Origin of the sequence: Acidovorax sp. FHTAMBA, from assembly GCF_038958875.1 — a bacterium.
GTDB lineage: Bacteria > Pseudomonadota > Gammaproteobacteria > Burkholderiales > Burkholderiaceae_C > Acidovorax.
In genome coordinates, this window is record NZ_CP152407.1 from 4,398,714 (window position 1) to 4,455,877 (window position 57,164).

50 protein-coding genes (2 of these 50 cut by a window edge) are annotated in these 57,164 nt (G+C 67.7%); 31 read left to right on the plus strand and 19 right to left on the minus strand.

The window, feature by feature from the left end:
- The 7 genes from AAFF19_RS20520 to AAFF19_RS20550 all read left to right on the plus strand — a co-directional run.
- A protein-coding gene (locus AAFF19_RS20520) for a flagellar basal body L-ring protein FlgH (protein WP_342720903.1) crosses the window boundary here: on the plus strand, window positions 1-117 show its end. Its footprint begins 597 nt before the window's first position; only the last 117 of its 714 coding nucleotides appear in the window; its start codon lies off the left edge, out of view; it ends in the stop codon at window positions 115-117.
- On the plus strand, window positions 118-1,107 hold the full coding sequence (locus AAFF19_RS20525; RefSeq protein WP_342720904.1) for a hypothetical protein: 990 nt from the start codon (window positions 118-120) through the stop codon (window positions 1,105-1,107).
- 133 nt (window positions 1,108-1,240) lie between these two features.
- Entirely contained in the window at window positions 1,241-2,380 is a 1,140-nt protein-coding gene (locus AAFF19_RS20530) for a flagellar basal body P-ring protein FlgI (protein ID WP_342720905.1), read from the plus strand.
- A gap of 16 nt (window positions 2,381-2,396) precedes the next feature.
- Window positions 2,397-3,317 (plus strand): flagellar assembly peptidoglycan hydrolase FlgJ, encoded by a 921-nt coding sequence (flgJ, locus tag AAFF19_RS20535; RefSeq protein WP_342720906.1) that lies wholly within the window; start codon window positions 2,397-2,399, stop codon window positions 3,315-3,317.
- A 175-nt stretch (window positions 3,318-3,492) separates the two neighbouring features.
- Window positions 3,493-5,463, plus strand: coding sequence for a flagellar hook-associated protein FlgK (flgK, locus tag AAFF19_RS20540; protein ID WP_342720907.1), 1,971 nt, complete (start codon window positions 3,493-3,495; stop codon window positions 5,461-5,463).
- A 20-nt stretch (window positions 5,464-5,483) separates the two neighbouring features.
- Window positions 5,484-6,737 carry a flagellar hook-associated protein FlgL gene (gene flgL / locus AAFF19_RS20545; RefSeq protein ID WP_182120182.1) on the plus strand — a complete coding sequence of 418 codons (1,254 nt, stop codon included), beginning with the start codon at window positions 5,484-5,486 and terminating at the stop codon, window positions 6,735-6,737.
- A 64-nt stretch (window positions 6,738-6,801) separates the two neighbouring features.
- A complete protein-coding gene (locus AAFF19_RS20550; protein WP_182120181.1) occupies window positions 6,802-8,034 on the plus strand; it encodes an HDOD domain-containing protein in 1,233 nt (410 codons plus the stop codon).
- A 76-nt stretch (window positions 8,035-8,110) separates the two neighbouring features.
- Here AAFF19_RS20550 and AAFF19_RS20555 read toward each other — a convergent pair whose 3' ends face one another.
- Window positions 8,111-9,610 (minus strand): PLP-dependent aminotransferase family protein, encoded by a 1,500-nt coding sequence (locus AAFF19_RS20555; RefSeq protein ID WP_182120180.1) that lies wholly within the window; start codon window positions 9,608-9,610, stop codon window positions 8,111-8,113.
- 167 nt (window positions 9,611-9,777) lie between these two features.
- On the opposite strand from AAFF19_RS20555, the gene AAFF19_RS20560 reads away from it, so the two are divergent.
- From AAFF19_RS20560 to AAFF19_RS20620, 13 genes are all read left to right on the plus strand, one after another.
- Window positions 9,778-10,392, plus strand: coding sequence for a LysE family translocator (locus tag AAFF19_RS20560; protein ID WP_008904430.1), 615 nt, complete (start codon window positions 9,778-9,780; stop codon window positions 10,390-10,392).
- Window positions 10,389-11,294: a DMT family transporter gene (locus AAFF19_RS20565; protein ID WP_182120179.1), complete on the plus strand. Its 906-nt coding sequence runs from the start codon at window positions 10,389-10,391 to the stop codon at window positions 11,292-11,294. Before AAFF19_RS20560 ends, AAFF19_RS20565 begins: the two co-directional genes overlap by 4 nt.
- 121 nt (window positions 11,295-11,415) lie before the next feature.
- A complete protein-coding gene (locus tag AAFF19_RS20570) occupies window positions 11,416-12,621 on the plus strand; it encodes a PLP-dependent aminotransferase family protein (protein WP_182120178.1) in 1,206 nt (401 codons plus the stop codon).
- A gap of 146 nt (window positions 12,622-12,767) precedes the next feature.
- Window positions 12,768-13,397 carry a glutathione S-transferase gene (locus AAFF19_RS20575; protein ID WP_182120177.1) on the plus strand — a complete coding sequence of 210 codons (630 nt, stop codon included), beginning with the start codon at window positions 12,768-12,770 and terminating at the stop codon, window positions 13,395-13,397.
- A 12-nt stretch (window positions 13,398-13,409) separates the two neighbouring features.
- Window positions 13,410-14,273 (plus strand): PhzF family phenazine biosynthesis protein, encoded by an 864-nt coding sequence (locus tag AAFF19_RS20580; protein WP_182120176.1) that lies wholly within the window; start codon window positions 13,410-13,412, stop codon window positions 14,271-14,273.
- Between the two features lie 171 nt (window positions 14,274-14,444).
- Window positions 14,445-15,320: a PhzF family phenazine biosynthesis protein gene (locus tag AAFF19_RS20585; protein WP_182120175.1), complete on the plus strand. Its 876-nt coding sequence runs from the start codon at window positions 14,445-14,447 to the stop codon at window positions 15,318-15,320.
- The gene (locus tag AAFF19_RS20590) at window positions 15,317-16,039 is read left to right on the plus strand and encodes a VOC family protein (RefSeq protein WP_182120174.1); all 723 of its coding nucleotides are present in this window, start codon (window positions 15,317-15,319) and stop codon (window positions 16,037-16,039) included. The genes AAFF19_RS20585 and AAFF19_RS20590 overlap by 4 nt, the downstream gene beginning before the upstream one ends.
- Window positions 16,036-17,022, plus strand: a complete 987-nt coding sequence (locus AAFF19_RS20595) for a threonine dehydratase (protein ID WP_182120173.1) — start codon at window positions 16,036-16,038, stop codon at window positions 17,020-17,022. Before AAFF19_RS20590 ends, AAFF19_RS20595 begins: the two co-directional genes overlap by 4 nt.
- 212 nt (window positions 17,023-17,234) lie before the next feature.
- Window positions 17,235-18,323, plus strand: a complete 1,089-nt coding sequence (locus AAFF19_RS20600) for a cyclase family protein (RefSeq protein ID WP_182120172.1) — start codon at window positions 17,235-17,237, stop codon at window positions 18,321-18,323.
- A gap of 35 nt (window positions 18,324-18,358) precedes the next feature.
- Entirely contained in the window at window positions 18,359-19,627 is a 1,269-nt protein-coding gene (locus tag AAFF19_RS20605) for an ABC transporter substrate-binding protein (RefSeq protein WP_182120171.1), read from the plus strand.
- A gap of 13 nt (window positions 19,628-19,640) precedes the next feature.
- Window positions 19,641-20,765, plus strand: a complete 1,125-nt coding sequence (locus AAFF19_RS20610; protein ID WP_182120170.1) for an SDR family oxidoreductase — start codon at window positions 19,641-19,643, stop codon at window positions 20,763-20,765.
- Window positions 20,762-21,877: a muconate/chloromuconate family cycloisomerase gene (locus AAFF19_RS20615; RefSeq protein ID WP_182120169.1), complete on the plus strand. Its 1,116-nt coding sequence runs from the start codon at window positions 20,762-20,764 to the stop codon at window positions 21,875-21,877. The genes AAFF19_RS20610 and AAFF19_RS20615 overlap by 4 nt, the downstream gene beginning before the upstream one ends.
- Window positions 21,878-21,968: 91 nt before the next feature.
- Window positions 21,969-22,958, plus strand: a complete 990-nt coding sequence (locus AAFF19_RS20620) for a tripartite tricarboxylate transporter substrate binding protein (protein WP_246330994.1) — start codon at window positions 21,969-21,971, stop codon at window positions 22,956-22,958.
- 49 nt (window positions 22,959-23,007) lie between these two features.
- Here the strand turns inward: AAFF19_RS20620 and AAFF19_RS20625 are convergent, their stop codons facing one another.
- The 8 genes from AAFF19_RS20625 to AAFF19_RS20660 form a co-directional block, all read right to left on the minus strand.
- A complete protein-coding gene (locus AAFF19_RS20625; RefSeq protein WP_182120213.1) occupies window positions 23,008-24,018 on the minus strand; it encodes a phosphotransferase family protein in 1,011 nt (336 codons plus the stop codon).
- A 32-nt stretch (window positions 24,019-24,050) separates the two neighbouring features.
- Window positions 24,051-24,827 carry an SDR family oxidoreductase gene (locus tag AAFF19_RS20630; protein WP_182120168.1) on the minus strand — a complete coding sequence of 259 codons (777 nt, stop codon included), beginning with the start codon at window positions 24,825-24,827 and terminating at the stop codon, window positions 24,051-24,053.
- On the minus strand, window positions 24,824-26,020 hold the full coding sequence (locus AAFF19_RS20635) for an acyl-CoA dehydrogenase family protein (protein WP_182120167.1): 1,197 nt from the start codon (window positions 26,018-26,020) through the stop codon (window positions 24,824-24,826). Before AAFF19_RS20635 ends, AAFF19_RS20630 begins: the two co-directional genes overlap by 4 nt.
- Before the next feature lie 151 nt (window positions 26,021-26,171).
- Entirely contained in the window at window positions 26,172-28,307 is a 2,136-nt protein-coding gene (locus tag AAFF19_RS20640) for an acetate--CoA ligase family protein (protein ID WP_182120166.1), read from the minus strand.
- A 163-nt stretch (window positions 28,308-28,470) separates the two neighbouring features.
- Window positions 28,471-29,469: a tripartite tricarboxylate transporter substrate binding protein gene (locus AAFF19_RS20645; RefSeq protein ID WP_182120165.1), complete on the minus strand. Its 999-nt coding sequence runs from the start codon at window positions 29,467-29,469 to the stop codon at window positions 28,471-28,473.
- Between the two features lie 71 nt (window positions 29,470-29,540).
- The gene (locus tag AAFF19_RS20650) at window positions 29,541-29,933 is read right to left on the minus strand and encodes an OB-fold domain-containing protein (protein WP_182120164.1); all 393 of its coding nucleotides are present in this window, start codon (window positions 29,931-29,933) and stop codon (window positions 29,541-29,543) included.
- Between the two features lie 171 nt (window positions 29,934-30,104).
- Window positions 30,105-31,259 carry a thiolase family protein gene (locus AAFF19_RS20655; protein ID WP_182120163.1) on the minus strand — a complete coding sequence of 385 codons (1,155 nt, stop codon included), beginning with the start codon at window positions 31,257-31,259 and terminating at the stop codon, window positions 30,105-30,107.
- On the minus strand, window positions 31,256-32,095 hold the full coding sequence (locus tag AAFF19_RS20660; protein ID WP_182120162.1) for an IclR family transcriptional regulator: 840 nt from the start codon (window positions 32,093-32,095) through the stop codon (window positions 31,256-31,258). The genes AAFF19_RS20655 and AAFF19_RS20660 overlap by 4 nt, the downstream gene beginning before the upstream one ends.
- A gap of 222 nt (window positions 32,096-32,317) precedes the next feature.
- On the opposite strand from AAFF19_RS20660, the gene AAFF19_RS20665 reads away from it, so the two are divergent.
- Window positions 32,318-32,989: a histidine phosphatase family protein gene (locus tag AAFF19_RS20665; RefSeq protein ID WP_182120161.1), complete on the plus strand. Its 672-nt coding sequence runs from the start codon at window positions 32,318-32,320 to the stop codon at window positions 32,987-32,989.
- Between the two features lie 79 nt (window positions 32,990-33,068).
- On the opposite strand, the gene AAFF19_RS20670 is transcribed toward AAFF19_RS20665, so the two are convergent.
- Together AAFF19_RS20670 and AAFF19_RS20675 are read right to left on the minus strand one after the other, a co-directional pair.
- Window positions 33,069-33,938: a creatininase family protein gene (locus tag AAFF19_RS20670; protein WP_182120160.1), complete on the minus strand. Its 870-nt coding sequence runs from the start codon at window positions 33,936-33,938 to the stop codon at window positions 33,069-33,071.
- Window positions 33,939-33,978: 40 nt separating this feature from the next.
- A complete protein-coding gene (locus AAFF19_RS20675; protein ID WP_246330992.1) occupies window positions 33,979-34,326 on the minus strand; it encodes a hypothetical protein in 348 nt (115 codons plus the stop codon).
- An 82-nt stretch (window positions 34,327-34,408) separates the two neighbouring features.
- Between AAFF19_RS20675 and AAFF19_RS20680 the strand changes: the two genes are divergently transcribed.
- The 7 genes from AAFF19_RS20680 to AAFF19_RS20710 all read left to right on the plus strand — a co-directional run bounded on the left by AAFF19_RS20680 (window position 34,409) and on the right by AAFF19_RS20710 (window position 45,573).
- The gene (locus tag AAFF19_RS20680) at window positions 34,409-35,161 is read left to right on the plus strand and encodes an alanyl-tRNA editing protein (protein ID WP_182120159.1); all 753 of its coding nucleotides are present in this window, start codon (window positions 34,409-34,411) and stop codon (window positions 35,159-35,161) included.
- A gap of 178 nt (window positions 35,162-35,339) precedes the next feature.
- Window positions 35,340-39,161, plus strand: coding sequence for a DUF748 domain-containing protein (locus tag AAFF19_RS20685; protein WP_342720908.1), 3,822 nt, complete (start codon window positions 35,340-35,342; stop codon window positions 39,159-39,161).
- Between the two features lie 111 nt (window positions 39,162-39,272).
- The gene (locus AAFF19_RS20690; RefSeq protein ID WP_182120157.1) at window positions 39,273-41,516 is read left to right on the plus strand and encodes a thioredoxin family protein; all 2,244 of its coding nucleotides are present in this window, start codon (window positions 39,273-39,275) and stop codon (window positions 41,514-41,516) included.
- 60 nt (window positions 41,517-41,576) lie between these two features.
- On the plus strand, window positions 41,577-42,191 hold the full coding sequence (locus AAFF19_RS20695) for a thioredoxin family protein (RefSeq protein ID WP_182120156.1): 615 nt from the start codon (window positions 41,577-41,579) through the stop codon (window positions 42,189-42,191).
- Between the two features lie 342 nt (window positions 42,192-42,533).
- Complete coding sequence (locus AAFF19_RS20700; RefSeq protein ID WP_342720909.1) at window positions 42,534-43,520, plus strand: porin; 987 nt, start codon at window positions 42,534-42,536, stop codon at window positions 43,518-43,520.
- A gap of 138 nt (window positions 43,521-43,658) precedes the next feature.
- Window positions 43,659-44,174, plus strand: a complete 516-nt coding sequence (locus AAFF19_RS20705; RefSeq protein WP_342720910.1) for a CoA-binding protein — start codon at window positions 43,659-43,661, stop codon at window positions 44,172-44,174.
- 76 nt (window positions 44,175-44,250) lie between these two features.
- Entirely contained in the window at window positions 44,251-45,573 is a 1,323-nt protein-coding gene (locus AAFF19_RS20710; RefSeq protein ID WP_342720911.1) for an O-acetylhomoserine aminocarboxypropyltransferase/cysteine synthase family protein, read from the plus strand.
- A 19-nt stretch (window positions 45,574-45,592) separates the two neighbouring features.
- Here the strand turns inward: AAFF19_RS20710 and AAFF19_RS20715 are convergent, their stop codons facing one another.
- Window positions 45,593-46,402 (minus strand): IclR family transcriptional regulator, encoded by an 810-nt coding sequence (locus tag AAFF19_RS20715; protein ID WP_342720912.1) that lies wholly within the window; start codon window positions 46,400-46,402, stop codon window positions 45,593-45,595.
- A gap of 143 nt (window positions 46,403-46,545) precedes the next feature.
- Here AAFF19_RS20715 and AAFF19_RS20720 point away from each other — a divergent pair, with 143 nt between their 5' ends.
- The 3 genes from AAFF19_RS20720 (at window position 46,546) to AAFF19_RS20730 (ending at window position 49,649) form a co-directional block, all read left to right on the plus strand.
- Window positions 46,546-47,499, plus strand: coding sequence for an MBL fold metallo-hydrolase (locus AAFF19_RS20720; RefSeq protein WP_342720913.1), 954 nt, complete (start codon window positions 46,546-46,548; stop codon window positions 47,497-47,499).
- Between the two features lie 199 nt (window positions 47,500-47,698).
- Window positions 47,699-49,363 (plus strand): FAD-dependent oxidoreductase, encoded by a 1,665-nt coding sequence (locus AAFF19_RS20725; RefSeq protein ID WP_342720914.1) that lies wholly within the window; start codon window positions 47,699-47,701, stop codon window positions 49,361-49,363.
- 25 nt (window positions 49,364-49,388) lie between these two features.
- The gene (locus tag AAFF19_RS20730) at window positions 49,389-49,649 is read left to right on the plus strand and encodes a DUF2783 domain-containing protein (RefSeq protein WP_342720915.1); all 261 of its coding nucleotides are present in this window, start codon (window positions 49,389-49,391) and stop codon (window positions 49,647-49,649) included.
- A gap of 137 nt (window positions 49,650-49,786) precedes the next feature.
- Here AAFF19_RS20730 and AAFF19_RS20735 read toward each other — a convergent pair whose 3' ends face one another.
- From AAFF19_RS20735 to paaD, 7 genes are all read right to left on the minus strand, one after another.
- Window positions 49,787-50,554 carry an ABC transporter ATP-binding protein gene (locus AAFF19_RS20735; protein ID WP_342720916.1) on the minus strand — a complete coding sequence of 256 codons (768 nt, stop codon included), beginning with the start codon at window positions 50,552-50,554 and terminating at the stop codon, window positions 49,787-49,789.
- The gene (locus AAFF19_RS20740) at window positions 50,551-52,491 is read right to left on the minus strand and encodes a branched-chain amino acid ABC transporter ATP-binding protein/permease (protein WP_342720917.1); all 1,941 of its coding nucleotides are present in this window, start codon (window positions 52,489-52,491) and stop codon (window positions 50,551-50,553) included. The genes AAFF19_RS20735 and AAFF19_RS20740 overlap by 4 nt, the downstream gene beginning before the upstream one ends.
- Window positions 52,488-53,516, minus strand: coding sequence for a branched-chain amino acid ABC transporter permease (locus AAFF19_RS20745; protein ID WP_008903968.1), 1,029 nt, complete (start codon window positions 53,514-53,516; stop codon window positions 52,488-52,490). Before AAFF19_RS20745 ends, AAFF19_RS20740 begins: the two co-directional genes overlap by 4 nt.
- 403 nt (window positions 53,517-53,919) lie before the next feature.
- On the minus strand, window positions 53,920-55,074 hold the full coding sequence (locus AAFF19_RS20750; protein ID WP_342720918.1) for an ABC transporter substrate-binding protein: 1,155 nt from the start codon (window positions 55,072-55,074) through the stop codon (window positions 53,920-53,922).
- 186 nt (window positions 55,075-55,260) lie between these two features.
- Window positions 55,261-55,884 (minus strand): TetR/AcrR family transcriptional regulator, encoded by a 624-nt coding sequence (locus tag AAFF19_RS20755; protein ID WP_342720919.1) that lies wholly within the window; start codon window positions 55,882-55,884, stop codon window positions 55,261-55,263.
- A 53-nt stretch (window positions 55,885-55,937) separates the two neighbouring features.
- Window positions 55,938-57,023, minus strand: a complete 1,086-nt coding sequence (paaE, locus tag AAFF19_RS20760; RefSeq protein ID WP_342720920.1) for a 1,2-phenylacetyl-CoA epoxidase subunit PaaE — start codon at window positions 57,021-57,023, stop codon at window positions 55,938-55,940.
- 54 nt (window positions 57,024-57,077) lie between these two features.
- Window positions 57,078-57,164, minus strand: the end of a protein-coding gene (paaD, locus tag AAFF19_RS20765; RefSeq protein ID WP_008903972.1) for a 1,2-phenylacetyl-CoA epoxidase subunit PaaD. It continues 489 nt past the right edge of the window; only the last 87 of its 576 coding nucleotides appear in the window; its start codon lies beyond the right edge, outside the window; the stop codon is at window positions 57,078-57,080.

A 57,164-nucleotide genomic window follows, 5' to 3' on the forward strand; every position in this document is an offset into this window, starting at 1 on the left:
ATCGACTCGATATACGTTGCCAACGTGCGCGTAGTCTCCCGCGGCCAGGGCGAGCAGGCGGAGGCCCAGGCCATCGGCTGGCTGACACGCGCCTTCAACTCCATCACGCCTTTCTAAATGAACCCCCTGGTCGCTCGGTTTCTCCGCCTCTCCGCCTCGGCGCTGGTGCTGTGCGGCGGCCTGGCCACCGCGCAGGATCTGCGCGACCCGCCCGACCAGACCTTTACCGTCTGGCCCAACATCCCGGTGGTGCGCGCGTCGGACCTGGGCGACTATGGCCAGGACCGCAAAATCTTTGCCGACCTGCACACTGCCAAGGCCGACCCGGCCAAGACACTGGAAGCACTGCAGGCGGTGGACCAGCTGCAGGCACACCACGAGCGCATGGCGCTGGCCCAGCTGGGCCGCACGGTCAATACGCAGTTCATTGGCGAGGTGGACAAGCAAAGCCGCCGCATCAATGGCGCGCGGCCCCGGTTGCGCTTCGAGTTCTCGGGCATCTCGCCCGATGAGCTGCAGCGTGCCGCCGCGCTGGATGCTGCGGCCCGGCAGGCGCTGCAGGACAAGGCGCGCAACGTGGCACTGGCCGCCTACATCAGCTACACGCGCCTGCAGGAGACGCTGGTGCAGGCCACCGTCACGCTGGTGCGGCTGGGCACCGGCGCATCGCAGAGCTTCACCGTCACCGCCCCGGTGCAGGAGCTGGGCGAAGCGCTGGCGCGCGCCGTGGTGGACTACTTCAGCGGCACGCGCTTTTCCGCCCACCAGAACCCTTTGGGCGCTGCACAGTGGCTGCTGTCTGCGCCGGGGCATGCAGACCAGCTGGTATCGCGCGACATGGCGCAGCGCTATTGCCAGTCGCAGCAGGCGGCACTGCCCACCGTCGAAGAAATGGAAGCCGCCGAGGCCGCGGGCTTCTACGGCGGCGGCGTGACCCTGCGGCCCCACACCCCCTACCACGTGCAGACCGGCCTGTACGACCCCGCCGACGATGCCGGCAAAGTGCACCCCAACTACATCGCCAGCGTGCGCAACGGGTACTACTACTGCATCCGCAACCCGCTTCCAGCTGCCCAGGCGCAACGCCCGAAAAATCAAAAAAGATAGCTACCCGCGCTTGATGGATAAGCGCCAGAGGCCAATTTGGCTTGAAATCAAGCCCACTTTGTGACCCCAACAAGCGCCGGAAGCCGCCTCTTTTCACGCTTTAGCTGGCGGCACAGCTCTCCACAATGGAGGCATGAACCTCCTGCCTTTGTCCCGCCGCATTGCCTACCTGGCCGCACTCGCAATGCTGACCCTGGCCCTGCCCGCGCAGGCGCTGCGCATCAAGGAAGTCGCCGCCGTGCAGGGGGTGCGCAACAACCAGTTGTCGGGCTACGGACTGGTGGTCGGCCTGGACGGCACGGGCGACAAATCGGGCATGCCCATCACCGGGCAGGCCATGCAGAACTACCTGCAGCAGATGGGCATCAGCCTGCCGCCGGGCTCGGCGGCCCTCAAGCTCGACAACGTGGCCACCGTGGTGGTCACGGCCCAGCTGCCGCCGTTTGCGCAGCCCGGCCAGATGATCGACGTGACCGTGTCCTCCATCGGTTCGGCCAAGTCCATCAAGGGCGGCACCCTGATTGCCACGCCCCTGCGGGGCGCCGACGGCGAGATCTATGCCATTGCCCAGGGCAACCTGGTGGTGGCGGGCGCCGGTGCCACGGGTGGCCGCGCCAACACGGCGGGCGACCGCAGCAGCGTGCAGGTCAACCACCTGAGCGCCGGCCGCATCCCTGACGGGGCGCTGGTGGAGCGCTCGGTGCCCACCCCGCTGCACGAAGGCGACACCATCACACTGGGGCTCAATGCCTCGGACTTCCAGACCGCGCGCACCGTGGCGCAGGCCATCAACGCACGGCGGGGCCCGGGTACGGCCGAAGCGCTGGACGCACGCACCGTGCGCGTGCAGGCGCCGCCCGATGCGCATGCCCGCGTGAACTTCATTGCCGAGCTGGAAGAGTTGCCGCTGCCCGAAACGCCCCGCGCGGCCAAGGTGGTCATCAACGCGCGCACGGGCTCCATCGTTCTGAACCAGGCCGTGACGCTGGGCCCGTGTGCCATTGCGCACGGCAACCTGTCGGTGATCATCGACGAGACCCCGGTCATCAGCCAGCCCAACCCGCTGTCGCGCGGCCAGACGGTGTCGGCCGTCAAGAGCGACATTGCCATCCAGTACGACGGCGGCAAGGTGGTCAACATGCCGGCTGCACCGCTGCTGAGCGATGTGGTGCGCGCGCTCAACAGCCTGGGCGTAACGCCCCAGGATCTGCTGGCCATCCTGCAGGCCATCAAGGCCGCCGGCGCCCTGAACGCCGAGCTGGAAGTGATCTGACCCCGGAGGAGCAGCCATGGCCCTCACCTTGCCTTCCTCCACCACGACCAGCAGCACCACGAATGCGCTGGCGGTGGACATCCGCTCGCTCAACGCGCTCAAGGTCGATGCGGGTGCGGCCAACAGCGCCCAGGCCACGCGTGAGGTGGCCAAGCAGTTCGAATCGCTGTTCATGCGCGAGCTGATCAAGAGCATGCGCGACGCCACGATGAAATCGGGCCTCATGGAGGGCGAACAGGCCAACCTCGGCCAGGACATGCTCGACCAGCAGCTGTCGATCAGCATGTCGGGCATGCAGGGCGGGCTGTCGGAGGCGATTGCACGCCAGCTCTCGCGCCAGATGGGCGGTGCCGACACCAGTTTCTCCGTGCCTTCCACGCTCAGCCTGCCGCAGGCACAGTCCCGCGCAACATTGCCCTCCACATCGATGCCTGCCGAAGCCACGACCCAGGTTCCCAGGGGCCGCGATGGCTTTGTGCAGCACCTGAGCGGCACGGCCGAACGCGTGGCGCAGGAAAGCGGCATTCCCGCAAGCTTCATGCTGGGCCAGGCCGGGCACGAAACCGGCTGGGGCAAGAGCGAGATCCGCCACAAGGACGGCTCCAATTCGTTCAACCTGTTCGGCATCAAGGCCACCAAGGCCTGGACGGGCAAGGTGGCCGAGATCACCACCACCGAATACATCAACGGCAAGGCCCAGAAGGTGACGGCCAAGTTCCGCGCCTACGACTCGTACGAGGATTCGTTCCGCGACTACGCCCGCCTGATCAAGGAAAGCCCGCGCTACGAGAAGGCCGAGTCTGTGGCCCAGTCCGGCTCGGCCATGGCCTATGCCTCGGCGCTGCAAAAGGCGGGGTACGCCACCGACCCCGAATACGCCAGAAAGCTCAGTGGCGCCATCAACAGCGTGCTGCGCGCACAGCGGGCGCAGGCTTGACCATGCAAACACCCCCTGAGTCGCTTCGCGCCTTCCCCCTCTCTCGCTTCGCGGGAGGGGGACGCCCCCAGCGCGGCGGGGCGGCCCTTGCGCGGGGGCACTGGCTAGGGCCGCGCCAGTCTCACGCGCTGGGGGTGCAGGCAGCGCTGGGGATCGCTGAAATGCGAGGTGAGTCATGAGCTTGCTTAACGTGGGCGCCCGCGCCCTGCTGGCCAACCAGGTGGCCCTGCAAACCGCAGGCCACAACATCGCCAATGTGAGCACCGCAGGCTACTCGCGCCAGACCGTGGTGCTGCAGACTGTGCAAGGCCAGTTCACCGGCGGTGGCTACATCGGCAAGGGCGTGGACGTGCAGACCATCTTGCGCAACCACAGCGAGCTGCTCACGCGGCAGGCGACGGCGGCGTCCTCGGTGGACGCGGGCGACACCGTGCGCATGGCCCGCTTGCGCCAGCTGCAGGAAGTCTTTAGCGGTGGCCCGAGCGGCATCGGCGCGTCCATCAACGACATGATGAATGCCCTGTCGGATGTGGTGAGCTCGCCCACGGACCTCACCGCCCGCAGCGTGGCCCTGACGCGCATGGACGAAACCGCCGCGCGCATGCGCGATGCCTCGCAACGGCTCGACGAGATCGGCTACACCGTGGCCGAGCAGCTCAAGGGCAGCATGATCGCGGTCAACAGCCTGGCCAGGAACATTGCCGCCGTGAACGAGCAGATTGCCCGGGCCAAAGGCAACGGCCAGCCCGCCAATGACCTGCTGGACCAGCGCGACCAGCTGATCCGCGACCTGAACCAGCACATCCAGACATCACAGGTGGCTGCCGATGACGGCTCGGTCAGCGTTTTTGTGGCTGGCAGCCAGCCCCTGGTGCTGGGCAACAAGGCTGCCCTGCTGTCGATCGAGGACCCCGCGGATTTTGGCGCGGGCAGCGGCAAGAAGGTGCTCACCTTCCAGCAACCCGGCTCGGCCACCAAGGTGGAGCTGAACGAAAGCATGCTGGGCGGCGGCCAGGTGGCAGGCCTGCTGCGCTTTCAGAACAACGATCTGGCCGAAGGGCGCAACCTGCTCGGGCGCATGGCCATCGCCATCAGCGAGTCGATGAACACGCAGAACCGGCTGGGGCTGACGCTGGACGGCACCCCCGGTGAAAACCTGTTTGCCCCGATCAGCCTGGGCAATGCCGTCACCGGCAGCGCCAACACATCGGGTGCCACGATGGGGCTGCAGGTGGCCGACCCCACCAGGCTGCAGGCGTCCAGCTTCGAGATCGCCTTCACAGGCGCGGCCGCCGGGTCGGTGACACGCCAATCGGACAACAAGGTGTTCGTTTTCGCAACCCTGGGCGAGCTGTCGACCATCATGGGCAACAACGGCCTGGCCATCAATGACGGCGGTGCGCCGCCTGGCGCGTTTGCAGGCGCGGCGGCTGGCGACCGGTTTCTGGCAAACCCGATGGTTGGCGCGGCGGCGGAATTCAAGGCACTGCAGTACTCGCCGGTGGACCTGGCGGCTGCCAACCCGGTCAACGCAGCTATGGGGGCAGCGAATGGGGGTACGCTCCAGCTGGCATCCCTGAAGGCGACTGGCCCGATCACGCAACCGGCCACGGGCAGTCCTGTCACGATTGCCTTCACGGCGGGATCGCCTGCAACCTATTCGGCTACGGTTCCCGGCCCACCCATAGCAACCATCGCTACCGGCAACTACGTTTCCGGCGAGACCATCGCCATCAATGGCTGGGAAATCACGCTGCAGGGCGCACCCAAAAGCGGCGACACCGTCACGGTGGGCGCCGCCACTGACGCGCAGTTTGGTGACTGGTACAAGCGCGACGCGGGCAACGCGCGCGCCCTGATGGACCTGCGCGATGTGCAGATGTTCGACGGCGCGACCCTGTCCGACGGGTTTGCCAGCGCCATGGCGCAGGTGGGCACGCGCACGCAGAGCGCGCAGTACGCGGCCGAGCTGTCGTCCGCCATTGCCGCCAACCTGGAGCGCGACCGCACGGCCGTCTCGGGCGTCAACCTCGATGAGGAAGCTGCCCGCCTGATCCAGTTCCAGCAGGCCTACCAGGCATCTGCCAAGATGCTGCAGATTGCGCAGAACATTTTCGACACCCTGATCCAGGGGCTGGGCCGCTGACGGCCTGAACGGAGTCCTCCATGAGCAACTCTCTCTACCGGGTGAGCACCGCCAACCAGTACGACACGGCACTGCGCAACATCGGCCAGCGGCACACCTCCCTGTCCAACCTGCAGGAAAACCTGACCTCCGGAAAACGGGTCGTGCGGCCCAGCGACGACCCGGTGTCGGCTGCGCAGGCGGAGCGGGCCATCAACCGTCTGGCGCGCATCCAGACCGAGCAGCGCGCACTGGAAACCCAGCGCAATGCCATCGCCCAGGCCGAGTCTGCGCTGGGTGATGCCATCGGGCTCATGCAGAACTTCCGCGAGCTGACAGTGAGCGCCGGCGGCGGCACCTTGACGCCCAATGACCGGGCCACCATCGCCAACCAGCTGCAGGGGCTGCGCGAGCAGATGGTTGAAGTGGCCAACCGCAAGGACACCAACGGCGTGCCGCTGCTGGGCGCGCTGGGCAGCGCCCTGGCACCTTTCCTGGGCCCGCTGACCACCACGCCAGACTACAGCTTCGCCGGCCTGCCGGGGCAAACCTCCAGCACCGGGGTGACCATCCCGGGCATGCTGGACGGAGACTCTGCCTTCATGTTCAACCCGCAGCGCGACGGCGTTTACAACGCGGCGGTGAGCGCCATCCCGAACACCCGGCAGCTCACGACGTCCGCCGTCACCCCGGTGGACAAGTCACTGGTCACGGGCGACAACTACACCATCGCCTTCAGCGCCGTGGGCCCGGGTGCGACGCCGGGCACCAGCACCGCGACCTACACCCTTACCAACACAACCACCGGTGCTATATCTGCACCCGTGACTGTGCCCGACTACCCCTCGGACAAGCCGTTGACCATCGCCATGACCGACATTCCGGGGCTGAGCTTCACCATCACCGGCAACCCGGCCAACGGCGACACCATCACGCTGCAGCCGAGCCCCAGCATATTCAGCACGCTGGACAGCGCCATCCGCGACATCCGCGACGCGCCCAACAGCAATGCGGCCATCCAGGCAGTGGGGCAGGCCCTGGCCAACATGGACATCGGAATGGAACGCCTGCACAACATGCGCGGTTACGCGGGCGAGTTGCTCAACCGCGCAGACCGCATCACGGGCGACCAGGAAAAGCGCTCCGTACAGCTGGAAGGCGACCGCTCGCGGGCCGAAGATCTCGATATGATCAAGGGCATTTCGGACTTCCAGAACCAGCAGGTAGGCTACGAGGCTGCGCTCAAGTCTTACGCGCAGGTTCAGAGACTCTCGCTGTTCAACTACATCGGTTAATGCCCGTTTGCGGGGGTGCAGGAGGCACTCCGTGACCAGGGCCCATTACATTGCCTGAGAGCACATGGCCCAATCCGTTCTTGGCAGCCTCATCCTGGGCTACCGCCCTTTGTGGAACCGCACCCGCAAGCTGGCGGGCATCCAGCTTTACGCGCACAACGAAGCATCGGTTGCGGTGGATGCAGCGCATCTGCTGCGCACCCTGCAGGAGCTGTGGACCGCCAGCTCGCCGCCGCTGCTCATATCGGCCCAGACACGCCAGCTGCTGTGCGACCTGCTGGAGCATGCGCCGCGCGGTGCGCCGTGGATCGAGGTGCGCGGAGACTGGCTGTCCGATTCGGCGATCTACGCACGGGTGCGGGCGGCGCACCAGCGGGGGCTCAAGCTGGTGTGGCGCGGTGGCGCCCACCAGTTGCCCGAAGCCGATGTGGCGCGCTGTTTTGACAACAGCCTGCTCACCCTGCGCCCCGAAGATGCCGCAGCCGCGCTGCAGGCCGCCCCCCCTGCCCGCCCGGGCGCAACGCCGCAAGCGCCGCGCGCCGCAAGCCCGGTGCTGGCGGGACAGATGTACGAGGGCGTGGCAAGCCGGGCGCTGATGGAGCTGTGCCTGGACCACAGCAACGCGCTGGCCCTGGCGGGCTGGCCATCGGAAGACGTGCTGTACGGCCTGCGCCACCATCCCCAGCAACCTTCGCACGCGGTGATCTTCAAGCTGATGAAGGCGATTGACGCCGAGCAATCGCTGGAAACGTTTGAAGACATCATGGGCGAAGACCCGCTGCTGGCGTACCGCTTCATGGTCTACACCAACTCGGCGGCCCTGGGCCTGCGCACCGGCATCGACTCGCTGCGGCGCGGGCTGGTGATGATGGGGTACGGCTCCATCAAGCGCTGGCTGTCCGACCAGCTGCCCCATGCCAGCACCGACCCCAACATGCACCCGGTGCGCGAAACCATGGTGATGCGCGCCCGGCTGACTGCGCACCTGCTTGATGCCGGGATCGAGCACGACCTGCGGCGCGAGATCTACCTGTGTGGCCTGCTCTCGCACATCGACGAACTGCTGGGCGAGCCGCTGGGCACCATCTTGCGCCGCCTGCCATTGTCCGAACGCATCTATGACGCCACCGTGCTGAACACCGGCCCCTACACCGGCGGCCTGCAAATGGCCTGCGCGCTGGAGACGGACGACGCCAGCGCGATCCGCCAGCTGTGCGAAACCTTCGAGATGGATCTCGAAGAGGTCAACCGCGCGTTGCTGCGCGTTCTTGCCGACCTCGACGTAGAGCGAAAATAAGCATGTTTTTGGCCGCCAGCGCTTATCCATCAAGCGCGAGCAGCTATCATTTTTAACATCTCCGGGCGCTGCTCCGTCAACGCCCCTGCTGCTCGGCCCGCACGCGCTGGAAGACCTTCCAGAACGCCGCGTCCTGTGTGGTGGCGAAGTTGATGCGCATCAGCGTGCTGGGTTTGCGCTCGGCGTGGAACAGCGCGCCAGGCGCCAGCAGATAGCCCTCGTCGAGCATGCGCTGCGACAGCGCGTCGGTATCCACCCCCGTTTCCACCCAGCCAAACAGGCCCACCGGTTCGGCGGCAAACGTGCAGCCCGCGCCCAGCGCCAGCTTGACGCTGCGGGCGCGCGCGGCATCCAGCCGCGTGCGGATGCGTTCGGCGTGGCGGCGCAGCTGGCCTTGCTCGATGCACAGGGCAAGGGCCTTTTCCAGCAGCGCAGGCGTGGTCAGCGTGGCCAGCAGCTTGGTGTCGAGCAGTTGCTCCACCAGTGCGTGCGGCGCGGCCATGAAACCGATGCGCCAGTTGGGCGCGAGGATCTTGGCAAATCCGCTCACGTAGATGGTGCGTGAGAGGCCGTCGAGCGCCGTGAGGCGCGTGGCATGCTCGGGCGCGATGTGGCTGTAGGTGTCGTCTTCCACCACGTAAAAGTTGTGCTGGTTGGCCAGCTGCAGGATGCGGTGCGCGCTGCCCGGCGTGAGGCAATAGCCCGTGGGGTTGTGGAACACGCTCACGCTCACGTAGAGCTTGGGCTTGTGCACCTCGCAGTAGCGGGCCATCACCTCCAGGTCGGGCCCGTCGGCGCGGCGCGGCACGGGCAGGATGTGCATGCCCAGCGCCGCCAGGCGCGCAAACTCCACGGCCCAGCCGGGCTCCTCCACCATCACCGGGTCGCCCGGGCGCAGCAGGGTGCGGCTCACGATGTCCAGCGCGTGCGTGGCGCCCACCGTGGTGATGATGTGCTCGGGCACCGTGTGCACGTTGAGCGTGGACAGCCTTTTGGCCAGCACGCACCGCAGCCCCGCATCGCCCAGCGGCTCTCCATACTGCAGCGAAAAATCCTGCAGGCTGCGCGAGTTGGTGACCTTGCGCACCGCAGCGGGCATGAAGGTGGACTCCAGCCACTCGGGCGGGAAGACCCCCATGCCGGGCTGCGGCTTGTCGCTGACCTTGTGGAACATCCCCCGGATCAGCGCCGTGGCGTTGACGGGCGACACCCCTGCAGCGGCGCGCCCGGCAGCACGTGCTGCCAACCCGTGGGCGGTGCTCCAGTTGCCGGCAGCGCTCTCCAGCGCAACGTCGGCGGGCCGGGCCTGCGCACCGGCGGGCAGGTCCGGCCCGCGCGGGGCGAGCCCACTTTCACGCACAAAGAATCCCCGGTTCTTGCGCGCCTCCACCAGCCCCTGTGCCAGCAGGGTGTCATAAGCGGCCACCACTGTGGACGGGCTCACGCCATGCTGCTGCGCGCACTGGCGCACCGACGGCAAACGCGCGCCGGGCGCCATGAGGCGGTTGCGGATGCGCTCGGCAAACCGGGCCGACAATTGCTCGGTGAGTGACTGGGTGGAAGATTTCATCAACATCGAATGCCCCCGGAGCGCGCGCCGCCAGCGCCTGTGTACTGTCCTGCCGGGCAATACAGTTTTGCAACTGCGCCGACTGTCTGTACTGGTTGTGTACTGGTGAGAAGATTACATTGAAGACCGCCCCGCCACAAGTGCCTCCCCCACTCTGCCCCCACCCTGCCCCCATGAGCGCCGCCGAACTCACCGCCCTGCTGCTGTTTTGCACCGCCATGAGCTTTTCGCCGGGGCCCAACACCACCTTGTCCACCGCGCTGGCGGCCAACCTGGGGCTCAGGCGGGCACTGCGCTTTTGCCTTGCGGTGCCCACGGGCTGGACGCTGCTCATGCTGGGCAGCGGCCTGGGGCTGGGGGCGCTGATCACAGGCGTGCCCGCGCTGCGCTGGGGCGTGACGCTGCTGGGCGTGGCCTACATGCTCTGGCTGGCCTGGAAGCTGTGCCGGGCGGGCAAGATGGCAGAGATCGACACCACGCACCTGAACGTGACGTTCTGGCAGGGGGTGGGTCTGCAGTTTGTCAACATCAAGGCCTGGATGCTGGCCCTCACCCTGAGCGCCGGCTGGGTGGTCAACGCCGCCGGGCAGCCCGCGCCCAACCCCGGCGAGCGGCTGGCCATCATCTGCGTGGTGATGATGGGTTTTGCGTTCACCAGCAACTTTGCCTATGCACTGATTGGCTCGCTGCTGCGCCAGTGGCTCGCCCAGGGGAGCCGCCTTCTGTGGTTCAACCGCCTGCTGTCGCTGGTGCTTGCCGCGACCGCACTGTGGATGCTGACGCTATGAAGGCCGATGAAATCCGGGGACTGTGGCTCGGACTGCTGGGCGTCACCATCTTTGCGCTGACCCTGCCCATGACGCGCCTGGCCGTGGGCACGCCCGAGGCGCCGCAGATGTCGGGTGTTTTCATTGCACTGGGCCGTGCCGTGGTGGCTGCAGGGCTGTCCGGCCTGTTTCTGCTGGCCACCCGCGCCCCCTGGCCGCGGCGTACTGACTGGTGGCCGCTGGCCATCACGGCGGCGGGGGTGGTGTTCGGCTTCCCGCTGTTCACCTCGGTGGCCATGCGCTATGTGGAGGCCGTGCACGCCAGCGTGATTGTGGGCGTGCTGCCGCTGGCCACGGCGGCGGTGGGCGCGCTGCTGCACCGTCAGCGCCCCTGTGCAGGCTTTTGGCTCTGCGCCGCCGTGGGCAGCGGCCTGGTGGTGGGGTTTGCGCTGCTGCGCTCGGGCAGCGCCGGCATGGCCCTGCACCCCGCTGATGCGCTGCTGCTCGCTGCGATGGCCTGTGCCGCTGTGGGATACGGCTATGGCGCCCGGCTGTCGCAACGCATGCGGGCCGAGCATGTGATCTGCTGGGCCTTGGTCATCTCCCTGCCCATCACCTTGCCCGCCAGTGTGCTGGCGCGCCCGGAAGGGGCCGTGCAGGCGTCTGCCTGGTGGGGTTTTGCGTACGTTGCGGTGTTTTCGATGTGGCTGGGCTTTTTTGCCTGGTACCGGGGGCTGGCCCTGGGGGGCACGGTGCGTGTGAGCCAGGTGCAACTGGTGCAACCGTTTCTGGGCATGCTGTTTGCCGTGCCCCTGCTGGGCGAGCGGCTGGACGCCGTCACGGTGGGTTTTGCGCTGGCCGTGATCGCCACGGTGTTTGTCGGCAAGAAGATGCCGGTGCGCGCGGCAGGAAACCCCCCATGAAGTGCCGCCTGCCCACCCGTGCCCGACAATGCGCCACCCCCACGGGCGGCCTTGCCGCACCCTCTTTTTTGAACAACTTAGTAACCGTAGCGGCCACGGCGGCCGCCCGCAGGAGACGAGAGTGAAACTGAACGACCTTCCCACCACCAGCACCTGGACCCTGGCACGCCGTGCCGAGCGCATGAACCCCTCGGTCATCCGCGAAATCCTGAAGGTCACCGAAAAGCCCGGCATCATCAGCCTGGCGGGTGGCCTGCCATCACCCAAGACCTTCCCGGTCTCCGCGTTTGCCGCGGCCTCGGCCGCTGTGCTGGCCAACGATGGCCCCGCCGCCCTGCAATACGCCGCCAGCGAAGGCTATGCACCGCTGCGCCAGGCGATTGCCGACTTTTTGCCCTGGGACGTGGACGCCGACCAGATCCTGATCACCACCGGCTCGCAGCAGGCGCTGGACCTGATCGCCAAGATCCTCATCGACACCGATAGCAGCGTGCTGGTGGAAACGCCCACCTACCTGGGCGCGCTGCAGGCCTTCACGCCCATGGAGCCCAACGTGGTGTCCGTGGCCAGCGACGACCAGGGCGTGCTGATCGACGATCTGCGCGCCAAGGTGGGCACGGGCGCGAACAAGGCGCGCTTTCTGTACGTTCTGCCCAACTTCCAGAACCCCACGGGCCGCACCATGAGCGATGCGCGCCGCGCCGAGCTGGTGGCCGCCGCCGCCGAGCTGAACCTGCCCCTGGTGGAAGACAACCCCTACGGCGACCTGTGGTTCGACGCACCGCCGCCGGCCCCGCTCACGGCCCGCAACCCCGAGGGCTGCATCTACATGGGCTCGTTCTCCAAGGTGCTGGCCCCCGGCCTGCGCCTGGGCTACATCGTGGCGCCCAAGGCCGTGTACCCCAAGCTGCTGCAGGCCAAGCAGGCGGCCGACCTGCACACGCCCGGCTACAACCAGCGACTGGTGGCCGAGGTGATGAAGGACGGCTTCCTGGACCGCCACGTGCCTACCATCCGCGCGCTGTACAAGCAGCAGTGCGAGGCCATGCTGGCCGCACTCGACAGGGAAATGCAGGGCCTCTCCGTGCACTGGAACCGCCCCGACGGCGGCATGTTCCTGTGGGTGCGCCTGCCGGAAGGCATGAGCGCCATCGATCTGCTGCCCAAGGCCGTGGAGCGCAATGTGGCCTTTGTGCCCGGCGCGGCCTTCTATGCCGACAACGCCGACCACCGCACCCTGCGGCTGTCGTTCGTGACCTCCACGGTGGAGCAGATCGCCACCGGCATCGCGGCGCTGGCCGCAGCGATCAAGGATGCGGCCCCCTGAGCGGCTGCGCCGCTTCCCCTTCTCTCGCTGCGCGGGAGGGGGACGCAGCCAGCGGCCTGGCGAAGCCAGTTCCGCGGCTACCTCGGATGATCGCGCCTTCTTCATGCACCCGGGGTCGCGCAACGCACCATGAAAGTCCATCAAGCATGCTAAGAGTCTGGGGAAGGATGTCGTCCATCAACGTGCGCAAGGTCGTGTGGGCCGTGCAGGAGCTGGGCCTGCCCTCGGTGCAGCGCACCGACGCGGGCGGCCAGTACGGCATCGTGCGCGAGGCGCGCTACCTGGGCCTCAACCCCAATGGCCTGGTGCCACTGATTGAGGACGAGGACACGGGCGTGACCCTGTGGGAGTCCAACGCCATCGTGCGCTACCTGTGCGCCCGGCATTCGCTGGGCAACCTGTACCCCGAAGACCTGCCCACGCGCTTTGTGGCCGAGCAGTGGATGGACTGGCAGCAGACCACGCTGAACCCCGCCGGGCGCGATGCCTTCATTCAGTGGATACGCACGCCCGCGGCCCAGCGCAACGATGCACTGATTGCCGCATCGGTGGCGGCCACGGAGCCCCTGCTGGCCCTGCTGGACGCCCACCTGGCGCGCCAGACCTTCATGGCGGGTGAGCGGTTCACGATGGTCGACATCCCGGTGGGTTGCGAGATCCACCGCTGGTGGAGCCTGCCGCAAGATCGCACCGCACGCCCCCACCTGGAGCGGTGGTACAACACGGTCAGCACCCGCCCCGGCGCCCGCGGGGTCCTGGACCAACCCCTCTCCTGACCGCGCCTCACCATGCACCAGCGCCCCTTCAAGCAGATCGACGTCTTCAGCGACCGCCCCGGCTACGGCAACCCCGTGGCCGTGGTGCTGGATGCCGACGGCCTGAGCGACAGCGACATGCGCCGCTTTGCGGCCTGGACCAACCTGTCGGAAACCACCTTTCTGATGCCGCCCACAGACGCCGGGCGCGCGGCCGGAGCCGACTACCGCCTGCGCATCTTCAGCCCCAATGGCGAGCTGCCTTTTGCGGGCCACCCCACGCTGGGCACCTGCCACGCTTGGCTGCAGGCAGGCCACCGTCCGCAACAAGACGGCATGGTGATCCAGGAATGTGCGCTGGGCCTGGTGCGCATTGCCCTGAGCGGCGACACCCTGGCGTTTGCGGCGCCCCCGCTCAAGCGCAGCGCCCCCAGCCCCGCGCTGGTGCCGCTGATTGCGAGCGCCCTGGGCCTGCGCCCGCAGCAGATTCTGGGTGCGCAGATGCTGGACAACGGCCCCGTGTGGCTGGGCCTGCTGCTCGACAGCGCCGACACGGTGCTGGGCCTGCACCCCGACCACGCCCGCCTGAAGGACCTGGGCCAGGACGTGGGCGTGATCCACGTGGGCCCAGCCGTCAGCAACACCGCCCAGCCCGGCGTGGTGGTGCGCGCGTTTGCCGCGCCCATGGGCAACCCCGAAGACCCGGTGACGGGCACCCTCAACGCGAGCCTGGCCGAATGGCTGATTGCCGATGGCCTGGCCCCCCGCAGCTACCTGGTGGCCCAGGGCGAATGCCTGGGCCGCGCGGGCCGCGTGCACATCCGCCAGGACGATGACCACCAGCTGTGGGTGGGTGGCCGTGCCGTCACCTGCATTGACGGGGTGGTGTTGCTGTGATCCGGCCTGGCTCCACCGTACCGCCGCCCAGCGGTTGACCCCCGGGGGGCCTCACGCCTTCCAGGCCCCAACCTCACCGAGCCCGCAGACACCGCCCACGCGCTGGTCTATCCCCCGGCGTGTCCGGCACTTCCATCATTTCAGCGTTTTTCAACATAGGACTTGACCACCATGCACCAACGCCCTTTCCAGCAAGTTGATGTCTTCACCGGGCAGCCCTACCGTGGCAACCCTCTGGCCGTGGTGCTGGACGGCTCCGGCCTCAGCACCGAAGCCATGCAGGAGTTCACCAACTGGACCAACCTGTCCGAAGCCACCTTTGTGCTGCCCCCCACGCCCGAAGGCCGCGCCGCCGGCGCCGACTACCGCGTGCGCATCTTCTGCCCCGGGCGCGAACTACCTTTTGCCGGCCACCCCACGCTGGGCAGCTGCCACGCTTGGCTGCGGGCGGGCGGCCAGCCGCAGGCGTCAGGCAAGGTGGTGCAGGAATGCGGCGTGGGCCTGGTCACGCTGCGGCAGGACGGCGAGCGCCTGGCCTTTGCTGCGCCTCCGCTGATCAGGAGCGGCCCGCTCGCTGAAGAGGACGTCGTGCTGATCGCCAGCGGCCTGGGCGTGGCGCGCAGCGACATCCTGCACCACGCCTGGTGCGACAACGGACCCAACTGGCGCGGCGTGATGTTGCGCAGCGGCAAGCAGGTGCTGGCGCTCAAGCCAGACGCCAGCATCCTCGGCCAGCTCGACGTGGGCGTGGTGGGCCCGCGCGGAAAAGTCGGCGTCATCGGCAGCACCGATGCCGAGGGCATCGCCTTTGAAGTGCGCGCCTTCTTCCCCGGCAACAACGGCCTGGCCGAAGACCCCGTGACCGGCAGCCTCAACGCCGCACTGGCGCAGTGGCTCATCGGCGCCGGGCTGGCACCCACGCAGTATGTGGCCGCCCAAGGCACCTGCCTGGGGCGCGCCGGGCGCGTATATGTGGAGCAGGACGGCGACACCATCTGGGTGGGCGGCAGCTCGGTCACCTGCGTGTCGGGCGAGGTGTTGCTGTGACCACATCCCCCTGCGCGCCCTGCGTGGACCATCTGGTGGTGCTGGCGGCCGACCTGGCGAGCGGAGTGGCCTGGTGCGAACGCACGCTGGGCATCACCCCCACAGCGGGCGGCGAACACCCGCTGATGGGCACACACAACCGCATCTTCAATGTCGGGAGCCCGGCGCATCCACGCGCCTACCTGGAGATCATTGCTATTAATAGAGAAGCTATTCCCGCAATACCATCAAGCGCCAGACGCTGGTTTGACATGGATGATGCCGCCTTGCAGCAGCAGGTGGCAGAGCAAGGCCCGCAGCTCATTCACTGGGTGGCCTCCGTGCCGGAGGTGGCCGCGCAGTGCGCAGCACTGGCGGCGCTGGACATCGAACGCGGCGCCATCATCACCGCCAGCCGCCCCACACCGAACGGCCTGCTGCAGTGGCAGATCACGGTGCGGGACGACGGTCTGCGCCTGATGGACGGCTGCCTGCCCACCCTGATCCAGTGGGGCAGCACGCACCCTTGCGACAGCCTGCCCGCCAGCGGCGTGCAGCTGCAGCGGCTCACGCTGCAGCACCCGCAGGCCACCACGCTGCAGGCCGCATGTGACGCCATCGGTGTCGGCCCGCTGGCCGCCGTCGCTGCAGGTAGCGCGCCCCGTCTCACTGCACTTTTCGCCACGCCGCTGGGCGCGGTCACCCTGTCGTCTTTGCCCGAAAAGAAAGCCGCCGCATGAACACCCGCCTCGACCCCACCGCCTTGCTGCCCACACTGGCCGAGATCGAAGCCGCCGCCGAGGTCGTGTACCGCGAATTTGCCGCCACGCCCCAGTACCGCTGGAGCCTGCTGAGTGCACGCCTGGGCACCGACTGCTGGCTCAAGCACGAAAACCACACGCCCGTGGGCGCCTTCAAGATCCGTGGCGGGCTGACCTACTTCGACCAGCTCGCCCAGCGCGGCGCGCTGCCCTCTGAGGTGATCAGCGCCACACGCGGCAACCACGGCCAGAGCATGGGCTGGTCCGCGCGCCGCCACGGCGTGGCCTGCACCATCGTCGTTCCGCGTGGCAACTCGGTCGAGAAGAACGCCGCCATGCGCGCACTGGGCGTCACGCTCATCGAGCACGGCAACGACTTTCAGGAAGCGCGCGAACACGCGATGCAATTGGCCGCCCGGCGCGGCGCGCACATGGTGCCCAGCTTCCACCCCGACCTGCTGCGCGGCGTGAGCACCTACTGGTGGGAATTCTTGCGCGCCGTGCCGCAGCTGGATGTGGTGTACGTGCCCATCGGCCAGGGCTCGGGCGCGTGCTCGGCCATCGCCGCCAAGCTGGCGCTGCAGCACCCCGTGCGCGTGGTGGGCGTGGTCAGCAGCCACGCCACCACCTATGCTGATTCGCTCGCGGCGGGCCGCGTGGTGGAGGCTCCCGTCACCACAGAGCTCGCCGACGGCATGGCCTGCCGCGTGGCCGATGCCGAGGCCCTGGCCGTGATGGCGCCCCACATCGATCACATCGTGCAGGTGAGCGACGCCGAGGTGGCTGCCGCCATGCGCGCCCTGTTCACCGACACGCACAACGTGGCCGAGGGCGCAGGCGCGGCGGGTTTTGCAGCGGCGCTGCAGGAAAGGCAGAGCCTGGCCGGCCAGAACGTGGGCGTGGCCCTGACCGGCGCCAACGTGGACGCGCCGGTTTTCGCAGGAATGCTGTCGGCGCACTGAAACGTGATACCTGGGTGTTTTGCCTGTCAAAACCAAACTTCAGCTGCCTACGCCAGCGCAACCGCAAAGGCGGCCCATTCATGTTGATTGCGAAAGGGTTTACCCGATCTTCCGTTTCATTCCTTGAAATTTTCATGATGGCGTTTGACGCCATCCGCACCGCCCCACCATAGTCTCCCCATCCGCAGCCACCTGCGGCAGGAGACGACACCATGCGATGGAAACAACGCCCTCCAGGCTCTAACTGGGGCGAGTTCGGACCCGACGACCAACTGGGGCGCGCCAACCTCATCGGGCCGGAGCAGGTTCTCAAGGGCGTACAGGAAGTGCGCGAAGGCATCAGCTTGTGTCTCTCGCTGCCGCTGGACCTTCCGGGCGGAAATGCGCTCAATGCAAGGCGCCATCCGCCGCGCCTGTCGCCCACCCGCAATGGCGATCGGCCCTACGTCAATTTCCCGCTCGGCCACGTCTATGCGGGCGCCACCGACGTGATCAGCGACGACCAGGTGCTGCTGTCGCTGCAGTACTCCACCCAGTGGGATTCGCTGGCCCATGTGGGCTCGCTCTTCGACACTGAGGGCGACGGCCAGCTGCGCACCACCTACTACAACGGCTACCGCGGCCACGAACATGTGCTGGGCCCTGTCGACCACGGGCTGCCCGCGCGCGACGCCGACGGCGCTCCCGGGCCGTACCGCCCCGTGTGCTGCGCGGGCCGACCCGCCGACGCCAGCGTGGCGCGCGCCCTGGGTGTGGAAAACCTCGCCAGGAAAGGCATGCAGGGTCGCGCGGTGTTGGTGGACCTGGCCCGCGTCTACGGCACCGACTTTCAGGACATCGGCTACGACCAGCTGATGAACGCCATGGCGCAGTGCGGTGCCACGGTGGAGCCGGGTGACATGTTGCTGCTGCGCACCGGCTTTGCAGGCCTCGTGTTGTCCATGCAGGGCCAGCCTGATGCCCACCGGCTGCACCACAGCTGCGCAGCCCTGGACGGCAGCGACCCGCAACTGCTGCAGTGGATCACCGACAGTGGCATCGCCGCACTGGTGGCAGACAACTATGCCGTCGAGCGCCACCCACCCACACGCGTGCCTCAGGACGGTTCCCCGTACGCCGTGGTACCCCTGCATGAGCACTGTCTGTTCAAGCTGGGGCTGCCACTGGGTGAGCTGTGGTACCTCGACGAACTCGCCGACGCACTGCACGCACGTGGCCGCACACGCTTTCTGCTCACCGCTGCGCCGCTGCGCCTGCCGGGTGCGGTCGGCTCACCCGTCACGCCCATCGCCACGCTTTGATGACCGAACCCTTCCCAAACGCCCAAGGAGACACCATGAAACGCATCACGCCCTTCCCCCGCACCCCCCGTACCGCCCTGCAGCAAGCCTGCCGGGCCGCCTTGCTTGGCGCCACACTCGCCGCCACCTGCCTCACCGCGCCGGCGCAGGACACCAGCATTTCCGACGACATCGTTCGCCTTGGCATCCTGACGGACCTGGGCGGACCATTTGCCGACATCACCGGCCCGGGCAGCGCAGCCGCCATCCAGATGGCCATCGACGACTTCGGCGGACAGGTACTGGGCAAGAAAATCGAATTGCTGGTGGTGGACCACCAGAACAAGGCCGACATCGCGGCGAACAAGGCCCGTGAATGGTTCGATACCGGCAAGGTGGACGCCATCATGGATGTCGCCGTCTCCGCCCCCGCACTGGCCGTACTGGAAGTGGCCAAACAAAAGCAGAAGGTCATCGTTTTCAACGGCCCGGGCACCGACCGGCTCACCGGCGACCTGTGCATGCCCAGCACCGTGCACTACGTGTATGACACCTATGCGCTGGCCAATGTCACCGCCAGCGCGATCACGCAGCGTGGCGGCAAGGAGTGGTATTTCATCACGGCAGACTACGCCTTCGGCCACAGTCTGCAGGACCAGGCCAGTGCTGTGGTGACCGCCCAGGGCGGAAAGGTTCTGGGCGCTGCCAAGCACCCCATCGCGGCCACGGATTTCGCCTCTTTCATGCTGAGCGCACAAAACAGCAAGGCGCAGGTGATCGGCCTGGCCAACGCCGGCAGCGACACCGTGAACACCATCAAGGCCGCACGCGAATTCGGCCTCACGCAGGGCAAGAACAAGCAGACGCTGGCAGGCCTGCTCATGTACATCAACGACATCCACGCCATCGGCCTGCGCACCGCCGGCGGCCTGATGCTCACCGAAGCGTTCTACTGGGACATGAACGAGGAAACCCGGGCCTGGTCCAAGCGCTATTTCGAGAAGATGAAGAAGATGCCCAACATGAGCCAGGCGGGCGCCTACTCCTCCACCATGCACTACCTCAAGGCCGTGCAGGCCGCCAGGACCGACGACACGGCCAAGGTCATGGCCCAGATGAAGGCCACGCCCATCAACGACTTCTTCGCCAAGAACGGCCGTATCCGGGAGGACGGCCGCATGGTGCATGACATGTACCTGTTCGAGGTGAAGTCGCAGGCCGATTCGAAATATCCGTGGGACTACTACAAGCTGGTGGCAACGGTGCCGGGCGACAAGGCATTCCTGCCGCTGGCGCAGTCCAAGTGCCCGATGATCAAGAAGTAAGGACGGGCCGGCCATGACGACACCCCAGCAGACGGCCCTTATCGTGGGCGCAACGGGCGTGGTGGGACAGGCCTGCCTGCACCACTTTGCCAGCTTGCCGGGCTGGAGCGCCATTGGCGTGGCCCGCCGGCCCATTACGCCGCCGCCCGGCGCCCAGGCCCTGCAGCTGGATCTGCAGGACAGTGCTGCGTGCGCCGCCGCCCTGGGTGGGCGCGACGACATCACCCATGTGGTGTATGCCGCCGTGTATGAAAAGCCCGGGGGTCTGGTGGGCGGATGGCGCGACGAAGAACAGATGCAGGTCAACCTCGCCATGCTGCGCAACGTCATCGAGCCACTGGACCGCCCTGGCAGCCCACTGCGCCACGTCACCATCATGCAGGGCGGCAAGGCCTATGGCGTGCACATCCACCCCGAGATCGCCGTGCCCGCGCGCGAACGCTGGCCGCGCGACCCGCACGAAAATTTCTACTGGCTACAGGAGGACTTCCTGCGCGAGCGCCAGGCCCGCTCGGGCGACGCATGGCACTTCACCATCATGCGCCCGCGCATCGTGTTCGGCGAGGCCGCGGGCAGCAACATGAACCCGATCCCCGCCATCGGCGTGTATGCCTGGCTGCGCCACGAGCAGGGACTGCCGCTGGCCTACCCCGGCGGCCCGGCCCGCGTGAACCAGGCCATCGACGCCGAGCTGATCGCCCAGGCCTGTGCCTGGGCTGCAGAGTCACCCAACGCACGCAACGAAACCTTCAACCTGGAAAACGGCGACGTGTTCGTCTGGCAAAACGTCTGGCCCGTCATTGCCGACGCGCTGGGCATGCCCATGGGCGATCCCGAGCCGCAGTCCCTGGGCGAGAGCCTTCCGCGGCAGCAGCAGGCCTGGGAGCGCATCGTGGACAAATACCGGCTGGACGCGCCCCGCGACCTGATGGCCTTCATCGGCCAGGGCGCCACCTATGCCGACTTCCAGATGAACCATGGCAAGCAGGGCCCGCTGCCGCCGGTGCTCATGAGTTCGGTGAAGATCCGCCAGGCGGGTTTTGCGGCCTGCATCGATACCGAAGACATGTTTCGCAAGTGGTTCGGCCGGCTGCAGCAGCGCCGCCTGCTGCCCACCGCAGAACAGGCCAGGGCATGAAGATCACGGGCGTCACCAGCACCATCGTCGATCTGCGCCTGCATCGCATGCACCGGCTGGCCATGGCCACCATGGCCGGCCACACCCTGGTCATCGTGCAGATGCACACCGACGAGGGCGTGACGGGGCTGGGAGAGCTGTCGGTGATCACGGGCTACAACGAAATCAGCGCCGGGTCAGCCAAGGCCGTCATCGACGAAGTTCTGGCCCCCGTGCTCATGGGCCAGGATCCGCGCCGGCTCTGGCATGCCATCGGCCTCATGGACCGCGCGATCAAGGGCAACCTGCCCTGCAAGGCGGCGCTGGAGATGGCCTGCGTGGACATCACGGCACGCGCGCTCAATGTCTCCAGCGCGGCCCTGCTGGGCGGTGCGGTGCGCGATCGCCTGGAAATGCTGTGGGTGCTGGCCAGCGGCGACCTGGAGCAGGAATTGCGCGAGGCGCGGCACAAGCTGGAGCAGCGCACACACCGGCATTTCCTGGTCAAGATCGGCACCGGTGACCCGGGCGACAATGTGCGGCGCGCCGTGGCGATACGTGATGCACTTCCCGAGGCGGCCACGGTGCGCGTCGATGTCAACCAGGCGTGGGACGAGGCCACGGCGCGCTGGGCCATCCCGGCCCTGCACGCGGGCGGCATCGCAGTGGTGGAGCAGCCCGTGCACGCCGCCAGCATCGACGCCCTGCGCCGCCTGACACACGCCAGCCCCATCACCGTGATGGCAGACGAAGCGGTGGCCACCCCGCAGGACGCCCTGGCCTACACCAGCACCCATGCGTGCGATGCCCTGTCCATCAAGGTGTCCAAACATGGCGGCCTGCTGCGCACCGCGCAGATCGCCCAGATTGCCAGTGCAGGAGGCCTCGCCCTCTTTGGCGGCACCATGATCGAAGGGGCTATCGGCACGGCAGCCTGCGCACAGCTGTATTCAACGCTGCCCGACCTGCAATGGGGGTGCCAGCTGTTTGGCCCCCAGTTGCTGGTGGACGACGTGGCCACCAGCGCCCTGCGCTATGAGGACTTCGCCCTTTGCGTGCCCGACGGCCCGGGGTTCGGCGCCACCCTGGACCCGGACAAGCTGGCCTACCACCAGCGGCGACAGGTCGCCTGAAACACAGCAGCCTCCCCTTTTTTTCATCCGCGGCCACAGAGCCAGGCGCTTTCTGCGCACATTTCCATCCCCTTGTCTGAAGGAGACATCCATGCCCCTGTTCATGAATCGCATCAACCGCCGCGCCACGCTGGCATTCCTGCTGGCCCCTGTGATGGGTGCAGCGCTGCCCGCCCACGCGCAGGCCTATCCCGACAAGGCCGTGCGCGTCATCGTTCCGTTTGCTGCCGGTACAGCGACCGATACGATTGCGCGGCTGGTGGGCCAGCACATTGCAGACGCGCTCAAGCAGCCCGTCGTGGTGGACAACCGTGCGGGCGCCAATGGTGCCATCGGGGCCGACGCCGTCGCCAAGGCCCGCGCCGACGGCTACACGCTGCTCGTGACCACCAACACCACCCAGGCTTCCAACCTCAGCCTGATGAAGTCCATTCCCTACGATCCGCAGAAGGACTTCGCGCCCATTTCGCTGCTGGGCAAAGGCGCTTTCGTGCTGGCTACGCGCGCGGATGCGCCCTTCAGCACGCTCGCCGAGTTCGTGGCCCATGCCCAGAAGAACCCCGGCAAGGTGAGCTACGGCAGCGCCAACAGCTCCGGCATCATCAGCGGGGCCACGCTGGCGCTCAAGTCCAAGCTGGACCTGATCCACGTCCCCTACAAGAGCGGCCCGGCTGCGCTCAGCGACGTCATGGGCGGACAGACATCCAGCCTGTTTGTGGATATCCAGTCCGCGCTGCCGCACCTGCGCAGCGGCAAGCTCAAGGCGCTGGGCGTCACCAGCGCGCAGCCGCATCCCTTGCTGCCCGGCGTGGCCAGCCTGGCCAGCGCACCGGGCATGGACAACTTCGACCTGAGCTACTGGATTGCCGTGTACGCCCCGGCAGGGACGCCCGCGCCGGTGCTGCAGACACTGAATCAGCAGGTGGTGCGGTTCACGCAATCCAAGGAAGTCATCGCCCGGTTTGCCGACCTGGGCTTCACCGTCGAAGGCAGCACCAGCGCCCAGCTGGACGAGTTCACACGCAGCGAGATCGGCAAATGGCGCAGCCTGATCCATGCCGCGGGGATCACGCCGGAATGAGAAACCTCGCGGCGCCGGTCCGCGGACCGGCGCAGCGCAAAGTGCGAGGCTATTCGCCAGGGCGCTGGGCCCACTCCCATCCCAGCCGGGCCAGCGGCCCGGCCTTGCGCCCGGTTTCCTCGGCGTCGGCCGAAGCAGCGCTGCCGTCGGCCGCCCGCTGCGCAATGCCATACAGGATGGCCGCCATGCGAAACAGGTTGTAGGCCATGTAGAACGACCAGTGACCCTGCACGTCACGGCCGGTGGCCGCACTGTAGTCAGCCAGGTACTGCGCTTCGGTGGGAATGCCCAGCGCGGGCAGGTCCAGCCCGCCCATGCCGCGCCACAGCGCGGGCGGCACATTCCAGGCCATGCAGTGGTAGGCCAGGTCGGCCAGCGGATGGCCCAGCGTGGAGAGCTCCCAATCCAGCACACCGATCACGCGCGCCTCGCTGGGGTGGAACACCAGGTTGTCGATGCGGTAATCGCCGTGCACCAGCGTGGTCTCGTCGCCCGGCGGCACATGTGCCGGCAGCCAGTCCATGAGCTTGCGCATGTCGTCGTCCAGCGGCACCGAGAGTGCCCGGCACTGGCGCGACCAGCGGTCGATCTGGCGCTGCACGTACTGGCCGGTGCGGCCGTAGTCGGCCAGGCCCACGGCGACAGGGTCCACGCTGTGCAGCGCGGCGATCACGCGGCCCATTTCGCGGTAGATCGCGCCGCGCTCGGCAGGCGTGCTGCCCGGCAGCGCCGGGTCCATGAACACGCGGCCCTGCAGAAACTCCATCACGTAGAAGGGGGTGCCCAGAATGGTCTCGTCCTCGCAATAGGCCAGCATGCGCGGCACTGGCACGTCGCTGCCCTGCAGCGCCTGCATGACACGGTATTCGCGGTCGATGGCGTGGGCCGACGCGGCAAGCTGGCCGGCCGGCTTCTTGCGCAGCACGTAGGCGCGATCGCCCGCCGTGACGCGAAAGGTGGGGTTGGACTGCCCACCTGTGAGCGGTGCCACGGCGATGGCCTCGTCACCCGCGAGCCCCTGAGCGCGCAGGTAGTCCGTCAGTGGCACCATGGGCACCATGGGCACGCACTGCAGCAGCGAATCGGCGGCGCTCACAGTGAACTCACCAGGTGTGCACCATCCACCGCCACCGTCGCGCCCGACATGGCGGCACCGGCGTCGGAGGCCAGCAGCAGCAGCGGGCCGTCGAGGTCGGTCATCTCGCCAAAGCGCCGGCTCGGGATGCGGCTGCGCAGCTTGTCGCCCGCCTCGCTGGTGAGGAAGTCGCGGTTCAGGTCGGTCACCACGTAGCCGGGTAGCAGCGCATTCACACGGATGCGGTGGCGCGCCAGCTCCAGCGCCATGGCCTTGGTGGCCTGCACCACGCCGGCCTTGGAGATGGCATAGGGCGCCACGCCGCCCGCCACGCGCTCGCCCAGGATGGAGGCCACGTTGACGATGCTGCCGCCCTTGCCCGCCGCCACCATGCGCCGCGCCGCCTCGGTGGCCACCAGCCAGCAGCCCTTGAGGTTGGTGTCCAGCACCTGATCGAAGTCCTCTTCGGTTTGCTCCAGCAGCGGCCGCGTGACCGTGACACCGGCGTTGTTGATGACCACATCCGGTGTGCCCCAGCTGGCGAGCTCGTCAAAGCAGGCGCGCACGCTGGCCGCATCGCTCACGTCCAGCGACAGCGCGCGCGCCTGTCCGCCCGCGGCGGCAACGCCATCGACCACGGCCTGCAGCTTGTCGGCGCGGCGCGCCGCCACGGCCACGCGTGCGCCCACCGACGCCAGCAGCTGCGCGAAATGCGTGCCCAGGCCACTCGATGCGCCGGTGACCAGTACCACGCGCCCGTCCAGGCGGAATCGGCTCAAGGCATCCACGCTCATGCCCCGCCTCCCGCCGCTGCTGCCTCCGCCTTTTCGGCCTGGTGCACCAGCTTGCGTGCCATGCTCCAGCGGTGCACTTCGCTCGGGCCGTCGTAGATGCGAAAGGCGCGCATGTCCGTAAAGATGCGCATCACCGGCGATTCGGACGTGACGCCCGAGCCGCCCAGCATCTGCACGCTGCGGTCCACCACACGCCACTGCGCTTCGGAGCACACCACCTTGGCGCGGCTCGATTCGAAGTTGCACTTCTCGCCTTGGTCCAGCAGCCACGCCGTGTGCCAGATGTGCAGGCGCGCGGTGTGCAGGTCCATGTCGTTGTCGGCCAGCATGAAGCCCACGCCTTCGTGCTCGGCCAGCGGCTTGCCAAACGCCTGGCGCTTGCGCACATAGGCCAGGGCGGCGTCGTGCGCGCGGCGCGCCTGGCCCAGCCATCGCATGCAGTGCGTCAGGCGCGCGGGCGCCAGGCGCACCTGGGCGTAGCGAAATCCCTTGCCGATCTCGCCCAGCACATCGGCGGCGGGCACGCGCAGGTTGTCAAAACGCAGCACGCCGTGGCCGCCGGTAAAACAGGCGTCCATGGCGTCCATGCTGCGCTCCAGCGTGATGCCGGGGCGGTCCATGTCCGACAGGAACATGGTGGCCGAGCCATCTTCCATGCGCGCCATGATGATGGCGTAGTCGGCCCCCTCGGCGCCCGTGATGAACCACTTGACGCCGTTGATCACATAGTCCTCGCCATCGCGCACGGCGGTGGTGGCCAGCATGGAGGGGTCTGCACCGGCACCGGGCGCGGGCTCCGTCATGGCAAAGCATGAGCGGATGTGGCCAGCCACCTGCGGGCGCAGCCAGCGCTCTTTCTGCGCGGGTGTGGCCACCTCCTCCATCAGGTGGATGTTGCCTTCATCGGGCGCGTGGATGTTCAGCGCCGTGGGGCCCAGCCACGAATAGCCGGCCTCTTCGAACACTGCGGCCTTGGCCACATGGCTCAGGCCCAGGCCGCCCATTTCCCTGGAAGCATGGGGCGTGAGCAGGCCCGCCGCACGGGCCCGGGCCACCAGCTCGCGGCGCAGCGCTTCACTGGGGCCGTGCGACGACTGGCGCTCGTCGTTTTCGAGCGGGATGACCTGCTCGGCGATGAACTGGCGCGTTCTGTCGCGCAGCGCCTGGATGTCAGGGGACAGGTGGAAATCCATGCAAGCTCTCCTTCGGGGTTCGGTGTCCCACAGAAATTATTGGAAAAAACAAGCTGCAGCGCTTATGGGTAAAGCGCCACCAGCTATATAAACAGTAGCATAACGAGTCGCGGGCACTGCCCTGGCGCCACCGTGCCGTCCGCCCCCACCATCACGCCAGCGCCGGCTCCGCAGCCGCCACCGGCTGCGCGCCGGAGCCTGCGGCGGCCGCGCATTCCACCAGCGCGTCCACCACCACCGCACCCTCACCGGCGGCCCCCACCATCACCGGGTTCAGGTCCACCGAAGCGATGGCGCCGCGCGCACCGGCGATCACCTGGCCCACGGCCACGGCAATGTCGGCCAGGGCGGCGACGTCCAGCGGCGGATCGCCGCGCACGCCGTCGATCAGCGGGGCGATGCGCAGGGTGCGCAGGGCCTGCACCACCTCCTGCTGGCTGAAAGGCGGCAGCAGCACGGCCACGTCCTGCAGGGCTTCGACGTATTTACCGCCGTCGCCCACCACCACCACCGGGCCAAACACGGGGTCGATGCGCGCGCCGACCATGAACTCGTGCTGCCCCTTGTGCATGGCGGCGACGATCACGCCGTCACGGGCCACGCCCATCTCGGTCATCTTGGCGTCAAAGCGTCCGTACAGCTCGCCGGCCTGCTCCGCACTGGCCACCCCCAGGGCCACCAGGCCATGTTCGCTCTTGTGCGGCACCTCGGCCGAGCAGGCCTTCACCACGGCGCGCCCACCCACGGCGTCGAACGCGTTGCGCGCCTCCTGGGCCGAGCGGCACAGGTACATGGGTACGGTAGGCACCCCATGGCGTGCCAGCAGCGCCAGGCTGTCGGCCTCGTTGAGGAAGCCCTGCGCGCCCTGCGGAACGACCACCGTGGGCAGCGTGGGCCAGGCGGTGCGCTCGCGGCGCATCAGCGCCGTGTGCCCCGCCACCTGCGCCAGCACGCCCAGGGCCTCGCCCTCGTTCGGGAAGGTGGCAATGCCCTGCGCGCGAAAGGGCTCGGCCACGCTTTCCTGCCAGGCGGCCACTGCCACCGGCTTGCCCGTGGTGGCCTCGAACGCTGCGGCATCGCGCGCGAAAGCCTGCACGTCGTAGCCCGCGCCCGCAACCGGAATGTTGATGAAGAACAGGTCGGCCGCCGCGTCCTGCGCCACGGCGGGCAGCACCTTGCCGAACAGGCCGCTGTCGCTCAGCAGCGCCGCGGTGATGTCGATGGGGTTGCTGGCCGTGGCAAAGCCCGGCAGCTGGGAGGCCACGGCGTCCTGCGTGTGCTGCGCCAGTTCGGCCAGCGGCAGCCCCTCGTCGTCAGCGGCATCGGCGCCCATGACGCAACTGGCGCCCGAGTTGCTGATGATGACCAGACGGCGGCCCTCGGGGCGCCAGCCTTTGAGATACGCCTGGGCCGCGCGCGCCTGCTCGTGCGGGTCGCGCACGCGCCAGATGCCATGGTGGCGAAAGAACGCATCCACCGTGCGGTCCTCGTTGGCCAGTGAACCCGTGTGCGAAGACGCCGCCTTTTGCCCCTGCGCCGAACGCCCCGCCTTGATGGCAATGATCGGCAGGTCGCGCTCGCGCGCATGGGCAGCGGCGGCCGCCAGCATCTCGGGGTTGGCGATGCTTTCCAGGTACAGCAGCAGCAGCTTCACATCGGGATCGTGGGCCACGGCCAGGGCCAGCTCGCCCACCGTCACGTCGGCCTCATTGCCCGTGGCATGCACATGGCGCACACCCAGGCCGCGCCCGCGCAGCAGGCCATAGGTCATGGCGCTCATGCCGCCGCTCTGGCTGACGATGCCCACCGGCCCGTCCATGGGGGGCACCTCGATGAACATGGTGGAAAAGCCTGCAATGGCACCGGTGCCAAAGTTGGCCAGGCCCTGGGTATTGGGGCCGTACAGGCGCATGCCTGCCGCGCGTGCCTTGGCCACCATGTGCTGCTGCAGTTCCAGCCCCGCGGCACCGGTCTCGCCAAAGCCCGAGGCAATGATCACGGCCGACTTGACGCCGCGCGCCGCGCAGTCCTCCACGGCCGCCACCGTCTTGTCGCCGCCCACCACCACCAGGGCCAGGTCCGGCACTTCGGGCAGGGCGCCGAGCGAGGCATAGCTCTTGTGACCCTGGATCTCCGCACGCGACGGGTTGATGGGATAGATCGCACCCTGGAAACCATGGCGCTGCATGTAATAGATCGGGCGCCCGCCGATCTTGTGGATGTTGTCCGAAGCGCCAATGATGGCGACCGAACGCGGATTGAGAGCGGAAGTCAGGAGGTCTTGCATGGCAGTAGGTGTGTCTCGGTTATTCATGGAGTGCGGCTTGTGAAACCGGCGCGACGCAGGCGAGGGCCGCCGTGCAAGGGTCGCCAAGCCGTGCAGGCGGCGCTTTGCTTGCGTGCACTGGCGGCGTCCCCTTCAGGGGGAAGGCGCGAAGCGACTCAGGGGGTCAGTCAATCTTTGCCCCGGAGGCTTTCACCACCTTGGCCCACTTGTCGACCTCGGCCTGCAGGAAGTTGCCGTAGGCGACCGGCGTGCTGTAGGCGGCAGCAAAACCCTGGGCGTCAAAACGCTGGCGGATATCCGGGCTTTCCAGCACGGCCTTGATCTCGGCGTTGAGCTTGGCCACCACCTCCTTGGGGGTGCCGGCGGGCGCCAGCAGGCCGTTCCAGGCGATGGCTTCATAACCCGGCAGGCCGGATTCCGCCACGGTGGGCAACTCGGGCGCCACAGGCGAGCGCTGTGCGCTGGTCACGCCCAGGGCCTTGAGCTTGCCGCCCTTCACATGCGGCATCGACGACAGCATGGTGTCGAACATCAAGTCCACCTGTCCGCCCATCACATCGGTCAGCGCGGGGGCGCTGCCCTTGTAGGGAACGTGAGACATCTTCACCCCGGCCATGGCGCTGAACAGCTCCGCCGAAAGGTGGGTGGACTGGCCGTTGCCCGACGATGCGTAGTTCAGGCCATCCTTGCGACTCTTGGCCAATGCGATGAGCTCGACCACGTTGTTGGCCGGCAGCGCGGGGTTGGCCACGATCACCAGCGGGCCGCTCGTGAGCTGCGAGACAGGCGCGAAATCCTTGGTCAGCGAATAGTTGAGCTTGGGGAACAGTGCCGGATTGATGGCATGTGCCGTGGTGGCCACCACAAGGGTGTAGCCGTCGGGTTCGCTGCGGGCCACGGCCTCGGCACCCAGGTTGGCGCCGGCGCCGGGCTTGTTGTCGATCACGAAAGGCTGGCCCAGGCGCTCCTGCAGCTTCTGCGCGACAGCGCGCGCCACGATGTCGGTGGGGCCGCCTGGCGGGTAGGGCACGACCAGCTTCACCGGCTTGTTCGGATAGGCCTGGGCAAATGCCAGCGGCGAGGTGGCGGCGCACAGGGCGGCGCAGGCCAGGCCAATCCAGTGGCGGCGGCTCGTCAGGCGGGAAAGGGAGGTGTTCATCATGGCTTGTCTCCTTGGGTGATGTGTTGTGGATGCCGGTGAATGAAAAGGACCGAAAGGAAAGAGAGGGGGCGCTAGGGCGCAGGCGCAAAGCGCACCAGCGTGCGCCCCTGGTGGTCGAAGAAGCCGGCGTGCACGCGATCGCCGATGTGCACGCCCGCTGTGGCATGGGCCATGAGGCGCGGCCCCTCGTCGAGATGCACCAGCACCAGCGTGTAGGGCGCCAGTGCGCGGAACTCGTCCGACGGCGCACGCGCCACCTCGGTGACGGCGCACACCGTGGCCGCGCCGGCGGCGTCGCGCCAGTGCAGGCTGCCGCGCTCGCCGCAGTGCTGGCAGGCGTAACGCGCCAGCGTCTGCGTGCCGCCGCAGGCCGTGCAGCGCTGGTAGCGCAGCACGCCATTGCGCAGGCCGTCGGTGAAGGGGGCGGCCAGGGGGCGCGGTGCGGCGGATGTGTTGGTGTTCATCTCAGTTGTCCTTAGTGCTTCGCGCCACCCAGGGCGCATGAAACTGGCGCGCCCCAAACCAGGGCAGCCGAGCAAGGGCCGCCCCGCAGCGAGGGGCTGCGTCCCCCTTCCCACGCGCAGCGTGAGAGAAGGGGGAAGACGCAAAGCGTCTCAGGGGGTTGTCGCCTCACTTCAGTCCTCGCGAGACAACAGCAGGCTGACATGCGACGACATCACGCCGCCGTCCGCATGGATGAAGGCGGTGCGCGGCGGCGCAATCTGGCGTTCTCCGGCCTGCCCGGTCATCTGGCGCCAGGCCTCGACCGCATGTGCCAGGCCACCGGCCACGCCGCAGTGGCCATACGACAGCAGGCCGCCATGGGTGTTGAGCGGCAGCGCACCGGTGGGCGCAAAGTCGCCCCTGCGGGCGCGCTGTGCTGCGCCGCCACGCGGCGCAAAGCCAATCTCTTCGAGCAGCATGACCAGCGTGATGGTGAACGAGTCGTACACCGCCAGGTAGTCCACGTCGTCCAGGCCCAGTCCTGCCTCGCCGAAGGCACGCTGCGCCGCCTCGGCCGCGCCGCACTGCATCACGTCCGCCATGGCTGTGAGGTGCTGGTGGCGGTGCGCCTGGCCGGCACCCACCATGGCCACGGCGCCGCTCGCCGAAGGGTGTGCGGACACGACGAGGGCCATGGCACCGTCGGAGATCGGGCAGCAGTCCAGCAACGACAACGGACGGGCGATGGGTTTGGCGTTCAGCACCTCCTGCACCGTGATCGGCGTGCGCAGGTGCGCATCGGGGTGGCGGGCCGCGTTGGCGCGCATGAGCACCGCAAACTCGGCCAGGTCCGCCGAAGTCACGCCCGTGCGGTGCATGTACTCCGATGCCATGAGCGCGTAGTACGCAGGCACCGAAGCGCCGTTGGGCACCTCGAAGTCGGCATCGCCCACCTGCGCCAGCGTCTGGATGGAGCTGTCACGCGACTGGCCGGTGAGGCGGTTCTCGCCGCCCAGCACCAGCACGTTGCGACAGCGGCCCGAGCGCACCAGATCCCGCGCCGCCATCAGCATGGCAGCGCCCGAAGCGCCGCCCAGCTGCAGGCCATGTGCATAGTGGGGGCGCAGCGCCAGGCGCTCACACACCAGGGTGGACAGCATCAGGTGCGGCAGCGTGGTGGCATAGCCGCAGAGCACGCCATCGATTTCATGGCGCGCAAGGCCTGCACTGTCGATGGCCTGCGCTGCAGCCGCATCCATCAGATCAAGCGCAGTGCGCCCTTCATGGCGGCCGAACGGGGTGCCACCGGCCCCCCGCACATACGCCGTTTGCAGCGCTGCAGTCATCGTTTTGTCTCCTTGTGGATGGTGGGTGCCCGCCGGTCGGCGCGGGTGGCCTCGGCCCAGCGCACCTGGCACACCGTGGCCTCGTGCAGCAACGCCTGCGCCAGTGCGGCCTCGCGGGTGAGAATGCGCTCGTTCAGCGCGGCAATGCTGAGGGCTGCCACCGGCCGGCCTTCGGCATCGAGGATGGCCACACCAATACCGCCCATGCGCTCCACGACCACATCCAGCAGCACGGCATAGCCGCGTTCCCGTGCCTGCGCAACGCGCTCGCGCAGCAGCGCCGGGGTGATGCGCGGGTAGCGTTCGAGCTGCCCGCTCAGGGTTTCCAGGGCAGCTTCGCGCTCGTCGTCGGGCAGCCAGGCCAGCAGCGCGAGGCTGCCTGCACCCACCCCCAGCGGGCGGCGGCTGCCCACGTTGAGATAGTTGGCCCGGATGGGGTAGGTGCCTTCCTCGACGTCGATGCACAGAGATTCGACGCCGCTGCGGATCGACAACACCACGCTGTCCTGGAACACCCCCGCCAGACGCATCAGGCTCGGGCGTGCCAGGGGGCGGGGGTCAAAACGCCGCAGCGCAGCAGCCCCCAGCACCGTGAGCTCCGGGCCCAAGGTGAATTCCTTGCTCTTCGCGTCGCGCGCCACAAAGCCTTCGCGCGCCATCACATCCAGCAGGCGCAGCGCTGTCGCCTTGTCCAGATCGGCAGCGGCTGCAATGTCGGTCAGGCGCACGCCACCGCCCTCGGACATCACCCGCAGCACGCGCATCGCGCGCTCCACGGAGGAGGTGCTGCCTCGCTCATGGGTGATGACGGCTTTGGGACGTGCTGGGGATGGCATGGATAGAGTTTCTTTCGATGAAACTGTTTGTGTGTCATCAATCTATGCGCTTGCCCACCAGCAGTCAAAACAGTCCCTGCAAGTTTCATCAAGCAAAACTTTTGATCTGCAGAAAACTCTGGCGGTGGGCGGTCTGTGCGTTGTGTTTATGGCGCACGACTCAACGGTCGAAGTCGCCGCAGTGACAAAGGCGCTTTCACACCGAAAGCCACAATCTGCGCCATGGGAACCCTCTACCTTGTGCGCCACGGCCAGGCCTCGTTTGGCGCTGCAGACTACGACCAGCTCAGCCCCCTGGGCCGCCAGCAGGCAGTGCGCCTGGGCGAACACTGGCGCGCACGAGGGATGGCGTTCGACGCGGTCATCACCGGCACGCTGCGCCGCCACACGCAAACGCTGGAAGGCATTGCCGAAGGCCTGCAGACCGCGCCCGAGGTACTGCAGTTACCAGGACTCAACGAATACGACAGCCACGCCCTGATCGCGGCCATCCACCCCCAGCCCCTGGGCCCGGCCGACACTCCCGAGCGCTACCGCGCGCACTTTCGTGTTCTGTGTGACGCGCTGGCGCAGTGGATGGCGGGTGTCATCAGCCCCCAGGGCATGCCGACATGGAACGAGTTTTCAGCCGGGGTGCGCAGCGCGCTGGACCATGTGCGCCACCACCATGCAGGCCAGAACGTGCTGCTGGTGAGCAGCGGCGGCCCCATTTCCACGGCCGTGGGCGAGGTGCTGGGCACGGCGCCCGAGGTGACGATTGCGCTGAACATGCGCATCCGCAACAGCGCGGTGACGGAGTTCTCGATTGCGCCCAAGCGCTTGATGCTGCAGACGTTCAACACGCTGCCGCACCTGAACGAGCTGGAGCATGCGCAGTGGATCACGCACGCCTGAGGGCATTATTCTTGGTCTTTTCGGGCCCTGGCGCCCGTGCATAAAGCGCCAATAGCTATTATATTTATAGCAATTCGCTTTAACGCAGCCCGGGCCCGTCCGCCAAGGTAGACAGCGGCAGCGCCTGCAGCTCCTGCAGCAGCACCACCAGTTGCCCCGCAGCGGCATCCACCACCGCCCGCCCCTTGTCCACCGAGGCTCCAGCCGCGTTGCCCACGGCGCCCGCCGGGTGGTAATCCTGCATTTGCCAGCCCAGCTTGGCGCTTTTGCCGTTGCCCAGGATGGCGTAGCGCTCCGACCGGTTCTGGGAGGTGGAGCGGAAGTTTTGCGCGTGCTCCATGTGCACCGTGGCGGGCGCCAGGTGCAGCATCATGGAGGTCTCGATCTCGCCCGCATGGATGCCAAAGCGGTGCTCCTGGGCGCTGAACTGGCCCGCCACCGACTCGGGCAGCGGCAGGCTGAACCAGCTGGCGCTGTAAACGATGAGATCGCAGCGGCTGCGCAGCTCGCGCGCCACGATGTCCATCACGCTGACCTGGCCGCCGTGGCCGTTGAACATCAGCAGCTTCTTGACGCCCGCGCGGGCCACACATTCACCAATTTCCGTCCACAGCGCAATCACCGTGGCAGGGGACAACGTGAGCGTGCCGGGAAAGCGGATGTGCTCGGGGCTCAGGCCCACGTTCTGCGGGGGCAGGAACAGCACCGGCAAATCGGCGGGCAGCTGCGGCAGCGCGGCATCGATCACCCCCTGCAGCAGCGTGGCATCGACCGACAGGGGCAGGTGCGGCCCATGCTGCTCGATGGCCGCCACCGGCAGCACAGCCACCACCTGGTCTGCTTGGCCGCTGTGATGCAGCGCGGCAAAGTCGCGGGTGGTCAGGTCCGCCCAGAAGCGCGAGGGCAAGGCCAGGGCGGAGGAAGTTGGGGGCACGGCGGCAGCGGTCATGCCGCGATGTTAGCTGCGGTCTAAGCCACGCACGCACGCCCTATCGCAGCGCCGTGGTGATGAGCCAGTACACACCATGGCCCGCGCCCAGTGCCAGCAGCAGCGCCAGTGCCGCACCGCTGGCGCGGGTGGGCAGGCCACAGTGCCGCTGCCACGCGCGCACCCCCAGCGCCACGACAGCACTGGCAGCGGCCAAGACCGCCCAGAGCATCCACACCAGCCCCCGACCCATGCAGCCAAAACTTTCGCAATACAGCGTGAAGCCGTAGTACGACAGTGCCACCAGCACCGCACACAGCGCGAGCAGCAGGCCGTCCAGCACCCGCCCCATCCGCTGCGCCCTGCGCGAAGGGGGTGTGGCGGCGGCGTGGGAAGCAGGTGCGTTCATGAAAGCCTCAGCAGGGGATGCGGGCCAGCATAGCGCCGGGTTGCACACAACGTGCCGCCGCCCGTCCCGCTACCATCACCGCATGACCCAAGATCTCTTCCGCCAAGACGCCTACCTGCGCGAATGCAGCGCACACATCACCGCCGTCACCGATGCCGGCATCGTGCTGGACCAGACCGTGTTCTACCCCCTGGGCGGCGGCCAGGCCGGTGACAGCGGCGTGCTGGTGCTGGCCGACGATACCGAGATCGCCATCGCCGACACCCGCAAGGGCAAGGACGCCGAAGGCAACCCCACCAGTGACATCGTGCACATCCCCGCCCCCGGGCAGGAAGAGAGCTTGGCGCAGGTGGCGCCGGGCGCTGCCGTCACGGCCCGCATCGACTGGGAGCGCCGCCACCGCATGATGCGCCTGCACACCACCAGCCACCTGCTGTGCCATGTGGTGCCGCAGCTGGTCAACGGCTGCTCCATCACGCCCGACTATGCGCGGCTGGACTTTGCGATGACCGACCCGCTGGACAAGGAGCAGCTGACCGCCGCCATCGCCACCCTGGTGGCCGCTGCGCACCCGCTCACCGTGGCCTCGATCAGCGACGAAGAACTGGACGCCAACCCCGCGCTGGTCAAAAGCATGAGCGTGCAGCCCCCGCGCGGCACCGGGCGCATCCGCACCATCCGCATCGGTGGCGAAGACAACGCGCCGCTGATCGACCTGCAGCCCTGTGGCGGCACGCATGTGGCCAACACGTCGGAGATCGGCGCCATCGTGGTGACCAAAATCGAGAAAAAGAGCGCAACGACTCGACGGGTGGTACTGGGCTTTGCTCAGTGAGCGCAGCGACGAGCACGCTCCTCAAATGTCAACAATCTTGAGCCGCCGCAGCCCCCGGTTGCAATGGCTTACCCCGCCAGACCCACAACGGGGACAATAGCGGCCCGCGCGCGCGGCCTTTTTTGGACTTCTTGCACCCGGCTTCCTGGGGCTGCGGCGCTCACTTTTGCCTGCCGCCATGCCGATCTCTCTGCGCTCCGTCTCGTCTGCCTCCCTGCGCCAGCACCGCTGGTTCCGCCCTGTCGTCCGCGCGCTGGCGGGTTTGATCGTCCTGTGGCTGGTCACCTGGCTGGCCATTCCGCCGCTGGTCAAGGGGCCGCTGGAGCGCATTGCGTCCGAACAACTGGGCCGCACCGTCACCGTGGGTGGCATCGACTTTGAGCCCTGGAGCCTGGAATTCGCGCTGCGCGACGTGGCCGTGGCGGGTGCCAACGGCGCGCCCCCGCAGCTGACCATTGGCCGCGTCTATGCCGATGGCGAGTTGCAATCCCTGCTGCGCCTGGCGCCCGTGGTGGACGCCTTCACCATTGAAAACCCCGTGCTGCGCATCACCCACCTGGGTGACGGCCGCTATGACGTGGACGACATCATCACCAAGGTCACCGCGCCCCAAAGCGAACCCGAGACCGACACCGGCCCCGCACGGCTGGCGCTGTACAACCTGGCGCTGACGGGCGGAAGCATCGACTTCATTGACAACACCGTCCGCGAGACCCACGAGGTGCGCGCGCTGGCGCTGCAAGTGCCGTTCATCAGCACGCTGCCCTCGCAGCGGGAGGTGAAGGTGGAGCCCCACCTGGCGTTCACGCTGGATGGCAGCCGGTTTGACTCGTCTGTCCAGAGCACACCGTTTGCACAGACTGGCCATGCCGATGCACAGATCCAGCTCCAGGGCCTGAACCTCGCGCCCTATCTGGGTTACCTGCCCGCGAATCTGCCCGTCAAGGTGTTGGGCGCCACGCTGGATGCGGATGTGAAGGTGGCCTTCGAACAGCACCCGCGCATGGCCGTGAAGCTGACCGGCACCGTGCAAGCCAGCGGCGTACGCATCGCTGACCGCCAGGGCGCCGACCTGCTGAGCTATGAGCGGCTGAAGATCGACATGGCCGATGTGCGCCCGCTGGAGCAGATCGTGCGCCTGCAGCATGTGGAGCTGACGGCGCCCGTGGTGACCGCCACGCGCGATGCGAACGGGCAGGTCAACCTGGCGCAACTGGCAGCGCCCGCCCCGCAGCCAGCGGCGGCCCAGGGCACGACCACCGCACCTGCGGCAACTTCATCTGCTGAACCGGCGTCTTCGCCTGCGGCCGGGGCCAGCGCAGCATCCGCCACAGCGCCCCCCGCATCCACGGGCAAAGCCAAGGCGAAGACAGCCGCCCCCGCCTGGGCGGTCGAAGTCGCCTCGGTCGCGGTGCGCGGGGGCACCCTGCGCTGGGCCGACGCCACCACGCGCCCCGCTGCCGCCCTGCAGGCCACCGACATCACGCTGGATGCGGCCGACGTCGCCCTGCCCTTTGCCAAGGACAACGCCAAGCCCTTCAGCTTCAAAGGCGGGCTCAACCTGCAGGGCAGCACACTCAGCTTCACCGGCGAAGCCACGGACCAGAAGGCCCAGGTCAATGCCACCCTGAACGCCCTGGCCCTGCAACTGGCGGCACCCTACCTGGCCCAGACGCTGGAGCCCACGGTGACCGGCCAGCTCAGCGGCGATGTGGGACTGCTGTGGCAAGCGCGCACGCCACAGGCCGCGCAGGCGGGCGTCACCGGCGTCACCCTCAAGGCGGGCCCCCTGGCGCTGGAGCAACTGGCCGTCAAGCAGGGCAAGACCACCTTGGCCAGCCTGGGCAAGCTCGACATTGCCGGGGCCGAAGTGCCTCTGGACGCACGCACCGCCAACCTTGAGCGCCTGGCCATCAGCCAGCCGCAACTGGCGGTGGAACGGGGCGCGGACGGGCGCTGGATGTTCGAGCGCTGGCTCAAGGCGGCACCCGCCGCGCAAGGCAGCGCAACGACCGACCCAGCCCCCGCCAGCAACGCCGCGCCCTGGAAGCTGCGCGTGGCCGATTTCTCGGTGCAAGGCGGCACCGTCTCGCTGGCCGACAACGCCCAGCCGCGCCCCGTGGCGCTGGACGTGACGGCCCTGGGCATCACCGCCCGCAACCTGGCCACCGATGGCAGCAAACCTGAAGCCTTCACGCTCACCGCCCGCGCCGCCGCACCGGGCAAGGGCAGCAAGGCCGCGCCGGGCAAGCTCGACTACCAGGGCACGCTGGCCCTGCAGCCGCTGGCCACCCAGGGCAAGCTCGACGCCACCCGCCTGCCGCTGCACGCACTGGACGGCTACCTGGCCAGCCAACTGTCGGTAGAACTGCTGCGCGCCGATGTGGGCTACCGCGGCCAGGTGGCCCTGGCGCAGACCGACAAAGGAGTCAGCCTGCGTCTGAGCGGTGATGCCGTGGTGGAAGAACTGCAGGCCAACAGCACGGCCGCCTTCACCCCCAAGACCGAGGCCCAGGTGGGTGAGGAACTGCTGGCCTGGAAGAGCCTGAACCTGCGCGGCCTGGCCGTGGCCACAGCCCCCGGCACCGCGCCGCGCGTGGAGGTCAAGGAGACCAGCCTGGTGGACTTTTTTGCCCGGGTCACCATCAACGAGGCCGGCCGCATCAACCTGAGCGACATTGCCAAGACCCCGGCCGAGGCACGGGCGGCCAATGCGGCCAGCACGGTCGCCCCCACCGCGCCGGCTCCCGCCACAGCGGCATCGGCCGCGCCCACTACTGCCACTGCACCCACCGCCGCCGTGGCCCAGGCCGACCCGCTGGCCCCTGTGGTGGCCTTTGGCCCCGTGAGCCTGGTCAATGGCCGGGTAGCGTTCTCCGACTTTTTCATCAAGCCCAATTACTCGGCCGACCTGTCCGATCTGACCGGCAAGCTCAGCGCGTTCTCGTCCGAAGCCTCGGGTGGCGAGCCCGTGCTGGCCGACCTGGAGCTGCGCGGCCGCGCCGAGGGCTCGGCATCGCTCGAAGTCACCGGCAAACTCAACCCGCTGGCCAAACCGCTGGCCCTCGACATCGTGGGCAAGGTGCGCGACCTGGAGCTGCCCCCGCTCACGCCCTATTCCGTCAAATACGCGGGCCATGGCATCGAGCGCGGCAAGCTCAGCGTGGACGTGAACTACAAGGTGCTGCCCAATGGCCAGCTCACCGCCAGCAACCGGCTGGTGCTCAACCAGCTGACCTTTGGCGAGCCCGTGGAGGGCGCGCCCAACAGCCTGCCCGTGAAGCTGGCCGTGGCCCTGCTGGCCGACCGCCAGGGCGTGATCGACCTGGACCTGCCCATCAGCGGCTCGCTCAACGACCCGCAGTTCCGCATCGGCCCGGTGATCGGCAAGATCATCGTCAACCTCATCGGCAAGGCGCTGACCTCGCCCTTCAGCCTGCTGGCCAGCGCGTTGGGCGGGGGCGACGAGATGAGCCACGTGCCCTTTGCCCCCGGCAGCGCCACGCTCACGCCCGAGGCGCAGCAGAACCTGGACAAGGGGGCCAAGGCCCTGGCCGACCGCCCCGCGCTCAAGATCACTGTGACCGGCACGGCCAGCCTGCAGGACGAGCGCGAAGGCCTGCAGCGCGAAAGCCTGCAACAACGGGTGCTGGCCGAAAAACGCCGCGCCAATCCGGGCGACACCGCCCCCGTGTCGGCCGCCGGATACCCCGCCCTGCTCAAGGAGGTGTACCGCCGCGCCGACATGCCCAAGCCGCGCAACCTGGTCGGCCTGGCCAAGGACCTCACCGTGCCCGAGATGGAAGCCCTGCTGCTGGCCCACCAGCCCGCCACCGAGGCCATGGCCGCCGAGCTGGCCACGCAGCGCGGCCAGGCGATCCGCGCGTACCTGGTGGCACAAAAGCTGCCGGTGGAGCGACTGTTTGTGGCGGCGCCCAAAGCGGGCAAACAAGCCGAAAAGTGGACACCCCGTGCGGATTTGAGCCTGGCGACACAATAGGCGGCTGGCTGGCGGAAGGTTCCGGGGAATCCCCCCGCCAGTCTGATCGCCCCGCAGGCAGCTCGCTGGGCGCCGGAACCAAACCCGTCAGCCCCGCTCCCACACTGCACCATGCCCTACCGCCTGTTCCACCGCCTTGCAGTTACTCTTCTTTTGATAGCTGCTAGCGCTTACTGGACAAGCGCCAGCGCCCAATTTAGTTCAAAAACCAGCGGACAGGGCACCAGCGTTGTCACCACGCCCTATGTGCGTGCCGAGCTGCTGGCCCATGCGCCCCAGGGCGTGGCGCCCGGCCAGCCGCTGTGGCTGGGTTTGCAAATCACCCACCAGCCCGAGTGGCACACCTACTGGAAGAACCCTGGCGACTCCGGCCTGCCCACCGACCTGGCCTGGACGCTGCCCGCCGGTCTGGACGCGGGCGAGATCGCCTGGCCCCTGCCCAAGAAGATCCCCATCGGCACGCTGGCCAACTATGGCTACGAAGGCACGGTGCTGCTGCCCGTGCCCGTCACCGTAGCGAGCACCTTCAACCCCGGGCCACAGGCCCAGAACACCACCATCCAGCTGCGCGCCTCCTGGCTGGTGTGCCGCAAGGAGTGCATTCCCGAAGAAGGCGAATTCACGCTGCAGTTGCCCATCCAGAGCACCACGGCGCTGAGTGGTGCTGCGTTCGAGGCGGCCGCCAAGGCCCAGCCCCAACCCGTGCTGGCAGGCACCAACGGCATCGTGCCCGACAGCCAGGCGCAGATCGCCGACGGCAACCTGCTGAACGTCAGCGTGCAGGGCCTGCCCGTGGCGCTGCGCGGCAAAACACTGGACCTGTTCCCCGAAACCGCCGAGGTCATCGACAACGCCGCGCAGTGGAAGCAGGCGTGGAACGGCAGCGTATGGACCGCGCAGATTCCCCTGTCGGCACAACGCAGCGCCAGCCCCAGCGTGATGCCCGTGGTGCTGGCCGAGCAGTCGCCCGCACATGCCACCGGCCCCGACACACGCACCGGCTACCGCGCCGAGCTGAAGGTGCTGGGTACCTGGCCGCAAGCAGCTTCCATGGCTACCGTTTCACCCGCACTCGAAGCCGCACTCAAGGCCAATGCAGCGCAGGCGGCAACCTCGGGCGCGTCGGCCTCGGGAGCCTCGTCCCTCACACTCACCGCCGCGCTGCTGGGCGCCTTGCTCGGCGGGCTCATTCTCAACCTCATGCCCTGCGTGTTCCCGGTGCTGGCGATCAAGGTGGTGGGCTTCACCCAGCATGCGCAAGACCGGCGAGCGCACCGTGTCAGCGGCATCGCCTACACAGCGGGTGTGGTGCTGTCGTTCATCGCCCTGGGCGCCCTCATGCTGGGCCTGCGCGCGGCGGGCGAGGCGGTGGGCTGGGGCTTTCAGCTGCAATCGCCCGCCGTGGTGGCATCGCTGGCGGCGCTGTTCACGCTCATTGCGCTAAATCTCGCCGGGGTGTTCGAGCTCGGGCATTTCCTGCCGTCGTCGGTGGCCAGCCTGCAGGCACGCCACCCGGTGGCAGACAGCTTCCTCACCGGCGTGCTGGCCGTGGCCGTGGCCTCGCCGTGCACGGCGCCGTTCATGGGCGCATCCCTGGGCCTGACCGCCACGCTGCCCGCGCCCCAGGCGCTGGCCGTGTTTGCGGCGCTGGGGCTGGGGCTGGCGCTGCCGTACCTGGCAGCCAGCTTTGTGCCCGCCGTGGCGCGCGCCCTGCCACGCCCCGGTGCGTGGATGGACACCTTCCGCAAGCTGATGGCCTTCCCCATGCTGGCCACTGTCGTCTGGCTGGTGTGGGTGCTGGGCCAGCAAAGCGGCATCGATGGCGCCGGTGCGCTGCTGATCCTGCTGGTGGGCCTGTCGCTGGTGGTGTGGGCCCTGTCGCTGGCCGGGCGTGCGCGCGTGTGGATGGCTACTGTGTCCATCGCGGCCATGTCCTTGCTGGTCTGGGCCTTCGTGCCCCACATCACGCACATTCCTACCGCGCAGGCCGCCACACCGTCCACGCAGGCCTCGGCCACCGGCTGGCAGCCCTGGGCACCCGGCGCGGCCGAGCAGATCGTGGCTACGGGCCGCCCGGTGTTTGTGGACTTCACCGCCGCCTGGTGCGTGACCTGCCAGTACAACAAGAAGACCACGCTGGCCAACGCCGATGTGCTGGCCGACCTGCAGACCAAGAACGTGGCCCTGCTGCGTGCTGACTGGACGCGCCGCGACCCCGCCATTACGGCGGCGCTGACCCAGCTTGGACGCAGCGGCGTGCCGGTGTACGTGTTCTACCGCCCCGGCAAGCCGCCGGTGGTACTGACCGAGGTGCTCAGCGTGGACGAGGTGCGCGCCACCATTGCGCAGTTGTAGGTCGCTGCCCCACACCTTTCCGCCTTCGACAACCCGCCAACCCCTTCAGGAGACCCCGCCATGAAGCTGCTTCGCCGTACGTTGATCGCCACCGCTGCCCTGGTCGCACTGGGCGCCCAGGCCGCCGCCACCGTGGGCCAGCCCGCACCCGACTTCACGCTCAAGGACACGTCGGGCAAAACCGTGCGCCTGTCGGACTTCAAGGGCAAACACGTGGTGCTGGAATGGACCAACCCCGGCTGCCCCTTCGTGAAAAAGCATTACGACAGCGGCAACATGCCCACCACGCAGAAACACGCCACCGGCCAAGGCGTGGTGTGGCTGTCCATCAACTCCACCGAAAAAGCCAGCAGCGACTACCTGGAGCCCGCCAAGCTCGCTGCCTGGAAAGCCGAGCGCAAATCCGCCCCCACCGCCGTGCTGATGGACGAGGAAGGCACCGTGGGCCGGAGCTACGGCGCGCGCACAACGCCCCACATGTACATCGTCAACCCGCAGGGCCAGCTGATCTATGCGGGCGGCATCGACAGCATCCCCTCGGCCCGCCCCGCCGACATCGAAAAGGCCACCAACTACGTGAAGGTGGGCCTGGCGGAGGCGCTGGCAGGCAAAGCCATCTCGGCCGCGACGACGGCGCCGTACGGGTGCAGCATCAAGTACAAGTCACCAGCCTGAGGTCTGTGCGCCGCACTTGCTGCCGCACGTCCGGTGGTGCACCAGGCGGCGTCTGCCTGCCCCGAGCAGTTCACGGCCCAGGCGCGCCGGGAAAGCCGTAACACAAATTCACCAAATTTTCCGGCGAATCGGGTTTTAACCAATTGACTTTTCTGCGGTATTTCACGGTTTCTTTCAAGTGTCATATTCGGCAGTTGTAATCGCTGCAAGCCACCGGCCTCTCTTGCGAGCTGGAGGCTTGGGGTCGTGCATAGCTTCTGGTGGGGTGGTTGCGATCCCAAGTCCCCGGTCAGCGTTGCGGGGCCCCTGCGCTTGCATCTTCAACCACCGGAATTGACCCCCATGAAAAAATCCCTGATTGCCCTGGCTGTGCTGGGCACCGTCACCACCCTGGCCTCGGCCCAATCCAGCGTCACCCTGTACGGGCGCGGCGATGCCGGCCTGGGCAAGGTGTTTGGCGGCAAGTCGGAAATGATCAGCAGCTACAAGGAAACTTCCATGATTGGCCTGCGCGGCACGGAAGACCTGGGTGGCGGCCTGAAGGCCATCTTCAATTTCGAACAGGAAGTCAACCTGGAAACCGGCGGCACCACCGCCAACACCTGGAACCGCGCCGCCCTGGTGGGCATCGGCGGCGGTTTTGGCACGTTCGAGATGGGCCGCATGACCACCCCGCAAGCCCGCACCATGGGCACGTTCGACCTGAACGGCACCGCCAACCAGAGCTCGGCGCTCAAGAACGTGGACCTGCGCGCCGACGGCAACCTGGGCAGCAACCGCCAGAACAGCCAGTTCCAGTACACCTCGCCCAACTTCAGCGGCTTCCAGGCCCGCGCAGCGGTCCTGCTGAAGGAAGACCGCGGCGCAGCACCCGCAGCACCGGCTGCCGACACGCGCAAGTCGTCCTACCAGCTGGCCGCCAGCTACAAGAGCGGCCCGCTGACCGTGGGCGCCGCCGTGCAGAGCAAGATGGCCGAAGGCGCCAACAACCGCACCGGCTTTGCTGTGGGCGCGCGCTACGACTTCCCCGCGGTCCAGGTGAGCGCGCTGTACACGCAGGACGAGTCGCGCACCACCGGCAAGGGCTTCGGCTTCGGCGTGGCCGTGCCGCTGGGCGCACTGATGGTGGGCGCGCAAATTGCCCGCGTGACGGACAACCCCAACCCGGCCCGCGATGGCGCCACGGCCTACGAACTGTTCGCCAACTACTACCTGTCCAAGCGCACCATGCTCTACGCGGCCTATGGCGGCCTGAACGACGAAGCCAAGGCCATCCGCAGCACCACCGGCTCCAACACCCTGGGCGTGGGCGTGGTCCACAGGTTCTGACGGTTGGGCACCAGGCGGCACCGTGCCGCCAGCCTGCCATTCCCCCAACGCCGCGCCCTGCGCGGCGTTGTCGTTTACGGGGGCGTATGCCTTGCGCGCCTGCGCACCGCCGCCAGCGGCCTGCGTACACTGGCGCGCATGCTCCACACCCCCGACACCATCAGCACCCTGCGCCACCTGCTCACCGCCTGCCGCACCATCGCGGTGGTGGGGCTTTCGCCCCAGTGGCACCGCCCCAGCTACTTCGCCGCGAAGTACATGCAGGCGCATGGCTACCGCATCGTGCCGGTCAATCCGCTGGTGGCGCAGGGCGGCGGGCAGATTCTGGGCGAGACGGCCTATGCCAGCGTGACCGAGGCGGCCGTCGCCCTGGCAACGCAGGGCCAGACCATCGACATGGTGGACTGCTTTCGCAAGAGTGAGGACATCCCGCCACTGGCCGACGAGGCCATTGCCATCGGCGCACAGTGCCTGTGGCTACAGCTGGGCGTGTTCAACGAGGCCGCAGGCCTGCGCGCCGAGGCGGCAGGCCTGCAGGTGATCCAGAACCGCTGCGTGAAGATCGAACACGCACGCCTCTTTGGCGGCCTGGGCTGGATGGGCGTGAACACGCGGGTGATCACCGCCAAGCGCCTGCGCCAACTTCCTTACTAGCAAATTCATAGCTTCCAGCGCATACCCATCAAGCGCTAGAGGCCAATTTCATTCAAATTCTGGCACCCACTCCACCATGTCTGACACCCCCACCTCCGGCGCCGACCGCGACTTCGGCTTTGGCACCCGCGCCATCCACGCCGGCGCCCAGCCCGACCCCGTGACCGGCGCGCGCGCCACGCCCATCCACCAGACGACGAGCTTTGTGTTCGACAACGCCGAGCACGCCAGCAGCCTGTTCAACCTGCAGACCTTTGGCAACGTCTACAGCCGCATCAGCAACCCCACGGTGGCGGTGTTCGAGGAGCGCATTGCGAGCCTCGAAAACGGCCGTGCCGCACTGGCCTGTGCCAGCGGCATGGCCGCGCAGATGGCGGCGCTGCTGGCCATTCTGAAAACCGGCGACCATATCGTGGCGGCCAGCACGCTCTACGGCGGCACGGTGGGGCAGCTGGGCGTGGGTTTCAGCCGTCTGGGCATCGAGACCACGTTTGTGGACCCGGCCGACCCCAAGAACTTTGCGCGCGCCATGCGCCCCACCACCCGCGCCGTGTATGGCGAAACCATCGGCAACCCGCTGGTCAACGTGCTCGACATCGCAGCCGTGGCCGAGGTGGCGCATGCGCACGGGGTGCCGCTCATCATCGACAACACGGTGGCCAGCCCCTACCTGTGCAACCCGCTGGCCCTGGGCGCCGACATCGTGGTGCACAGCGCCACCAAGTACATCGGCGGGCACGGCACCACCATGGGCGGCGTGGTGGTGGAGGGCGGCAAGTTCCCGTGGGACAACGGCAAGTTTCCCGAGATGGTGGAGCCGAGCCGCGCCTACCACGGCGTGAAGTTCTACGAGACCTTTGGCGACTTCGGCTACACCATGAAGGCGCGCATGGAGGTCAACCGCACCTTTGGCGGCGTGCTCTCGCCCATGAACGCTTGGCAGCTGCTGCAGGGCGCCGAAACCCTGCACCTGCGCATGCGCGAGCACTGCCGCAACGCGCTGGCCGTGGCGAAGTTTTTGCAGAGCCACCCGCAGGTGGCGTGGGTCAACTACCCCGGTTTGCCGGATTCGCCGTATTTCGATCTGGCGCAAAAGCAGTTCCGTGCAGTGGACGGCACGCCGGGCGCCTCGGGCATCCTCACGTTTGGCGTGAAGGGTGGGGCCGCAGCGGGCGAGAAATTCATCGACGCCTGCGAGTTCTTGAGCCACCTGGCCAACATCGGTGATGCGAAGACGCTGGTGATCCACCCCGCATCGACGACACACCGCCAGCTGAGCGAAGAGGAACTGGCCCGCGCGGGCGTGAGCGCGGACATGGTGCGGCTGTCGGTGGGTATCGAGGACGTCGAGGACATCCTGTGGGACATTGACCAGGCGCTGGCGCAGGCCAGCCGCTGAGCGGGCCCACGAACCGGTTTTAAGCCTCCGCCGCCAGCGCCCCCAGCCGCTGCGAGAGGGCCTGGGCTGCATCGCGCAGATGCCGGGCCACCGGGCTGCCCGGGCCCGTGGGCAGCGTCGCGGTCGGCCCGATGGCCGCCAGGCACAGCACCAGTTGCCCGAACCCGTCGAAGACCGGTGTGGCCAGGGCGCTGATGCCCGGCAGCAGCTGGTCGGCCACCACGCTCAGGCGGTGGGTGCGCACGGCCTCCAGTTCGGCCGCAAACGCCGGCTCGTCCAGCGCCTGGGCAAAGCCCTCGGCGGCCAGTGCGACTGCCACGCGCTCGCGCGGACCGAAGGCTGCAAACACCTTGCCCGTGGCCGTGTGCCTCATCGAGGCCGTGGTGCCGTGGCGCATGGCCACATACACGGCGGTGGGCCCTTCCTCGACGCGGATGACGGTGGGGCCGCTGTCACCCCACACCGATGCCGATACGGTGTGGCCAATGCGCTGGGCCAGCGCGGGCAGCTCGGCAATGGCCAGGCGCACCGGGTCCACCTGCTGCAGGCTGATGAGGCCCAGCTGCATGGCCAGCGGGCCCAGGCCGTAGTGGCCGCTCACCGTGTCCTGCTCAATCAGGCCCAGCTTGCCAAAGCTCACCAGATAGGGGTGGGCCTTGGCGGCCGTCATGTCGGCGGCGCGGGCCAGGTCTTTGAGCGCCATGCGCCGGCCGGTGCGGGCCAGCACTTTCAGCAGCTGGCCACCCACCTCCACGCTCTGGATGCCGCGCGGCGTGCGCGGGGTGTCTTCGTCGTCAAGGGTGGGAATGGCAGAAAGTGAGGTGACCATCGCCCCGATTGTCCATGGGTTGACGGCCCGGCTCGCCCCTCGGGTTTTCACTTAATTGAATGCATTAGACATTCGCGAATTTTGACCCTACCATCCTGATAATTCTGTTTAGATAAACGCATTCATCAATAACGAATATTGCCATGACCAAAACCTTTGCCTCCGCCGCCGACCTTGAAGTGAAGAACGTGAGCTTCGACAAGCTCTCCGACCACGCCTATGCGTACACGGCCGAGGGCGACCCCAACACCGGCATCATCATTGGCGATGACGCGGTGATGGTCATCGACACCCAGGCCACGCCCGTGATGGCGCAGGACGTGATCCGCCGCATTCGCGAGGTGACGGACAAGCCCATCAAATACGTGCTGCTCTCCCACTACCACGCGGTGCGTGTGCTGGGCGCGAGCGCCTACGGGGCGGAGCACATCATTGCCAGCGAAGACACGCGCGACCTGATCGTGGAGCGCGGGCAGTTCGACAAGGACAGCGAGATCGGCCGCTTCCCGCGCCTGTTCCAGAACGTGGAAAGCGTGCCCGACGGCCTGACCTGGCCCACGATGACCTTCAACAAGAAGATGACGCTGTGGCTGGGCAAGCTCGAAGTGCAGATCCTGCAGCTGGGCCGGGGCCACACCAAGGGCGACACGGTGGCCTGGCTGCCGCAGGAGAAGATTTTGTTCAGCGGCGACTTGGTGGAGTTTGACGCCACGCCCTATGCGGGCGACGCGTACTTCAAGGACTGGCCGCAGACGCTGGACAACATCGCCGCCCTGAAGCCCGAGAAGCTGGTGCCCGGCCGGGGCGCGGCGCTGCAGACGCCGGAGCAGGTGCAGGCGGGCCTGGCAGGTACGCGCGCCTTCATCAGCGACCTGTACGAGAGCGTGAAGGAAAGCGCTGCCAAGGGCGAAGACCTGCGCAAGGTGTACGAAGCCACGTTTGCGAAGCTGCAGCCCAAGTACGGGCAGTGGGTGATCTTCAACCACTGCATGCCGTTTGATGTGACCCGCGCGTATGACGAGGCCACGCAATACCCTGACCCCCGCATCTGGACGGCAGAGCGCGATGTGGCGATGTGGAAAGCCTTGGAGGGTTAGGCAGAGAACAACCCCCTGAGGCGCTGCGCGCCTTCCCCCTTCTCTCGAACCGCTGCGAGATTCGGGAAAGGGGACGCAGCCCTCGCTGCGGGGCGGCCCTTGCTTGGCTGCCCTGGCCTGGGTCGCGCCAGTTTCACAAGTCGGTTCTCTATACAGGCAACGATCGAACACACAGATAGAGATAGGAAGTCGTCCAACCATGAACCCCCGAGACATTCCCCCCGAGGCCTTCCACGCCAGCGGCGCCGAGGTGCAAGCCATCGACTTCGGCTACGTGCGCTCGCCCGACCAGGACAGTGCCACACCCGCGCAGCACCCCGTCGTCATCGTGGGCGCGGGCCCGGTGGGTCTGTCTCTGGCCATCGACCTGGCCCAGCGCGGGCAGCGTGTGGTGGTGCTGGACAACGACCACAAGCTCTCCATCGGCTCGCGCGCCATCTGCTTTTCCAAGCGCACGCTGGAGATCTGGGACCGCCTGGGCGTGGGCCAGCGCATGGTGGACAAGGGCGTCTCGTGGAACGTGGGCCGCGTGTTCCTCAAGAGCGACGAGGTTTTCGAATTCAACCTGCTGCCCGAGGAGGGCCACGAGCGCCCAGCCTTCATCAACCTGCAGCAGTACTACGCCGAGGCCTACCTGGTGGAGCGCGCCCTGCAGCTGCCGGGCATCGACATCCGCTGGCACAACAAGGTGACCGCTGTGGCGCCGCGTGCCGACGGGGCGCTGCTCACCGTGAACACGCCCGAGGGCGACTACGCGATCGACGCGCAGTGGGTGGCCGCGTGCGACGGCTCGCGCTCGCCCCTGCGCCAGCTGATGGGCCTGGAGAGCAAGGGCCGCATCTTCCACGACCGCTTCCTGATCGCCGATGTGCGCCTGGACAGCGACGTGAACTTCCCCACCGAGCGCTGGTTCTGGTTCGACCCGCCGTTTCACCCCGGCCAGAGCGTGCTGCTGCACCGCCAGCCCGACAACGTCTGGCGCATTGACTTCCAGCTCGGCTGGGACGCCGACCCGGACGAAGAAAAGAAGCCCGAGAACATCCTCCCCCGCGTGCAGGCGCTGCTGGGGCCGGGCGTGAAGTTCACGCTCGACTGGGCCAGCGTCTACACCTTTGCCTGCCTGCGCATGGACCGCTTTGTGCACGGCCGCGTGGTGTTTGCGGGCGACAGCGCGCACGGCGTGTCGCCCTTTGGCGCGCGCGGGGCCAACAGCGGCGTGCAGGATGCCGAAAACCTGGCGTGGAAGCTCGACCGGGTACTCAAAGGCCTGGCGCCCGATGCCCTGGTGGCCACCTACGGGCCCGAACGCGAGTTCGCCGCCGACGAGAACATCCGCAACTCCACCCGCGCCACCGACTTCATCACGCCCAAGAGCGCGATCAGCCACCTCTTTCGCGCAGCCGTGCTGGAGCTGGCCCGCGAGCACCCGTTTGCGCGCCGCATGGTCAACAGCGGGCGGCTGTCGGTGCCCACCACGCTGCGCCATTCACCGCTCAACACGCCCGACTGCGACGATGACTTTTCCGGCCCCCAGGTGCCGGGTGCCGTGCTGCTGGATGCCCCCGTGGTGTGCGACGGACAGCCTGGCTGGCTGTTGCGCACGCTGGGGCCGGACTTCACGCTGCTGGTATTCGGCACGGCGCCCGCCTGGGCCCGCAGCCTGCCGCAGGTGAGGGTGCTGCAGATTGGCACCGAAGTGCACGACGTGCAGGACACACAGGGCCTGGTCACGCAGCGGCTGGACGCCCGGCCCGGCACCATGGTGCTGGTGCGGCCCGACCAGCACCTGTGTGCACGCTGGCGCGCTGCCAGCGAAACGCAGGTGCGCCAGGCCCTGGCGCACGCCATGGCCGCCGCCGGATGAGCACGATGAACTGCGGAGCCCCCCCATGCTGATCACCCAACCCCACCTGCAGGCCAGCGATGACTTCTACGAGGCGCTGCTCGCCGCGCACGAAGGCCTGTCCACCGAAGAAAGCCACGCCATGAATGCGCGGCTGGTGCTGCTGCTGGCCAACCACATCGGTGACCAGGACATCCTGACCGAAGCGTTGTCGCTGGCCCGCGGGCGCGCCCAGGGCCACACGGCGCAGAGCCCCACGGCACCCGCTGCGATCGCCCCGGTGGCGCCCGTGCACGCGGCGGCGTGACGATGAGGGCTGCGGGTGTGCTGCGCGCCTGAACGCAACTGCGTTTGCTACTGAATTGAGAGCTGCCAGCGCTTTATGGATAAGCGCTGGAGCCCGATTTGATGCAATTTTTTTGGACGTGACGAGTGCCCGCCGTGTCAGGCGGGTTCCGGCGCCTCGGTGTGCGCCGTGCCGCCGATGCCCAGGTAGGTATCGATGATGCGGCGGTCGCTCAGCAGGTCCTGGGCGGCACCCGTGAGCGCCACTGCGCCCATCTCCAGCACATAGGCGCGGTCGGCCACGCGCAGCGCGGCCCGGGCGTTCTGCTCCACCAGCAACACCGACACGCCATGCTCGCGCAGCGACGACACCACGTGCAGCACCTCGCGCACGATCAGCGGCGCCAAGCCCAGCGAGGGCTCGTCCAGCAGCAGCAGGCGCGGGCGCGCCATCAGCGCCCGGCCAATGGCCAGCATCTGCCGCTCGCCGCCCGAGAGGGTGGACGCCAGCTGCGGGCGCCGCTCGCGCAGGCGCGGGAAGATGGCGAACACCTCCTCCATGCGCTCGGCCTGGTCGCGCTGGCCCTTGCGCCAGCGCGAAAAGCCGCCCAGCAGCAGGTTGTCTTCCACCGACATGTCGCCAAACAGCTCGCGCTTTTCAGGCACCAGGCCCACGCCCCGCGCCACCATGGCCTCGACGCTCGGGCGCGCGATGCGTTCGCCCGCCAGGCTGATGGAACCCGTGGAGGGCAGCAGCCCCATGGCCGCACACAGCAGCGTGGTCTTGCCGGCGCCGTTGGGGCCGATCACGGTGACGATCTCGCCCTCGTTCACGGAAAGCTGCACCTGGTGCACCGCCTCGACCGGCCCGTAGGACACCGACAGGTCCTGCAACTGCAACAGGGGTGTGGGGGCACTGGCGCTCATGCTGCGGCTCCGGGGGTGGGGGTCAAAGAAGAAGGGGCGACAGCGGGCGCGGCCGGCGGCTGTGGCTCATCGTCGCCACCGCCCAGGTAGGCATCCAGCACACGCTGGTTGCGCTGCACGTCGTGCGGCGTGCCTTCGGCGATCACGGTGCCGAACTCCAGCACCGTGATGCGGTCGGCCAGGTTCATCACGAACTCCATGTCGTGCTCCACCACCAGGATGCCCAGGCCCTCGGCACGCAGCTGGCGCAGCAGGTCGGCCAGGGCGCGCTTTTCCAGATGGCGCAGGCCGGCGGCGGGTTCGTCCAGCAGCAGGATGGCCGGCTGTCCCGCCAGCGCACGCGCGATCTCCACGATGCGCTGCTGGCCCAGCGCCAGCGATGCGGCGGGCGTATCGGCAAACGCACCCAGGCCACAGCGCTCGATCTGGCGGCGCGCCTCGGCCAGCAGGGCCGCCTCTTCGGCCCGGTCCAGCCGCAGCATGGAGGCGATCCAGCCGCGCCGCGCGCGCTGGTGGGCGCCCAGCGCCACATTCTCGACCACGCTGCGCTGCCCCAGCAGGCGCACATGCTGGAAGGTACGCGCCATGCCCAGGCGGGCAAACTCGCGCGACGGACGCCGCAGCATCGCGCGGTCCATCAGGCGCACTTCGCCCTCGGTGGCGTCGTCCACGCCCGAAATCATGTTGAAGAAGGTGCTCTTGCCGGCGCCGTTGGGGCCGATGAGCGCGTGCACCTCGCCGGCCTTCACGTCCATGGACACCGCGTTGTTCGCCACCAGACCACCAAAGCGTTTGGTGACCTTGCGGGCCTGCAGCAGCGTGGTGCCGGCAGCGGGCAGCGTGCGCTGCACCAGCGCGGCGGCCGTGCGCGCGGCGCGGGGGGCGCCCGCGCGCAGCCAGCGGGCCGAAAGGCGCTGCAGCGTGGGCCACAGGCCATCGGCAAAGCGCTGCAGCACCAGCACCATGAGCAGGCCAAACACGATGATCTCAAAGTTGCCGCTGGTGCCCAGCAGGCTGGGCAGGATGTCCTGCAGCTTTTCCTTGAGCAGGGTGATGAGCGTGGCGCCCAGCACCGCGCCCCACAGATGCCCGGCGCCGCCCACCACGGCCATGAACAGGTATTCGATGCCGATGTTCAGGTTGAACGGCGTGGGGCTGACAAAGCGCTGCATGTGCGCATACAGCCAGCCCGAAATGGCCGCCAGCAGCGCCGCCAGCACGAAGAGCTTGATGCGGTAGCGGGCCGTGTCCACACCCATGGATTCGGCCATCACCCGCCCGCCCTTGAGCGCGCGGATGGCGCGGCCTTCGCGCGAGTCGAGCAGGTTGTGCAGCAGCCACAAGGCCACCAGCAGCACGGCCCAGATCAGCACGCCGATGGCCCGCGGCGAGGCCAGCGAGAACGTGCCCAACATGAGCGGCGGGATGCCCGTGATACCGGTCTGCCCGCCCAGGAACTGCATGTTGCCGAACAGGTAGTACAGGGAGAGCCCCCAGGCAATGGTGCACAGCGGCAGGTAGTGGCCCGACAGCTTGAGCGTGACGGCCCCCAGCGCCCAGGCCACCACCCCGGTCAGCACCAGGCCCAGGGCCAGGCCCGCCCAGGGCAGGCCCTGCGCGCCCACGATGGCGCCCAGCGCCTGTGCGGGGCCGGGCGCGGTGCAAGCCCAGGCCGTGGCATAGGCGCCGATGCCCACAAACGCGGCCTGACCGAAGGACGTCATGCCGCCCACGCCGGTCAGCATCACCAGGCCCGCCGCCACCAGGGCGAACAGGCCGATGTTGGACAGCACCACCACTGTGAAATCCGGCAGCCAGCCCCAGGACAGGGCCAGCAGCGCCACGCAGGCCAGCGTGAGCTGGGCGCGCGTGACCACGCCGCGCGGGGCCGGCGCTGCCGCCCGGGCAGTGGCGGGTGCATTCAGGGGCGCGCTCATTCTTCATCCTCCACATGGTGGCTGTTCAGCGACCGCCACCACAACACCGGAACAATCAATGTGAACACCAGCACCTCCTTGTAGGCACTGGCCCAGAACGAGGCGAACGACTCCAGTTGCCCCACCAGCAACGCGCCGGCCAGCGCCAGCGGGTAGCTCGCCAGACCGCCGACGATGGCGGCTACGAAGCCCTTGAGGCCGATGAGAAAGCCGGTGTCGTAATACACCGTGGTCAGCGGCGCGATCAGCAGGCCCGAGATGGCGCCGATCAGCGCCGCCAGCGCAAAACTCACGTCACCCGACAGCTCGGTGGGGATGCCCATGAGGCGCGCACCCACGCGGTTGATGGCCGTGGCGCGCAAGGCCTTGCCCACCATCGAGCGCCCGAAGAACACGAACAGCAGCACCACCAGGGCCAGCGTGACCCCCAGCACCACCAGCGACTGGCCCGACACCGGGATGCCCCCCAGATCGAACCGCGCGTCCCAGAACGGCGGCGTGCGCGAACCCTCGGCGCCAAAGAACAGCAGGCCAAGCCCCACCAGCACACCGTGCAGCGCCACCGACACGATCAGCAGCATCAGCACCGAGGCATCCGCCAGCGGGCGGAACGCCAGCCGGTACAGCAGCGGCCCCATCGGCGTGATCAGCACCAGCGCGGTGAGCGCCTGCAGCGCCAGCGACGTGGGCCGCACCCCCAGAGCCAGCACCGCCGCCACGGCGGGCAGCGCCACACACCACACCAGCGTGGCGGGCCAGTTGACCGTGGCACCCGCCTTCCAGCGCCAGGCTTCGACCACCAGCACCACCGCCGCCAGTGCCAGCAGCAGCCACAGCGTGGTGGGCACGCGCCCGGCCTGCATCATGGCCATGGTGAGCGCACCGAAGGCCACGAACTCGCCCTGCGGGATGAAGATCACCCGGGTCACGGAAAAAACCAGCACCAGCGCGAGCGCCATCAACCCGTAGATGGCGCCGTTGACAATGCCGTCCTGCCCCAGCAACAGGGCGATCTGCAAATCCATATTCGGCTTTCGTTCAGAAGCGGATCAACTGGCTTTTACTACTAATTTGATAGCTGTCAGCGCTTTACCATAAAGCGCTAGCAGCCATTTTTATCGAATTTTTGGCAGCCATAAGCCAATAGGAGCCCCGCCCCACGCGTCCGGCGCGGCCCCGGCCAGTGCTCCCGCGCAAGGGCCGCCCCGCCGCGCTGGGAGCGTCCCCCCTCCGGGGGGAAGGCGCGCAGCGCCTCAGGGGGGAGCGAAGGCAACGCTGAACAAGTCCCTCGCGTGTCGCGCATCCCTGCCTTGTGCGGTCTGCTGCGTTGCAAATCCTCGCCATAGCATCGGCTATGGCTGCGGTTTGCGCCTTGCAGCCCATCCCAAACCAGGGCGCGCACCATCGCGGAGACCTGTTCAACGTCGCCTAGGGCTGGTACTTCCAGGTGCCGTTTTCGATCTTCACCATCACACGGGCGCGGTTGTCGAGCCCCAGGTGGTCATCGGGCGACATGGTGAAGATGCCATGCGCCCCGGGCACTTCCTTGATCTGTTCCAGCGCATCGCGCAGCGCGGCGCGGAACTCGGGCGTGCCGGGCTTGGCCTTCTTGAGCGCGGCAGGCACGGCAGCCGTCATCAGCGCGCCCGCATCCCAGCCGTGGGCACCGAAGGTGGATACGCTGCCCTTGCCGTGGGCGGCTTCATACGCTTCCACATACGCCATGGCGGACTTCTTGACGGGGTGGCTGTCCGGCAGCTGCGCGGCCACGAGCACCGGGCCCGAGGGCAGCAGCGTGCCTTCCACATCCTTGCCGCCCACGCGCAGGAAGTCGGCATTGGCCACGCCGTGCGTCTGGTAGATCTTGCCGGTGTAGCCGCGCTCCTTGAGCGTTTTTTGCGGCAGCGCGGCCGGGGTGCCCGAGCCGGCGATCAGCACCGCGTCGGCCTTGGCGCTGATCATCTTGAGGACCTGGCCGGTCACCGAGGTGTCGGTGCGCGCATAGCGCTCGTTGGCCACGATCTGCAGGTTCTTGGCGGCGGCCGCCTTGCTGAACTCCTGGTGCCAGCCTTCGCCGTACGCGTCCGAGAAGCCGATGAACGCCACGGTCTTGACGCCCGAGGCGGCCATGTGGTCCACGATGGCGGTGGACATCATGATGTCGTTCTGCGGCGTCTTGAACACCCACTTCTTCTTGGCGTCCATGGGCTCGACGATGCGGGCCGAGGCGGCCATCGAGATCATGGGCGTCTGCGCCTCGGCAGCCACGTCGATCATGGCCAGCGAATTGGGCGTGGTGCTGGAGCCCAGGATGATGTCCACCTTGCTTTCGCTGATGAGCTTGCGGGTGTTGTTGACGGCGGTGGTGGTGTCCGATGCATCGTCGAGCACGATGTAGTTCACCTTCTCGCCCGCAATGGTGCGCGGCATGAGCGCGATGGTGTTCTTCTCGGGAATGCCCAGCGAGGCTGCAGGCCCCGTGGCGGAGACGGTGACGCCGACATTGATGTCGGCCAGCGCTGCGCTGCAAGCCAGCGCGGCGGCCGCAGCGATGGCCAGGGGGAAAAGATTGCGTTTTTTCATGGTTTGTCTCCTTGGGTTGGAATGGTTGCGGAAGGCTCGGCACCGTCATAACTCCACCGCGCCGCCCCGCGGTGAAATTCGTTATGGATAAACAAATTTATCTAAACGGAATTTTTGATCTTAGGCAACAAATTCACCAATGTCTAATGCATTCGATTAAGTGAAAACCCGTGAGGCGCGCAGGCGTCATGGGGCGGACCGTGCGGCAGCACCATCGGTGCGCACGGCGGGCACGCCCCCGAAGAACAGGTCCGCAACAATGGGGGCCATCGCTTCATAGTCGAGTTCTCCATCGGGGCGCAGCCAGGTGAACATCCAGTTGATCATGCCGAACAGCAACATGGTGAGCGCCTTGGTGAGGCCTGCCGCTTCGGTGTCGGGCCGCATCTGGCCCAGCGCGTCGGCAAAGGCGGCCACCACGGCACGCTCCTTGTTCAGCACACGCTCGTGGTCTTCCGGCTGCAGGAACTTCACGTCCTCGGTCAGCACGCGGTGTGCGTGCTGGGCCTCGGCGTACTCCTGCACGAAGCGCTGGATCAGCGTGCGCAGACGCGCCTCGGGCGGCAGGTTCTGCGCCTGCACTTCTTCGACCAGCGCCTGCAGCCGGGAGACGTGGCCCTCGGTGATGTGCACCAGCAGGTGGTATTTGTCCTTGAAATAGTGGTACAGCGTGGGCTTGGACAGCCCGCAGGCCTCCGCCACCTCGTTCATCGACGTGGCAGGGTAGCCACGCCGCGCAAACAGTGCGGCGGCCTGGTTCAGGATCATTTCGCGCTGATCTTCGTATCCGGGAGAGCGCCCTCGGGCCATGGACAGTGTTCCTCTGCATTCAGTGGGTGACGGGGCGGCGATCTTGCCCCATCTCAGCGCTCATCAAAGGAAAGCACCACGTTCTGCGTCAGCGGCCGGCACTGGCAGGTCAGCACAAAACCCGCCGCGACCTCGGCCTTGTCGAGCGCGAAGTTGCGCTCCATGCGCACCTCGCCCTCGATGCACTTGGCGCGGCAGGTGCCGCACACGCCGGAGGTGCACGAGAACGGCACCTCCAGCCCCGCGGCGGAGGCGGCATCCAGAATGCTGGGCTGGTCCTTGCTGAACGCAAACTCGCGCCGCAGCCCGTCGCGCACGATGGCAATGCGCGCATGCTGGGCATCGCCGGGCAAGGATTCGTGCACCACGGCGCCCACCTGCCCGCCCGCCGGCAGCGCAATGCCAAAGCGCTCCACATGGATGCGCTCTGCCGGCACGCCGCCAGCGATGAGCGCGGCCTCGGCCTCGTCGTTCATCTGGAACGGGCCGCAGATGAAGGCTTCGTCGATCCGCTGTGCCGGAATCAGTGCCTTGAGAAACTCCGCCAGCTTTTCGCGGTTGACAAAGCCCATGTTCAGCGGCGCATCGGTCTGCTCGGCCGAGAACACGTGGTGCAGCACCAGGCGCGTGAGGTAGCGGTTCTTGAGGTCTTCGATCTCCTCCTTGAACATCGTGGACTGCAGCGTGCGGTTGCCGTAGATCAGCATGAAGCGGCTCGCCGGCTCGCGCGCCAGCACGGTCTTCATGATGGACAGGATGGGCGTGATGCCGCTGCCGCCCGCAATGCCCAGGTAATGCCGGTGCGCCGCAGGCTGAAGCGGCACGAAGAAGCGGCCCTGTGGCGCCATCACCTGCAGTGTGTCGCCCACCTTGAGCCGGGTGTGGATCCAGTTGGAAAACACGCCGCCGCTGACCTTGCGCACGCCCACGCGCAGCTCGTCGTCGTCCACACCGGCGCAGATGGAGTACGAGCGGCGCAGGTCCTGCCCGTCAATGTCGGTGCGCAGCGTGAGGTACTGGCCCTGGGTGAAGCCGAACACCTCGCGCAGCTCGGGCGGCACGTCAAACGAGACGATGACCGACTCCGCCGTGTCCGGCTGGATCGAGCGCACGCGCAGGGGGTGGAAGATGACGCTCATGGCAGGGCTTTCAGTGCGTTCCCGGTGGAAGACATGGGTGTTGGGGGAGGTGGGTCACAGCGGCTTGAAATGCTCGAAAGGCTCGCGGCAGGCCAGGCACCGGTACAGCGCCTTGCAGGCCGTGGAACCGAAGGCCGACAG

Coding starts and splice junctions, on each gene's coding strand:
- AAFF19_RS20705 (WP_342720910.1), top strand. CDS start 43,659: ATGCTCCACACCCCCGACACCATCAGCACCCTGCGCCACCTGCTCACC.
- AAFF19_RS20645 (WP_182120165.1), bottom strand. CDS start 29,469: ATGATGAACACCTCCCTTTCCCGCCTGACGAGCCGCCGCCACTGGATT.
- AAFF19_RS20560 (WP_008904430.1), top strand. CDS start 9,778: ATGAGCGCCGCCGAACTCACCGCCCTGCTGCTGTTTTGCACCGCCATG.
- AAFF19_RS20740 (WP_342720917.1), bottom strand. CDS start 52,491: ATGAGCGCGCCCCTGAATGCACCCGCCACTGCCCGGGCGGCAGCGCCG.
- paaE (WP_342720920.1), bottom strand. CDS start 57,023: ATGAGCGTCATCTTCCACCCCCTGCGCGTGCGCTCGATCCAGCCGGAC.
- AAFF19_RS20625 (WP_182120213.1), bottom strand. CDS start 24,018: ATGGTGCCCATGGTGCCACTGACGGACTACCTGCGCGCTCAGGGGCTC.
- AAFF19_RS20640 (WP_182120166.1), bottom strand. CDS start 28,307: ATGCAAGACCTCCTGACTTCCGCTCTCAATCCGCGTTCGGTCGCCATC.
- AAFF19_RS20600 (WP_182120172.1), top strand. CDS start 17,235: ATGCGATGGAAACAACGCCCTCCAGGCTCTAACTGGGGCGAGTTCGGA.
- AAFF19_RS20700 (WP_342720909.1), top strand. CDS start 42,534: ATGAAAAAATCCCTGATTGCCCTGGCTGTGCTGGGCACCGTCACCACC.
- AAFF19_RS20525 (WP_342720904.1), top strand. CDS start 118: ATGAACCCCCTGGTCGCTCGGTTTCTCCGCCTCTCCGCCTCGGCGCTG.
- AAFF19_RS20550 (WP_182120181.1), top strand. CDS start 6,802: ATGGCCCAATCCGTTCTTGGCAGCCTCATCCTGGGCTACCGCCCTTTG.
- AAFF19_RS20585 (WP_182120175.1), top strand. CDS start 14,445: ATGCACCAACGCCCTTTCCAGCAAGTTGATGTCTTCACCGGGCAGCCC.
- AAFF19_RS20735 (WP_342720916.1), bottom strand. CDS start 50,554: ATGAGCGCCAGTGCCCCCACACCCCTGTTGCAGTTGCAGGACCTGTCG.
- AAFF19_RS20730 (WP_342720915.1), top strand. CDS start 49,389: ATGCTGATCACCCAACCCCACCTGCAGGCCAGCGATGACTTCTACGAG.
- AAFF19_RS20690 (WP_182120157.1), top strand. CDS start 39,273: ATGCCCTACCGCCTGTTCCACCGCCTTGCAGTTACTCTTCTTTTGATA.
- AAFF19_RS20605 (WP_182120171.1), top strand. CDS start 18,359: ATGAAACGCATCACGCCCTTCCCCCGCACCCCCCGTACCGCCCTGCAG.
- AAFF19_RS20655 (WP_182120163.1), bottom strand. CDS start 31,259: ATGACTGCAGCGCTGCAAACGGCGTATGTGCGGGGGGCCGGTGGCACC.
- AAFF19_RS20685 (WP_342720908.1), top strand. CDS start 35,340: ATGCCGATCTCTCTGCGCTCCGTCTCGTCTGCCTCCCTGCGCCAGCAC.
- AAFF19_RS20635 (WP_182120167.1), bottom strand. CDS start 26,020: ATGGATTTCCACCTGTCCCCTGACATCCAGGCGCTGCGCGACAGAACG.
- AAFF19_RS20530 (WP_342720905.1), top strand. CDS start 1,241: ATGAACCTCCTGCCTTTGTCCCGCCGCATTGCCTACCTGGCCGCACTC.
- AAFF19_RS20660 (WP_182120162.1), bottom strand. CDS start 32,095: ATGCCATCCCCAGCACGTCCCAAAGCCGTCATCACCCATGAGCGAGGC.
- AAFF19_RS20670 (WP_182120160.1), bottom strand. CDS start 33,938: ATGACCGCTGCCGCCGTGCCCCCAACTTCCTCCGCCCTGGCCTTGCCC.
- AAFF19_RS20695 (WP_182120156.1), top strand. CDS start 41,577: ATGAAGCTGCTTCGCCGTACGTTGATCGCCACCGCTGCCCTGGTCGCA.
- AAFF19_RS20630 (WP_182120168.1), bottom strand. CDS start 24,827: ATGAGCGTGGATGCCTTGAGCCGATTCCGCCTGGACGGGCGCGTGGTA.
- AAFF19_RS20720 (WP_342720913.1), top strand. CDS start 46,546: ATGACCAAAACCTTTGCCTCCGCCGCCGACCTTGAAGTGAAGAACGTG.
- AAFF19_RS20715 (WP_342720912.1), bottom strand. CDS start 46,402: ATGGTCACCTCACTTTCTGCCATTCCCACCCTTGACGACGAAGACACC.
- AAFF19_RS20595 (WP_182120173.1), top strand. CDS start 16,036: ATGAACACCCGCCTCGACCCCACCGCCTTGCTGCCCACACTGGCCGAG.
- AAFF19_RS20675 (WP_246330992.1), bottom strand. CDS start 34,326: ATGAACGCACCTGCTTCCCACGCCGCCGCCACACCCCCTTCGCGCAGG.
- AAFF19_RS20610 (WP_182120170.1), top strand. CDS start 19,641: ATGACGACACCCCAGCAGACGGCCCTTATCGTGGGCGCAACGGGCGTG.
- AAFF19_RS20665 (WP_182120161.1), top strand. CDS start 32,318: ATGGGAACCCTCTACCTTGTGCGCCACGGCCAGGCCTCGTTTGGCGCT.
- AAFF19_RS20580 (WP_182120176.1), top strand. CDS start 13,410: ATGCACCAGCGCCCCTTCAAGCAGATCGACGTCTTCAGCGACCGCCCC.
- AAFF19_RS20620 (WP_246330994.1), top strand. CDS start 21,969: ATGCCCCTGTTCATGAATCGCATCAACCGCCGCGCCACGCTGGCATTC.
- AAFF19_RS20555 (WP_182120180.1), bottom strand. CDS start 9,610: ATGTTGATGAAATCTTCCACCCAGTCACTCACCGAGCAATTGTCGGCC.
- AAFF19_RS20750 (WP_342720918.1), bottom strand. CDS start 55,074: ATGAAAAAACGCAATCTTTTCCCCCTGGCCATCGCTGCGGCCGCCGCG.
- AAFF19_RS20575 (WP_182120177.1), top strand. CDS start 12,768: ATGCTAAGAGTCTGGGGAAGGATGTCGTCCATCAACGTGCGCAAGGTC.
- AAFF19_RS20615 (WP_182120169.1), top strand. CDS start 20,762: ATGAAGATCACGGGCGTCACCAGCACCATCGTCGATCTGCGCCTGCAT.
- AAFF19_RS20650 (WP_182120164.1), bottom strand. CDS start 29,933: ATGAACACCAACACATCCGCCGCACCGCGCCCCCTGGCCGCCCCCTTC.
- flgJ (WP_342720906.1), top strand. CDS start 2,397: ATGGCCCTCACCTTGCCTTCCTCCACCACGACCAGCAGCACCACGAAT.
- AAFF19_RS20725 (WP_342720914.1), top strand. CDS start 47,699: ATGAACCCCCGAGACATTCCCCCCGAGGCCTTCCACGCCAGCGGCGCC.
- AAFF19_RS20680 (WP_182120159.1), top strand. CDS start 34,409: ATGACCCAAGATCTCTTCCGCCAAGACGCCTACCTGCGCGAATGCAGC.
- AAFF19_RS20745 (WP_008903968.1), bottom strand. CDS start 53,516: ATGGATTTGCAGATCGCCCTGTTGCTGGGGCAGGACGGCATTGTCAAC.
- AAFF19_RS20755 (WP_342720919.1), bottom strand. CDS start 55,884: ATGGCCCGAGGGCGCTCTCCCGGATACGAAGATCAGCGCGAAATGATC.
- flgK (WP_342720907.1), top strand. CDS start 3,493: ATGAGCTTGCTTAACGTGGGCGCCCGCGCCCTGCTGGCCAACCAGGTG.
- flgL (WP_182120182.1), top strand. CDS start 5,484: ATGAGCAACTCTCTCTACCGGGTGAGCACCGCCAACCAGTACGACACG.
- AAFF19_RS20710 (WP_342720911.1), top strand. CDS start 44,251: ATGTCTGACACCCCCACCTCCGGCGCCGACCGCGACTTCGGCTTTGGC.
- AAFF19_RS20565 (WP_182120179.1), top strand. CDS start 10,389: ATGAAGGCCGATGAAATCCGGGGACTGTGGCTCGGACTGCTGGGCGTC.